This is a genomic window from Mesobaculum littorinae (assembly GCF_004011175.1).
Lineage (GTDB): Bacteria > Pseudomonadota > Alphaproteobacteria > Rhodobacterales > Rhodobacteraceae > Tranquillimonas > Tranquillimonas littorinae.
This window is the reverse complement of the sequence record NZ_RQXX01000004.1, coordinates 336,501-394,171: the sequence shown is the minus strand read 5'-3', so window position 1 is coordinate 394,171 and position 57,671 is coordinate 336,501. Positions and strand designations below refer to the sequence as shown.

General features: G+C 65.7%; 45 protein-coding genes and 2 pseudogenes (1 of these 47 only partly in view). 23 read left to right on the top strand and 24 right to left on the bottom strand.

From position 1 onward, the window contains the following. Positions 1-85: 85 nt before the first annotated feature. From EKE94_RS14060 to EKE94_RS14040, 5 genes are all read right to left on the bottom strand, one after another. Positions 86-340 (bottom strand): hypothetical protein, encoded by a 255-nt coding sequence (locus EKE94_RS14060; protein WP_127907243.1) that lies wholly within the window; start codon positions 338-340, stop codon positions 86-88. Between the two features lie 682 nt (positions 341-1,022). Then, positions 1,023-2,069, bottom strand: a complete 1,047-nt coding sequence (locus tag EKE94_RS14055) for an HlyD family secretion protein (RefSeq protein ID WP_127907242.1) — start codon at positions 2,067-2,069, stop codon at positions 1,023-1,025. A 13-nt stretch (positions 2,070-2,082) separates the two neighbouring features. Continuing rightward, on the bottom strand, positions 2,083-2,298 hold the full coding sequence (locus EKE94_RS14050) for a hypothetical protein (RefSeq protein WP_127907241.1): 216 nt from the start codon (positions 2,296-2,298) through the stop codon (positions 2,083-2,085). Further along, the gene (locus EKE94_RS14045; protein WP_127907240.1) at positions 2,289-3,710 is read right to left on the bottom strand and encodes an MFS transporter; all 1,422 of its coding nucleotides are present in this window, start codon (positions 3,708-3,710) and stop codon (positions 2,289-2,291) included. Before EKE94_RS14045 ends, EKE94_RS14050 begins: the two co-directional genes overlap by 10 nt. Beyond that, positions 3,710-4,144 (bottom strand): MarR family winged helix-turn-helix transcriptional regulator, encoded by a 435-nt coding sequence (locus tag EKE94_RS14040; RefSeq protein ID WP_127907239.1) that lies wholly within the window; start codon positions 4,142-4,144, stop codon positions 3,710-3,712. The genes EKE94_RS14045 and EKE94_RS14040 overlap by 1 nt, the downstream gene beginning before the upstream one ends. 149 nt (positions 4,145-4,293) lie before the next feature. Here EKE94_RS14040 and EKE94_RS14035 point away from each other — a divergent pair. After that, positions 4,294-4,959, top strand: a pseudogene (locus EKE94_RS14035) (IS5 family transposase); the annotation flags it as partial. A gap of 539 nt (positions 4,960-5,498) precedes the next feature. After that, positions 5,499-6,488, top strand: a complete 990-nt coding sequence (locus EKE94_RS14030; RefSeq protein WP_127907238.1) for a TRAP transporter substrate-binding protein — start codon at positions 5,499-5,501, stop codon at positions 6,486-6,488. A 37-nt stretch (positions 6,489-6,525) separates the two neighbouring features. Here the strand turns inward: EKE94_RS14030 and EKE94_RS14025 are convergent, their stop codons facing one another. Next, positions 6,526-6,969, bottom strand: a complete 444-nt coding sequence (locus tag EKE94_RS14025) for a MarR family winged helix-turn-helix transcriptional regulator (RefSeq protein WP_127907237.1) — start codon at positions 6,967-6,969, stop codon at positions 6,526-6,528. Between the two features lie 142 nt (positions 6,970-7,111). Here EKE94_RS14025 and EKE94_RS14020 point away from each other — a divergent pair, with 142 nt between their 5' ends. From EKE94_RS14020 to EKE94_RS14010, 3 genes are read left to right on the top strand one after another with little or no spacing between them, the layout of a single operon-like run. Next, on the top strand, positions 7,112-9,076 hold the full coding sequence (locus EKE94_RS14020) for an FAD-binding monooxygenase (protein ID WP_127907236.1): 1,965 nt from the start codon (positions 7,112-7,114) through the stop codon (positions 9,074-9,076). 55 nt (positions 9,077-9,131) lie between these two features. Continuing rightward, positions 9,132-9,671: a TRAP transporter small permease gene (locus EKE94_RS14015; RefSeq protein ID WP_328590498.1), complete on the top strand. Its 540-nt coding sequence runs from the start codon at positions 9,132-9,134 to the stop codon at positions 9,669-9,671. Next, positions 9,668-10,975, top strand: a complete 1,308-nt coding sequence (locus EKE94_RS14010) for a TRAP transporter large permease (protein WP_127907234.1) — start codon at positions 9,668-9,670, stop codon at positions 10,973-10,975. Before EKE94_RS14015 ends, EKE94_RS14010 begins: the two co-directional genes overlap by 4 nt. Positions 10,976-11,186: 211 nt before the next feature. Here the strand turns inward: EKE94_RS14010 and EKE94_RS14005 are convergent, their stop codons facing one another. Beyond that, a complete protein-coding gene (locus tag EKE94_RS14005) occupies positions 11,187-12,509 on the bottom strand; it encodes an NtaA/DmoA family FMN-dependent monooxygenase (RefSeq protein WP_127907233.1) in 1,323 nt (440 codons plus the stop codon). A gap of 34 nt (positions 12,510-12,543) precedes the next feature. On the opposite strand from EKE94_RS14005, the gene EKE94_RS14000 reads away from it, so the two are divergent. From EKE94_RS14000 to EKE94_RS13990, 3 genes and pseudogenes are all read left to right on the top strand, one after another. Then, on the top strand, positions 12,544-13,329 hold the full coding sequence (locus EKE94_RS14000; RefSeq protein WP_235856031.1) for an ABC transporter ATP-binding protein: 786 nt from the start codon (positions 12,544-12,546) through the stop codon (positions 13,327-13,329). Further along, positions 13,326-14,341: pseudogene (locus tag EKE94_RS19170) on the top strand (FecCD family ABC transporter permease). Before EKE94_RS14000 ends, EKE94_RS19170 begins: the two are co-directional and overlap by 4 nt. Beyond that, positions 14,329-14,775: an iron chelate uptake ABC transporter family permease subunit gene (locus EKE94_RS13990; RefSeq protein ID WP_127907230.1), complete on the top strand. Its 447-nt coding sequence runs from the start codon at positions 14,329-14,331 to the stop codon at positions 14,773-14,775. Before EKE94_RS19170 ends, EKE94_RS13990 begins: the two are co-directional and overlap by 13 nt. A 78-nt stretch (positions 14,776-14,853) precedes the next feature. Here the strand turns inward: EKE94_RS13990 and EKE94_RS19075 are convergent, their stop codons facing one another. Further along, positions 14,854-15,483: a TonB-dependent receptor domain-containing protein gene (locus tag EKE94_RS19075; RefSeq protein ID WP_328590499.1), complete on the bottom strand. Its 630-nt coding sequence runs from the start codon at positions 15,481-15,483 to the stop codon at positions 14,854-14,856. Between the two features lie 110 nt (positions 15,484-15,593). After that, positions 15,594-16,895, bottom strand: a complete 1,302-nt coding sequence (locus tag EKE94_RS19070; RefSeq protein ID WP_164870945.1) for a TonB-dependent receptor — start codon at positions 16,893-16,895, stop codon at positions 15,594-15,596. A gap of 262 nt (positions 16,896-17,157) precedes the next feature. Here EKE94_RS19070 and EKE94_RS13975 point away from each other — a divergent pair, with 262 nt between their 5' ends. Continuing rightward, a complete protein-coding gene (locus tag EKE94_RS13975; RefSeq protein WP_127907227.1) occupies positions 17,158-17,961 on the top strand; it encodes an IclR family transcriptional regulator in 804 nt (267 codons plus the stop codon). Positions 17,962-18,594: 633 nt separating this feature from the next. On the opposite strand, the gene EKE94_RS13965 is transcribed toward EKE94_RS13975, so the two are convergent. Beyond that, the gene (locus EKE94_RS13965) at positions 18,595-19,806 is read right to left on the bottom strand and encodes an MFS transporter (RefSeq protein WP_127907226.1); all 1,212 of its coding nucleotides are present in this window, start codon (positions 19,804-19,806) and stop codon (positions 18,595-18,597) included. Between the two features lie 56 nt (positions 19,807-19,862). Between EKE94_RS13965 and EKE94_RS13960 the strand changes: the two genes are divergently transcribed. After that, complete coding sequence (locus tag EKE94_RS13960) at positions 19,863-20,357, top strand: Lrp/AsnC family transcriptional regulator (protein ID WP_127907225.1); 495 nt, start codon at positions 19,863-19,865, stop codon at positions 20,355-20,357. A gap of 1,763 nt (positions 20,358-22,120) precedes the next feature. Here the strand turns inward: EKE94_RS13960 and EKE94_RS13950 are convergent. Continuing rightward, positions 22,121-23,500 carry a glycosyltransferase family 2 protein gene (locus EKE94_RS13950; RefSeq protein ID WP_127907223.1) on the bottom strand — a complete coding sequence of 460 codons (1,380 nt, stop codon included), beginning with the start codon at positions 23,498-23,500 and terminating at the stop codon, positions 22,121-22,123. Positions 23,501-23,502: 2 nt separating this feature from the next. Further along, positions 23,503-24,792: a nucleotide sugar dehydrogenase gene (locus EKE94_RS13945; RefSeq protein WP_127907222.1), complete on the bottom strand. Its 1,290-nt coding sequence runs from the start codon at positions 24,790-24,792 to the stop codon at positions 23,503-23,505. A gap of 335 nt (positions 24,793-25,127) precedes the next feature. Here EKE94_RS13945 and EKE94_RS13940 point away from each other — a divergent pair, with 335 nt between their 5' ends. Both EKE94_RS13940 and EKE94_RS13935 read left to right on the top strand, forming a co-directional pair. Continuing rightward, positions 25,128-25,529: a hypothetical protein gene (locus tag EKE94_RS13940; protein ID WP_164870943.1), complete on the top strand. Its 402-nt coding sequence runs from the start codon at positions 25,128-25,130 to the stop codon at positions 25,527-25,529. Positions 25,530-25,563: 34 nt separating this feature from the next. Next, positions 25,564-27,996 carry a M10 family metallopeptidase gene (locus EKE94_RS13935; RefSeq protein ID WP_127907220.1) on the top strand — a complete coding sequence of 811 codons (2,433 nt, stop codon included), beginning with the start codon at positions 25,564-25,566 and terminating at the stop codon, positions 27,994-27,996. Between the two features lie 178 nt (positions 27,997-28,174). Here EKE94_RS13935 and EKE94_RS13930 read toward each other — a convergent pair whose 3' ends face one another. Genes EKE94_RS13930 through EKE94_RS13920 form a run of 3 tightly spaced genes read right to left on the bottom strand, consistent with a single transcriptional unit; the run spans position 28,175 to position 30,859 of the window. Then, positions 28,175-29,323 carry a glycosyltransferase family 2 protein gene (locus EKE94_RS13930; protein WP_127907219.1) on the bottom strand — a complete coding sequence of 383 codons (1,149 nt, stop codon included), beginning with the start codon at positions 29,321-29,323 and terminating at the stop codon, positions 28,175-28,177. Positions 29,324-29,327: 4 nt separating this feature from the next. Continuing rightward, positions 29,328-30,320: a glycosyltransferase family 2 protein gene (locus EKE94_RS13925; RefSeq protein ID WP_127907218.1), complete on the bottom strand. Its 993-nt coding sequence runs from the start codon at positions 30,318-30,320 to the stop codon at positions 29,328-29,330. Beyond that, positions 30,317-30,859, bottom strand: a complete 543-nt coding sequence (locus tag EKE94_RS13920; RefSeq protein WP_127907217.1) for a hypothetical protein — start codon at positions 30,857-30,859, stop codon at positions 30,317-30,319. Before EKE94_RS13920 ends, EKE94_RS13925 begins: the two co-directional genes overlap by 4 nt. Before the next feature lie 220 nt (positions 30,860-31,079). On the opposite strand from EKE94_RS13920, the gene EKE94_RS13915 reads away from it, so the two are divergent. From EKE94_RS13915 to EKE94_RS13905, 3 genes are all read left to right on the top strand, one after another. Continuing rightward, positions 31,080-32,093: a hypothetical protein gene (locus EKE94_RS13915; RefSeq protein ID WP_127907216.1), complete on the top strand. Its 1,014-nt coding sequence runs from the start codon at positions 31,080-31,082 to the stop codon at positions 32,091-32,093. A gap of 3 nt (positions 32,094-32,096) precedes the next feature. Further along, positions 32,097-33,899 carry a glycosyltransferase family 2 protein gene (locus EKE94_RS13910; protein ID WP_127907215.1) on the top strand — a complete coding sequence of 601 codons (1,803 nt, stop codon included), beginning with the start codon at positions 32,097-32,099 and terminating at the stop codon, positions 33,897-33,899. 189 nt (positions 33,900-34,088) lie between these two features. After that, complete coding sequence (locus EKE94_RS13905; RefSeq protein WP_127907214.1) at positions 34,089-35,762, top strand: coiled-coil domain-containing protein; 1,674 nt, start codon at positions 34,089-34,091, stop codon at positions 35,760-35,762. Positions 35,763-36,068: 306 nt separating this feature from the next. Here the strand turns inward: EKE94_RS13905 and glf are convergent, their stop codons facing one another. Then, on the bottom strand, positions 36,069-37,205 hold the full coding sequence (glf, locus tag EKE94_RS13900) for a UDP-galactopyranose mutase (protein WP_127907213.1): 1,137 nt from the start codon (positions 37,203-37,205) through the stop codon (positions 36,069-36,071). A 385-nt stretch (positions 37,206-37,590) separates the two neighbouring features. Between glf and EKE94_RS13895 the strand changes: the two genes are divergently transcribed. From EKE94_RS13895 to EKE94_RS13880, 4 genes are all read left to right on the top strand, one after another. Beyond that, the gene (locus tag EKE94_RS13895) at positions 37,591-38,682 is read left to right on the top strand and encodes a DUF2793 domain-containing protein (RefSeq protein WP_164870941.1); all 1,092 of its coding nucleotides are present in this window, start codon (positions 37,591-37,593) and stop codon (positions 38,680-38,682) included. Positions 38,683-38,985: 303 nt separating this feature from the next. Beyond that, positions 38,986-40,806, top strand: a complete 1,821-nt coding sequence (gene glmS, locus EKE94_RS13890; protein WP_127907211.1) for a glutamine--fructose-6-phosphate transaminase (isomerizing) — start codon at positions 38,986-38,988, stop codon at positions 40,804-40,806. A gap of 291 nt (positions 40,807-41,097) precedes the next feature. Beyond that, the gene (locus EKE94_RS13885) at positions 41,098-42,591 is read left to right on the top strand and encodes a hypothetical protein (RefSeq protein WP_127907210.1); all 1,494 of its coding nucleotides are present in this window, start codon (positions 41,098-41,100) and stop codon (positions 42,589-42,591) included. A 143-nt stretch (positions 42,592-42,734) separates the two neighbouring features. Next, entirely contained in the window at positions 42,735-43,856 is a 1,122-nt protein-coding gene (locus tag EKE94_RS13880) for a hypothetical protein (protein WP_127907209.1), read from the top strand. Positions 43,857-43,898: 42 nt separating this feature from the next. Here EKE94_RS13880 and rfbA read toward each other — a convergent pair whose 3' ends face one another. The 6 genes from rfbA to glmU form a co-directional block, all read right to left on the bottom strand. Further along, the gene (rfbA, locus tag EKE94_RS13875) at positions 43,899-44,774 is read right to left on the bottom strand and encodes a glucose-1-phosphate thymidylyltransferase RfbA (RefSeq protein WP_127907208.1); all 876 of its coding nucleotides are present in this window, start codon (positions 44,772-44,774) and stop codon (positions 43,899-43,901) included. Beyond that, a complete protein-coding gene (gene rfbD / locus EKE94_RS13870) occupies positions 44,771-45,613 on the bottom strand; it encodes a dTDP-4-dehydrorhamnose reductase (RefSeq protein WP_127907207.1) in 843 nt (280 codons plus the stop codon). The genes rfbA and rfbD overlap by 4 nt, the downstream gene beginning before the upstream one ends. An 18-nt stretch (positions 45,614-45,631) precedes the next feature. Beyond that, the gene (locus EKE94_RS13865) at positions 45,632-47,059 is read right to left on the bottom strand and encodes a phosphohexomutase domain-containing protein (protein ID WP_127907206.1); all 1,428 of its coding nucleotides are present in this window, start codon (positions 47,057-47,059) and stop codon (positions 45,632-45,634) included. Further along, positions 47,056-48,114 (bottom strand): dTDP-glucose 4,6-dehydratase, encoded by a 1,059-nt coding sequence (gene rfbB, locus EKE94_RS13860; protein ID WP_127907205.1) that lies wholly within the window; start codon positions 48,112-48,114, stop codon positions 47,056-47,058. Before rfbB ends, EKE94_RS13865 begins: the two co-directional genes overlap by 4 nt. 3 nt (positions 48,115-48,117) lie before the next feature. Then, entirely contained in the window at positions 48,118-48,672 is a 555-nt protein-coding gene (rfbC, locus tag EKE94_RS13855; protein WP_127907204.1) for a dTDP-4-dehydrorhamnose 3,5-epimerase, read from the bottom strand. 120 nt (positions 48,673-48,792) lie between these two features. Further along, a complete protein-coding gene (gene glmU, locus EKE94_RS13850; RefSeq protein WP_127907203.1) occupies positions 48,793-50,148 on the bottom strand; it encodes a bifunctional UDP-N-acetylglucosamine diphosphorylase/glucosamine-1-phosphate N-acetyltransferase GlmU in 1,356 nt (451 codons plus the stop codon). A 321-nt stretch (positions 50,149-50,469) separates the two neighbouring features. Here glmU and EKE94_RS13845 point away from each other — a divergent pair, with 321 nt between their 5' ends. After that, on the top strand, positions 50,470-51,453 hold the full coding sequence (locus EKE94_RS13845) for a glycosyltransferase (RefSeq protein ID WP_127907202.1): 984 nt from the start codon (positions 50,470-50,472) through the stop codon (positions 51,451-51,453). A gap of 15 nt (positions 51,454-51,468) precedes the next feature. Here the strand turns inward: EKE94_RS13845 and EKE94_RS13840 are convergent, their stop codons facing one another. Beyond that, a complete protein-coding gene (locus EKE94_RS13840; protein ID WP_127907201.1) occupies positions 51,469-52,239 on the bottom strand; it encodes an ABC transporter permease in 771 nt (256 codons plus the stop codon). 312 nt (positions 52,240-52,551) lie between these two features. Here EKE94_RS13840 and EKE94_RS13835 point away from each other — a divergent pair, with 312 nt between their 5' ends. The 3 genes from EKE94_RS13835 to EKE94_RS13825 all read left to right on the top strand — a co-directional run bounded on the left by EKE94_RS13835 (position 52,552) and on the right by EKE94_RS13825 (position 57,444). Then, positions 52,552-53,676, top strand: coding sequence for a sugar transporter (locus EKE94_RS13835; RefSeq protein ID WP_235856030.1), 1,125 nt, complete (start codon positions 52,552-52,554; stop codon positions 53,674-53,676). A 9-nt stretch (positions 53,677-53,685) separates the two neighbouring features. Next, positions 53,686-54,339, top strand: a complete 654-nt coding sequence (locus tag EKE94_RS13830; RefSeq protein ID WP_127907199.1) for an ABC transporter ATP-binding protein — start codon at positions 53,686-53,688, stop codon at positions 54,337-54,339. Positions 54,340-54,600: 261 nt separating this feature from the next. Then, positions 54,601-57,444 carry a calcium-binding protein gene (locus EKE94_RS13825; protein WP_127907198.1) on the top strand — a complete coding sequence of 948 codons (2,844 nt, stop codon included), beginning with the start codon at positions 54,601-54,603 and terminating at the stop codon, positions 57,442-57,444. 169 nt (positions 57,445-57,613) lie between these two features. Here the strand turns inward: EKE94_RS13825 and EKE94_RS13820 are convergent, their stop codons facing one another. Beyond that, positions 57,614-57,671, bottom strand: the 3' portion of a protein-coding gene (locus tag EKE94_RS13820; protein WP_127907197.1) for an oligopeptide/dipeptide ABC transporter ATP-binding protein. The gene runs 941 nt beyond the window's last position; 58 of the gene's 999 nt are visible here — the last part of the coding sequence; its start codon lies off the right edge, out of view; its stop codon occupies positions 57,614-57,616.

The following is a 57,671-nucleotide window of genomic DNA, read 5'->3' as shown; positions in this document are numbered from 1 at the left end:
CGGTTGCCTGCTCCCGCAACCAACTTTGGCACAGACGCCGTATCTGGGGAGGATGCGGGGTTTTTCGCGTCCGTAAGCCCAACAATCATGGGGGCTTGCCTCGGATCTCGGCCGAATGCCCGGCCGTCGCTTCGTGCCGGATGACAATGCGGTCGATCAGCCCGCCGAGGATCTCGGAGGCGCGATGGACCATCTTCGGGTCCGAGAGCGTGTCTGCCAGAGCAACCACCTGGGCGCGATAGAGCGTCGCAAGATCCTCCGGGAATTCGAGGGCAGGAGCCTCGACGGCAGCAAACTCCGCTTCCGGCGCTTCCTTCTTCTCACCGGCCGCCCCCAGCATCGCATAGACGCTCTTGGTTGCAATGTCGTCTCGTATGGCACGCAGGGCACCGCCGATCGTCTTCTGCTCCTGTGCTATCGCCCTGCGGAGAGCTGCCTGCTCGGGTCGCGCTCCTCGCGTGCTTCGGCGAGGCGTGGCGGGTCCAGTACAAGACGGCGCGGCCTCAGCCGTCCCTGGGCTATCGACCACCAGCGCTGGAGGCCGTTCACTGGGCACCGTTTCGAGTTCCGCGATCAGCCCCGCCGCAGGCATCTACCTTGGCGCCGAAACATGTCACGCACTAAGACTGAAACCGGACCACCCGATGGCGGCCGGCCAAGACGACGGCCGCTCGTTCTCCTTCAACCGCTTTACATGGTCGGTCTTAAGACCGCACTCGCCATTGTCCTCGGACCGTCGCCATGATCGGTCCGGTAGAGTTGCGCCGGTAACAACTCGTTCGAGCCACCCGCACGTCGGAAGGCCGCCGGAACGTCGAACTTGCACCGCTCGAGCCCATGCTCAGCCATGAGTGTCACGATCGGATCGCCGAACAGAAGGTCCAAGCGATGATCGGCCCAACCACGCCCATTGGCGCCGTATCAATATCGGGGCGAACCGCTGTCCATTGCCGCCGGAGGCTGTCGATATGATCCGCTGGGGGGAACCGGGTTCGCGACGCCCGGCCAGTCAAGAGAGCCGGCTACTCGTCCGATCCCGTCCGGGAGGCATGCAGAACCACCGACATACCCGGGGTGAGCCGCTCGGCGCCCGGTTGCCCTGCGTCGATCTCGATCCGGACGGGCAGGCGCTGCGCGATCTTGGTGAAGCTGCCGGTGGCCGCGGAATTGCCCAATACGCTGAATTCCGAGGCCGTCGCGGGGGAGAGGACCGAGACGCGGCCCGTGAAGGACCGGTCGCGCATGGCATCTACGGTGAACCGCGCTTCCTGGCCCTCGACGAGATCGGCAAGCTCGGTTTCCTTGACGTTGGCGATGACCCAGACCTCGGGCGGAACCAGCGACACCAGCGAGGACCCGGCGGTGACGAACTGCCCCCGGCGCACGTCGATCTGACCCAGCCTGCCGTCGGCCGGGGCACGGACCGTCCGGTGCTCTAGGTCGATCCGGGCCAGGTTCACGGCGGCTTCGGCGCCGGCGATCTCCGCTCTCAGCGACCGCTCGGCGACACGGGCCGTGGCGACGGACTCCTCGGCGACATCGACATTGCTGGTCGCCTCGGTCAGCGCCGCTTCGGCGCGGCGGAGTGCGAGATCGGCGTCATCGGTTTCCCTGTCCGACACGATACCCCGTTCCTGCAACTGGTGCTGTCGATCCGTGTTCGAACGTGCGGTTTCGAGAGCCGCCTCGGCAGCCTGCGCCGCGGCCTTGCGGGAACCGAGCGTCGCCTGGGCCGAACGGATGGCCTGCGCATTGGTTTCCAGCGCCGCCTTGGCGGCATCCAGCCGCGCACCGGCCTGCGCAAGCGCCTGCCGGGCGCTTCGGTCGTCGATCCGCACGAGCACGTCGCCTTCGGAAACGGTGGCGAAGTCCGAGACCAGAACCTCGACGACCTCGCCGGTGGCCTGCGCCGAGATGGTGGTGACCTTGCCGCGGACGTAGGCGTTCGAGGTGCGGATCTCGGCCAGGCCGAATGGCGGCAGCTGCCATGACCAGAGCATCAGCAGGGTGCCGAGGATGCCGGCCAGAAGGACAAGGAGTGTCGGGATATTGTGCTTCAGAACGCGCATGGTCGGGTCGCTCTCATTCAGAGGCCGGCGCGCCCGTCGGGGCGGACATCCGGGCCTGCAGGTGGGTCAGGAGGAGGTGGGCGCTCAGCACCGCGAGGGCGGCGAGCGCAAGAAGGGAAATGGCCGTGAAGGCGTCGTTGTAGGCGGCGACGGTGGCCTGCCGGGACACCTCGGCGCCCAGCCGGACGACGGCCTGGGCCTTTGCCTGTCCAGCGTCGGTCATCGACACCGAGAGGCCCCGGGCCGTTTGCGCAATCCGTTCGGACACAAGCGGATCGCCCGCCGCCAGATGGTCGCGGATGGCCTGCCCATGGGCGAGACGCGAACGGAAACGAGCGTGCGGAACAGGCCCGCCCCGATTGTCCCGCCCAGAATCTGGCTCGACAGGAAGATCGTGATGAAGCTTAAGAGGTATTGCGGCCCCTTCATGAGCGCCGAAAGCAGCCCCGAGGCCATGGCCGAGGCGAGAAACAGGGAAGAGGCAAAGCCGATCAGGCTCTGGCTGATGATCATGTCGCGCGGCGCCACGGTGACGTTCGCATGCGAGTCCAGCGCGGCCGCGACGGCAATAAGCGCCAGCGCCCCCCAGTGGATGTAGGGCACACGCTGCGGCCGGAGGATCATCGCGCAGACTACCCCGCCGGCGAGCGTGCCGAACGCGATTGCCCAGAACACCGGCGTCGATTGAGCGGGCGCGAACCCGAGGCTGCGGAACAGTCCCGGCGCGCCCGCCGTCTGCTCGGAAAGCACGATGCGGAAGATGACGAGCACCGCCGTCAGGTGCAGCATCGACGGCGATAGCAGCCAGCGCACATCCAGAAGCGGTGCTTTCCGATGCAACTCGATGACCAGCACCAAAGCCAGAAGGGCAATGCTGCCCGCCAGGATCTGCCCAAGCCACGGCGCCTCGAACCACCAATAGATGGGCCCGGTGGTGAAGCAGGCGATGAGCCCACCGAACGCCGCGGCGAGAAGCGCGAAATCGACCATGTCGAGCGTCTTGATGACCTTCATCTTCGGGGTGTTCGCAAGAGGCAGAAGGTACACGAACGGCAGGCAAAGGAGCGCCATGCCGAGTTTCAGTGCAAGAATGTTGATCCAGCTTGCATTTGTCAGGATCAGCGGCGTCAGCGCCTTCCCCAGCGGTGCGCCGAGAGAGATGAATGTCAGCGCGAGGGGCAAGCCGATGGTCAGTTTCTTCTCAGGCGGGAAGGGCTCCAGCATGTAGAGGAACGCCAGCGTCGAAAGCGACGCGGCCGAGATCCCCGACAGCGTCTCGGCCATCAGCGCCGAGCGCATATCCGTCGCGAACAGGTTCAGGACGGCGACCGCGACATAGATGAGGGTCGAGACCTCGGCGAAGCGGCGCAGGCCGAACTGCGTCCGGATCTTGATAAGCATGATGGGAAGCCAGGCGCGCGGCGACATGAAGGCGACCATCAGCCATGCCGTCTCGCTTTGCGAGGCGCCGAACTCGCCGCCAAGCGTCGTGAGGTTCGCCTGCAGGAAACCCTGTCCGAGCGACTGCGTGAGCGCGATGAACGCCGAGGCGACCATGTAGGCGACCGCCAGATATGGAGGCTTCGGCACGAAGGCCGCCGGGGCGGCCGGGCCGGGCTGCTGGGGAGTGTCGTCGGCCATCACCCCTCCATCGCGTCGAGATTGGCCTGAATGCGGCGGAGCGTGGCCAGCGCCTGCTCGACCTCTTCGGGCGGGATGCCGCGATAGGCTTCTTCGCGCAGTTCATGGGTGAAGCTGACAATCCGATCGGCCTGACGGTGCGCCTGTGGCGTCAGGAACAACTGGCGCACGCGCTTGTCTTCCCGCGTTGTCCGCCGCTCGATCAGCTTGGCGGCCTCCAGATGGTCCAGCGTGCGGTTCATGGTGGGGGTGCGTATGTCGAGGATCGCGGCCAGTTCGACCTGCGTCAGGCCCTCGTTCGCGGCGATATGCGTTAGCGCCTGGGCACGGGCATATGTCATGTCCATAGCCGAGGCGCGCGCATCGAATTGCTTGCGGATGCCGCGGACCAGCCCGAAGACCGATGCGAGAAGTTCCTTGTTCGACTGTGTCATGGCGCCCAAACCGTAAGCTAGCTAATAAGTTTCCAGCTAACGGTTTTGCCGCGCGATGCAAGATGTCCGTGACGCATGGCACCCTTGCAGGGCGTTGTTGCAGAAATCCGACTGGGTGAGAGTCACAGCGCGAATCCAGTCGGTTAGACGTGCCGCATGAGCAAGCCCCCTACCGCGCGACGAACTGGTCCAGCTACAACGCGGCGCTGCGCCGGCGTGGCTCGATGTTGATATGGGTCGACCAAGAAATGGCCTGGCTGGCGCCGCAGGAAGGGCGACCCGGCCGTCCCCCGTCTTCTCGGAGGTCGCCATCCAAGTTTGTCCGTCGGTCACGGTTCTGTTCAAGCTGGGTGCCATGTCGCGCCATCGGTCCGGGCGACAATGGCGACGCGACAGACCGCCGGGATGGAGACCAGCCTGATCCGGCTGGCGGGGCTGGACTGGGCAGTGCCCGACTTCGGTACCCTGTGCCGCAGGCAAAAGACCTTGGCGGGTCAGATCCCCTGTGGTCGCTCCGATGGCCCGCTCAGCCTGCTCGTGGATAGCAACGGCATCCAGGGCCGCCGGCAATGGCGCAAGGTGCATCTCGCCATGGATACGGCGACATCGGACATCCGTGCGGTCGAGGTCACTTCAAGTGGCGATGGCGACAGCCCGATCCTGCCCGAGCTGCTTGGCCAGATCTCCGGGGACGAGCAGATCGGCTCAGGTGAGCCCCGGCGAACACAGACGGTGCCCACGATACGCGCCGGTGCCATGCGGCCGTCACCGAACGGCTGGCTGTTCCGATCATCCCGAACCAGAAGAACGGACGTGCCTGAAAGGAAGGGTCGTGCCAACGCGTGGCGCATCCCGTCCTAGATCGCGGTGGTCGGGTTCGACGACAGCACGACGGCCGCCCTGCCGCAGATCGACTTGGCCTCGTACAATCACGACGGAGCGGGACAGGGCGCCGAGGCTACCCGCCTGCTGCTTTCCCGCATCGAGGGCCGGAGCGAGGCGAAGCCGTTCTCGTCAGTGGTAACCTGATTGAGCGGTCAAGTCTGAGTGTGCGTGGCCCGAGTGTTTGACACTGCGGAGACATCTCCGGCGCACAAGACAGTTGGGCATGCTATCGCATGAAACGCATTTGTCGCCACCGCCCGCGGCTGCTCCCCCGTGTCAAACAAGAAAGTACCGGGAGGGAAAGGCACAAGGATCCGCATCAGCGGCGCTGAGGTCCGATCTCTATCATTTGACCAACGCTTTCTCTAGCCATACGATAAGCCGACTTACTTGTTGGCCTGTTGCCCGCATCTTCGGCGGGTAAGGCATGCATCTGGTTGGGGTGCGACTGCTGGGAGGAGACAACTGAATGAGAAAGAGCGTACTAGGCGCGGCCATCGTTGCGACGTTGGGATTTGCGGCGTCGTCGTCTGTAGCCAAAGAGCTGAAGCTCGCCGATTTCTCGCCGCCGACCTACTTCACCGTCGACCCGATGTACGGGCCCCTGCTTTCCACGGTGGAGGAGGAGACGGACGGCGCACTGACGATCCAGCTCTACATGGGGGGCGAACTCGGCCCGGGCCCGGCCGAGCAATATGCTCGTGCAGTCGACGGCGTGGCCGACATCGTCTTCGGGCTGCCGGGCTATACGGCGTCGAATTTTCCCAAGACGCTTCTGACGGAGCTTCCGGGCGTCATCGACCCCGAAATGGGAACGGATCGGATTCTCGCCAATCTCGACATGTTGTCGGACGAGTACCGACGGGTAAAACTCCTCGCGCTCTGGAACATCGGGCCGAACCTTCTTCTCATGGCGAACGAACCGGTGCGCTCGCTTGACGACCTCGACGGGCTCAAGATCCGTGTCCCGTCCCGAAACGCGGGGCGGGTGGTCGAGGCCTGGGGCGGTTCCCCCGTCTCGATGCCGGTGCCTGAGATCTACAACGCGATGCAGACCGGGGTCATTGACGGCGCGATGACCGACGCGACCTCGCTTACGGGGTTCAAGCTGTCGGAAGTGACGAACTACGTCACCCAAGGCATGGATTCGACGATCTCGAGCTTCTTCCTCGTGATGAACCGCGACAGCTACGATCGGCTCTCGGTCGCGGAACAGCAGGTGCTTGAGGATGCCGGGCGGGAGGCGGCCCGGAACGGGCACGACGTCTGGATGAGGGTCGGGCAGTCCGCTCTCGATGACTTCGCGAATACCGACGGCAAGGAGGTTATCACGCTTTCGCCGGAAGAGGCCGAACGCTTCAACGCAGCCGCTGCACCAGTGGTCGCGGCTGTGATCGAAGAAGCCGACGCCGCAGGACTGAACGCGACCGACTTCGTCGAGGCGCTGTCCGCCGACTGACACCCCGGGGTCCGGCAGGGAAGCGCCCTGCCGGACCTCAGGTGTCGTTTCGGGAGACGCTCGCAGCGATGACCTTGGAGGCGAGAGCGATGAAGGTCCGGTATTCGGTCGCGTCGAGACCGGACAGAACCTCTTTCTGAAGCGCCTCGACCACCGGCGTCATGGCGGCGATCACCGTTTCGCCTTCGGGCGTCAGCGACACTATCCGAGAGCGCCGGTCGTTCGGATCGGCGGACCGCCCGATAAGCCGCTTCTGGGCAAGTCGATCCACCACTGCCCCGGTCGTCGCCCGGTCCTTCGCGATTGCGTCGGCCAGCCTCGCCTGATCGAGGTCGCCTTCCCGGCGAAGCGCCTCAAGCGCGGCGAACTGCACCGGGGTGAGATCGTAGCCCGCCTCGCGAACGCGAGTTAGGAACACCTTCGTAGAGAACTGATGCATCCGCCGGATCAGATGCCCGGGAAGTTTCGAGTGATCGCTCATCTGGATCGATCCAATTTGCTTTGGCCTTTTCCGCAAGTTGCGGCGTGGTGATCCAGACTTACGATGTGCCGAAGGCGTTGACGACCGGCGATTGGTCGCATATGATAAGTCAACTTATCGGTTTGGGAGGGGAGACTGTCCGATGCAGTACCATCTGAACGGGTTTCGTCCGGGCGATCCCGAGGTCTGCGACGCCGCCCCGGGCCGCGACCGGCAGGGCCCTCTACCGGAGACGCTCGACGTCCTGATCGTCGGATGCGGGCCGGCCGGCCTGACACTCGCGGCACAGCTCTCGGCATTCCCCGAGATCACGACGCGCATCGTCGAACGGCTTGAGGGCCCATTGGAAAAGGGGCAGGCCGACGGCATCTCCTGCCGTTCGATGGAGATGTTCGAGGCCTTCGGCTTTGCGGAAAAGGTCCTGAAACAGAGCTATTGGGTGAACGAGACCACCTTCTGGACGCCGGACCCGAAAAATCCCGACCAGATCCTTCGCAACAGCCGGATCTGGGACGTCGAGGAAGGGCTCTCCGAGATGCCCCACGTCATTCTCAACCAAGCGCGCGTGCACGACATGTTCCTGGGCGTCATGCGCAATTCGCCCTCCCGCCTGACCCCCGACTACGGCCTGAAAGTGGTGGACCTCACGGTCGATACGGAGGCCGACGATCATCCCGTCACCGTGATCCTCGAGCATACGGACCCCGCCCGCGCGGGCGAACGGCGCGACGTCCGCGCGCGCTACGTCGTCGGCTGCGACGGGGCGCGCAGTTCGGTCCGTCGCGCGATCGGGCGCGAGCTGCGCGGCGATTCCGCGAACCAGGCGTGGGGGGTCATGGACGTCCTCGTAGAGACGGACTTTCCCGACATACGCCGCAAGTCGCTGATTCAATCCGCGAACGAGGGCAGCATCGTCATCATTCCGCGTGAGGGGGGCTATCTTGCCCGCTTCTACATCGAACTCGACCAGCTTGATCCCGGTGAGCGTGTGGCGGGGCGCAACATCACGCTCGACCGCCTGATCGCGGCGGCGCAGCGTATCCTTGCGCCCTATTCCTTCGAAGTGAAGGAGACCGCGTGGTGGTCCGTCTACGAGATCGGCCAGCGCCTGACCGACAAGTTCGACGACGTGCCCGAGGGTGACGGCAATCGCTTGCCACGGGTCTTCATCGCGGGCGACGCCTGCCACACCCACAGCCCGAAGGCCGGGCAGGGGATGAATGTTTCCATGGGCGACGCCTTCAATCTGGGTTGGAAGCTCGCGTCGGTGCTGAAAGGACTGTCGCCACCCGAAATCCTGCCGTCCTACTCGGCCGAGCGTCAGTCGATCGCCCAGGACCTCATCGCGTTTGACCGGGAATGGGCGCAGATCATGTCCGAACGCCCCAAGCCCGCATCGGGAACGCCGGGCGAGGCGCCGAAATTCCAGCGATACTTCATCGAGCATGGCCGCAACACGGCGGGCATGTCGGTGACCTATGCGCCCTCCGCATTGATCGGAGAGGCCTCGTCACAGGACGCGGCCGCCGGGTTCGAGCTTGGCGCGCGGTTTCACTCCGCGCCCGTTCTCAGGCTTGCCGACGCGAAGCGGGTCGAGCTTGGCCACGTGGTCAAGGCGGATCTGCGCTGGCGGCTCTTCGCATTCGCGCCGGAAGGCGACCCGACTGCAACGGGATCCGCGCTCTCGCACCTGTGCGACTTTCTCTCTCGCGATCCGTCCTCACCCATTCTGCGCCACACGCCGAAGGGGGCCGACATCGACGCGGTCATCGACCTTCGCGCCATTCTTCAGGTGCCGCACACTGCGATTGATCTGCCGTCGCTGCCCGAGCTGCTGAGACCCCGGAAGGGGCGGCTGGGGCTGGTCGATCATGAAAAGGTCTTCTGCTCCCTCCCCGGCGATGAGCCTGACATCTTCGACCGGCGCGGCATCGACCGGGTGCAGGGCGCGCTTGTTGTCGTCCGGTCGGATCAGCATGTGGCGCTGGTGTCGTCGTTCGGCGACCACGCCGCGCTCGCGCGGTTCTTCGACGGCTGCCTGTCGCGCCAAGACCGCCCGGTCGCGACTGCGCCGCGGCGGGACGCGGCCGTGGCGTCAGCCGGATGAGGCGGAACGGTCGCAATCTGCCACTGGCGAGGGGGCAGGACTCCTCGGGCGGCGCATGCGCCCTCCGTTGGGCCCGGGTCCGCCCGAAATGAATGGGGGTCACCTCCTGCGGAGAAGCGAGCGCGTCGTTTCAGGTGCCTCGACCGCTCTGGCGTGGATCGGTGGCGCCTGTCTCATAGCCATTGTGGGCGTCGTCGCCGCCGGCGTCATCATGCGCTACGGTTTCCAGTCGCCGATCCTGGGCGTCAACGAGATCGTGCAGTCCGCGGCGGTGATCCTGGTGACGATGGCGCTGCCCTATTGCACGGCGCGTGGCGACCACGTGAACGTCGATGTCTTCGACCGGCTGCTCGGTAGATGGGGCCGGCTTGCCGGGGACGCGCTGGCGCGGCTGGTGTCGATCGTCGTCCTCGTCGTCCTTTCGTACCGGGCGGCCCTGAAAGCGCTCGACGCTGCCGAATGGGGCGATGCGACGAACATGCTCGCGCTCCCGCTCTGGCCGTTCCACGCGGCGCTCGCACTTGGCGCCGGGGTCTCGGCGTTGATCTACGCGCTCGAACTTCTTGCGCTTCCGCGTCGAGGTAAGGTCGAATGACGCCCGAAGCGTCGGGCCTCGTCGGCATAGCGGCGCTTTTCGTGCTGCTCGCGCTCCGTACACCCGTGGCCTTCGCCATGCTCGTCGTCGGGTTCTTCGGCTACTGGGCGCTCGAGGGGCTGCGCAGCGCCGGGGGCGTCCTTCTGACGGAGAGCTATTCGACGATCTCGAACTACAGCTTGATCGTCGTGCCGATGTTCATCCTGCTCGGCAACATCGCTTCGGCGGCAGGCTTCAGCCGCGGGCTCTACAACGCGGCCTTTGCGTGGATCGTGCAGCTCCGGGGCGGGCTGGCATCGGCTTCTGTCCTGGGCTGCGCGCTCTTCGCCGCAGTCTCGGGCTCGTCCGTGGCGACGGCGGTGACGCTCGGCAAGGTGGCCCTGCCCGAGATGAGGCGGCTGGGATACGCCACGTCGCTGTCGACCGGGGCGATTGCCGCCGGCGGTACGCTCGGCTTCCTGATCCCGCCGTCGACCGGCTTCGTCCTCTACGCGATCCTGGCCGAGCAGTCGATCGGGCGACTGTTCATGGCCGGCGTCCTTCCCGGCATCCTCATGATGGGGCTTTTCATGGCGGCGATCTGGATCGTCGCGTGGCTGAAGCCCGAGGCCGCCCCCATGGGCGACCCGCCCGACTGGCCGACGCGACTTTCTGCCCTCTTCGAGGCACTGCCGCTCGTCGCGGTCATCCTGCTGTCGATCGGGGGCATCTATCTCGGCGTCTTCACCCCGGTCGAGGCGTCGGCCGTGGGCGCGGCCCTCGTCATCCTTCTCGCGGTCGCGCGCCGGCGGCTGACATGGTGCGGCTTTCGGGATGCGATCGCCGAGACCCTGTCTACTTCCGCCATGCTCTACTTCATCGTTATGGGCGCGAGCGTTCTGAACCCGTTCCTCGCCGTGACGCAGATCCCTTCGGCGCTGGGCGACGGGCTCGCGGCGGCGGGGCTCGGCCCCTACGGAACGCTTCTCCTGATCGTGCTGGGCTACGTCGTCCTCGGCATGTTCATGGACGGGCTGTCGATGCTCGTCGTCACGGTGCCGATCGTGCTTCCCACCATCCTCGCCCAGGGGTTCGACCCGATCTGGTTCGGCGTCGTGGCCGTCATCGTGATCGAGATGGGAATGATCACGCCACCGATCGGCCTGAACGTGTTCGTCGTCCGAAGCGTCGCCGGGCCGGATGTGCCTTTGACCGCGATCTTCCGCGGCGTGATGCCGTTCCTCGCCGCGATGATCGTGACGCTTCTGCTGATCGTTGCCGTGCCAGGGATCGCGACCTGGATACCCAACTCGATGTTCGACTGATCGCCGGATAGGTCGCTGAGCATCCGCTTGGTCAGAACTCGAAGCGGGACAAGCCGTGCGGCGAAAGTCCACCCTGTCACCCTGTCACCCTGTCAAATTTCCATTCGCGGCAGGCATCGAGCGCACGCAGCGAACGACCGGAAAGCCCGGCGCTGCGTCATTGATCGGTTGGACAATGCTGCGCGATGCAGGAATGGCCGGTTCACGTCCGTCAAGATGGATCGGGCTCCCGCACGCCGAGATGGTCCGCGAAACAGTCTGCTTGGTAACCCCGCCGAAACCGGCCGTCCTCGGCCAGTGCGGCGGGTATGGTGGAGAGGGCGAGGTCGAGGCATGGGACCGAACCGCCGGGAAAGAGGATGAAGCCGTCCATCGCCCCGGCGTCGGCCCAGTCGCGGATGGCATCCATGGCATGTCCCGGGGTGCCGATGACCTGCCAGTGTGCCGATCCCATTACCTCGGGCGCGTCCAGAAGCTCGTTCAGGGTCGGTTCCGACTGCGCGAGCTTGCGGTACAGCAGTTCGGCATGCGTGCGCGACCTGAGGTCGGGGCCAAGCGGCGGCAGATCGGCGGCCGTGATGCGCGAGGCGCCCTGGCGGTCCGAGAAGTCCGCGCCGATCATCGCCTTGAGCTTGGCGAGCTTCTGCGCCCGCGTCGTGCCGGCGTGGGTGTCGCGGTAGAGGTCCCGGGCCTCTGCCTCGGTTTCGGCGAGGAACAGGCTCAGGCCCGGCAGCACCCGGACCGCATCCGCGGGGCGTCCCTGTTGCACGGCGCGGCGGCGCAGGTCGGCGCGCAGGTCGATGGCCGTGCGCTTGTCGGGGCAGGCGGCGAAGGTGCCGTCGGCGATGCCGGCCGCGAAGTCCCTGCCGATGTCCGATGCACCAGCCTGGAAGAGGGGCAGGCGGGCGGGATGGCCCATGGCCCCGAGAGGCCCCTCGACACTGTAGTGGTGCCCTTGGTGGTCGATGGGCGCCGGGATGATGGCGCTTTCGTAAAGCCCGGCCGAGCGGTCGACCTCGGCAGAGGCCTTCGGACAGGTCTCCCACAGCGCGCGGATCACCTGGACGGCCTCGGCGGCTTGTTCGTAGCGTTCGGCGGCGCCGGGCATCCGCTCAAGGCCGAAGTTGCGCTGGCCATCGAGGCTGGTCACGATGTTCCAGCCGGCGCGGCCGTTCGACAGCCAGTGCAGCGTCATCAGCATCCGCGCGAGGATGTAGGGCGGGAAGAAGGTTGTCGACGCGGTGGTGAGCAGCCCGATGCGAGAGGTATGCCCGGCAAGCAGAGTCATGAGCAGGGTGGGATCGGAGCCGCTGCCACCGGGGCGCCGCGCCATGCCCGGCGGCGGCGCGCCGAGGCTGTCGGGGCGGAAGACGAAATCGAGATGCGCGGCCTCGGCCCGCTGGGCGAGTTCGATGAAGAACGCCGGATCCGAGAGCCGTTCGACCTGGCTGTCCGGACGGCGCCATGCGTCGCCGGATAGCCAGGTCGGGGCAAGCGTCATGCCGATGTGAAGGGGGCTGTGGGCGGGGGCCATGTCGCAACCTCTGCAGTGCGCGCCGGTGCGGCCCTTGCTCAGAACCGACTCTCTCTCCTGCAGGCTCGGGCGTGCCCTGATCCTGAGCGACGTCTCCGCCCGGTTCGCGGCGGGCCGTTTCACTGCGCTCGTGGGGGCCAACGGCAGCGGAAAGTCGACACTGCTGCGCTGCCTCATGGGTATCGTCGCGCCGGAAACGGGTGGGGTGCTGCTCGACGACAGGCCGGTGGCGGGGATGCGGCGGCGCGACCTTGCACGACGCATGTCCTACCTGCCGCAGGCGAATGTCTGCCCCGATCACATGACCGTCGGGGAACTGGTGGAGCTTGCCGGCTTTGGCCGGACGGGTCTCTTCGGCGCCGTCTCCGGGGCCGATCGCGAAACCTTCCGTCATGCCCTGCAAACCGTCGGCCTGGAGGGGGCCGAAAGACAGCGCGTGAGCCAGCTCTCGGGCGGTCAGCGGCAAAGGGCCTTCATCGCGATGGTGCTGGCGCAGGATACGCCGCTCCTGCTGATGGACGAGCCGGTGAACCATCTCGACCTGCGCTACCAATACGCGGTGCTCGACCTTGTCCGAAGCCTCGTGACCGACCATGGCAAGACGCTGGTCATGGTGCTGCACGATCTCAACCTGGCACTTGCCTATGCCGATGACGTGGTCCTGCTGAAGGAAGGACGCGTGCTGGCCCAGGGTCCGGCGCGCGAGGTGCTTGATGCCCCGCGCGTCGCGGAAGGGTTCGGGATCGAGACGCGGATGCGGAAGATCGCGGGCCGCATTGTCTGCCTGCCGCGTGGCGCACGCATGGTGGACCTGCCGTGAGATACGCGAGGGTGAGCGGCGCGGCCCTGCTCCTGCTGCTTGTCGCTGCGGTGGGCAATCTGGGGATCGGCGCCAGCGCCATTCCGCTGTCCGAGGTGCTGCGCGCGCTGATGGCGTTCGATCCCGACAGCCTCGACCACTACGTGGTGCTCAGCCAGAGGCTGCCACGCGCCCTGATCGCGATCTACGTGGGGGCGGTGCTGGCCGCAGGGGGCGCCGTGATGCAGGGCGTCACCGGCAATCCGCTTGCCTCGCCCTCGACGCTTGGTGTCAGCGCGGGCGCCATGCTGGGGATGTTGCTTTCGGTCGTCGTCTTCGAGGCCTCGCTGCCGATGCAAGGCTTCGGTGCGCTAGCCGGGGGCTTCGCGGGCTTCGCGCTCACGCTTGCCGTCGCACGCCTGACCGGGCTTGGGCCCGATCCGCGCGGTCTGCCACTGATCCTGTCGGGCGCGCTGACCGGGATACTTCTGGCGTGGCTCGCGGGGCGCTGCTGCTTGCCGATCCTGAACGCCGGGCCGAGTACCTGAGATGGCTCGCGGGCAACATCAATAACTACCATGCGGACCGGTTGGCCCTGTTCTGGCCGTTCGGTCTTGCCTCCATGGTGGTTCTGATGGCGCTGGCACGTCCACTGACGTTGATCGGCCTGGGGCGGGAAAGGACCGAGACGATGGGTGTTGCCACCCGTCCGGTGATGCGTCTCGCGCTCTCGGCCGTGGTTCTGGGCGCGAGTTCCGCCACGGCGATCTGCGGGCCGGTGGGCTTCGTCGGGCTGGTGGTGCCGCATCTCGTGCGCCCCTACACCGGCGCGCATCTCGGACGGCTGCTGCCGGTCTCGGCCATGGTGGGCGCGGCCCTCCTGCTGCTCTCGGATGTTCTGGTGCGGCGGGCCTTCATGCCGTTCACCCTGCACACCAGCGTGCTGCTGGAGCTTGTCGGCGGGGTCTGCTTCGGCGTTCTGGTCTATCGGGTTTACCTGCGCGTCGAGGTGCGGGGCCGATGCGCAGACTAGACGGATATGTCCTGCTGCATCTCGCGGGTCTCGAGATGCGCCGCGTGGATCTTGTCGCCGGGCTGACCCTGCTTGGCGTGGCGGTGCTCGCCGTCACCGGGTCACTCATGGTCGGAACCACGCCCGTGCATCTGTCCGATCTCTTCGGTGGTCCTCTGGACGACACCCAGCGCTATGCCGTTCTGGGCTTGCGTCTTCCACGGGCGTTGATGGGGCTATTGGCCGGGGCGGCCATCGCGGTGTCCGGAGCGATCCTGCAATCGCTCACCCGCAACCCGATCGCCGACCCGGGGCTTCTGGGGCTGTCGCAGGGGGCCTTGCTGGCGATCCTCTTCTCGTTTGTTCTGGCGCCCGGTACTCCGCGCGCCTGGGTGCCGTCGATCGCCAGCGCCGAACATGCGCTTGATGCCATCCGGGACTGGGCCGCGGACTAGTCCACGCTCGGCAGGACAGGACAAACGAAAACGGCCCCTCGCGAGGGGCCGTTTCCTGTTCTCGAGGCAGGGTGAGGCTTAGAACTGCACCCGCAGCCCGGCGCCGATCATCCGGGGATCGGTCACGCGGGCGCTGGAGTTGCCCGTCACGCCACGCACCCAGGTCACCTCGTTCTCGTCGAAGAGATTGTCGGCGTAGCCGTAAAGCTCGTAGCGGTCCCCGATATCGTAGCTCGCCGAGATGTTGGTCACCGTGTAGGGGGCGACCTTCCAGTCGCCGGTGTTGGCGACGTCCGAGTAGTAGCCCGTCACGTGCCGCACGTTCCCCGCGAGGGTCAGGGCGTCGGTCACGTCCCAGCTTGCACCCAGGGTGAAAGTCCCGTGCGGCGCCCGGTCGAGCTCGTTGCCCTCCAGTCCGGGCTGCGCGTCGAAGTCCACGATCTCGGTGTGCAGCAGGCCAACACCCGCATTCAGCCGCAGGCTATCGGTGGCCTGGTAGTCCGCGCCGAACTCCAGCCCGTAGGTTTCGGCCCGGTCCGCATTGTAGGTGGTGCGGCTGTAGGACACCTGCTGGTCGCGGTAGTCGCTGTAGAACAGGTTCGCCGTGACGAACAGGCGGTCGTCCATCAGCGAGGAGCGCAGGTAGGTCTCGTAGGTCCAGACCGTTTCCTCGTCGTACTCGTAGTTTTCGCTGGTGACGAAGTTCAGCCCGCTGCCGCCGGGGTTGTCCCCTTGGCGATGGACGCCCCGAGCGTCGTGCCCTCCGACAGATCGTAGGCCAGCCCGACGTTGGGCAGGAGTTCCTCGAATTCCTCGTCTTAGGCGACCCGGTTGTCGGTCCCGAAAAGGTAGCTGCGATAAAGCCCGTCGCGGCTGATCTCGTCGCGTTGCAACCGCAGACCGCCGGTCAGTGACAGGCGATCGGTGGGACGCCAGGTGGCCTCGCCATAGATGCCGAGGCTTTTCTTCTCGTTGTCGAAGGTGCTGTCACCGCCATTGCCGTTGAAGACGAGATAGATATCGTCGTCCTGGTCGGTGTGGGAATAGAACAGCCCCGCGACCCCGCTCACGGTGTCCAGCTCGTCCCCGAAGTTGACGCGAAGCTCGTTGCTCCAGTTTTCTGTTTCCACGTGCGCGGTGCCGTCCTCGTAGTCCTCGAGCACCCGGTCGGAGTCGGATGTCCCGTAGCTGAGCTGGTTCGACAGGACGATCCCGTTTGCGAAATCATGGCTGACATCTGCGATGAAGCTGTCCGAGATCACGTGCCACGTGGGCCCGTAGCTGTCCGTCTCGAGGTCGCCGTCATAGGGGAACGGGACATTCTCGCCAGTGGGCTGGTTCGAATCCACGTGGGCGTAGGTCAGTTTCGCCTCGAAGCCGGGCAGGGCGGCGGGCATCCAGAGCAGCTTGGTCCGGTAGGTCTGGGTTTCGTAATTTCGGTCGGACGCGCCGCCATCGGTTGGGGCGCCGTCGGCATCAACGTAGTTGTCGCGGGCGAAATAGTCCGCCGAGAACCGCAGCGCGATGTCTTCGGACACCGGGCCGCTCAGCGCGACCGAGGCGCGGCGCATGTTGTAGCTGCCCCCCAGGAGCTGGCCCGAGAACGTGGGTTCGAAGCTCGGGTCCTTCGTGTTGACGATCATCGCACCGGCGATCGAGTTGGCGCCCTGCTTGGTGGTCTGGGGACCGAGGTAGACCTCGACCGTGTCGACATCCCAGAGCCCGGTTCCGCCGTTCACGTACTCGTAGAAGCTCTGGTAGTGCCCGTCGACGTTCACCGTGGCGCGCGGTGTTGTGCCCGCGAAGAATGCCACGGCGCCCTCCTGCGCGCCCTGGGATTCGATCCCGCGGATTGTCGGAGCGACACCGCTTCCGACCTCCAGAACGTTCGGCACCGTCTCGAGCGTCTCGCTGATGTCGCCCTGCTGGGCGGGAACGTCATCGCCGGTTTTCACCACCACCGAACTCGCGGTGTTACTGATCGTGCGCGCATCCCTCTCGCCGGTCAGGACGATCGTTCCCAGGGTGTAGGCAAGCTCCTGGGCCAGGGCGGGCTGCGCGGCCGGGATCAGCAGCACAGCCTGCGCGATGCCGCCAAGCAACATGGTCCTCGTCTTCATCTCTGTCCCCATATTTGAGTTTTCGGCGGACTGGCTTGGGGCAGAGCGGACGGTCGCGAGGATCGATCGGTCGCGTTGGCTGGCGGTGCCTTTCATTTCACATTGCATGATACATACTGCACTGCAATATAAATCGCACTAAATTACTCGGGTTATCCTCCCCGGTGCCGTGCGTTGATCGTGCGGGGTGCCGAGACTACTGTCCGGCGAACGTCGGCGCGAATTGCCTTTTCCGACACCGACGGGGCCGAAAGGACAACCGATGCAGGATAGCCTGACCTCAGACAGCGGAACCGATGCCGGCGGCCATCGGAAGTCCGGTACGATCCAGTCGGTTTCCACCGCCGCGACCTTCCTGCGTGTCCTTGCCAATGCGTCCGGCCCCTTGCCGCTGGGCGTCATCGCCAAGCGGGCAGGGACCTCGGGCTCTATGGCGCACCGCTATCTCCAGAGCCTCGTGCGCGAGGAACTGGCGGTCCAGGACCCCGCCAGCGGGCACTACGACCTCGGCCCGCTGGCGCTTGGGGTCGGTGTGGCGGCGCTGGGACGGCTCGACCCGGTGGAGCTTGCTGCCGATGCGATGAAGGATTTCGCCGCGCGCACGGCCGCAAGCGCCGGGGTCGCCATCTGGACAGAGCGCGGGCCGACGCTGGTCCGCTGGTATCGCAGTGCGGTCTTCTCGATCAGTTCCCTTGGGCTGGGGGACGTGCTGCCCCTCGACAACACCGCCTGCGGCGTGATCTTCCAGGCCTACCTGCCGCAGGATCGCGTCGCCTCGGCGCGCGCGACGCAGCCCGAAACCTTCCGGGGCGCGCCGCCGACGCCGGACCGGCTGGCCGAGGTGCGGGCCTCGGGGTGGCTTGAACTCAAGGCGCACCTTCTGCCGCATGTCGCGGGGCAGGCGGTGCCGGTTTTCGATGCGCAGGGCGAGATCGCCTGCGTGATGACCACGGTCGCGAACCTGGGCGACGAGAATTCGTCCGAAATAGGACGAGAGCTGAACGAGGTGGCGATCACCCTGGGCAAGAGGACCGCCGGGCGAGTAGCGATCGACGATCATCGATGAGCCAGGCGATGACAGCTCTGTCTTGAGCCTGCATCGGTGGGTCGTGTCGTGGGCGAGGGGAACAGCGGCGGCCTCCCGGCCCTGCATCAGGATGCCGCGTGCCGAAGTGAATGTCGCGGTCGACCCCCGAAGCGCCAGCTCCATAGATGTCCAATTCGTCCCGCATACTGCGAGTTAAGGGAAGTCGCGTTCATACAATCGCGGCGAATGGCTGGTGCAGCGGGCCGAGATGCGGCATCGCATGAAGCCGGTCCCGGACCAGATCCAGAGCGTCGCTGCCGAGCAGAAGCTGCGGCGGGGGAGTGTCCGACAGGACGGGGCCGAGAACCGCTTAGGCCAGCATGCCCGGGCCGCCGAGCTGGCCGCCACGCATTTCCTGCCGCGCCCGGCGGATCGAGCAGACTGTCGTAGTCGCCGAAGGAGTGTTCGGTCCGCACCATGGATCGCCCTTCCCGGTCGGTGCGGAAGAAGCCGGGGCAGAGTGCTGTCACGTGACCCCCAAACGGTGCCATCCCGCTGCGCATGACCTGGGGGATACCCGCACCTGTAGACGTTTCAGAGGCCGGCCCACCCATGTGAAACGGAGGACCCGTTTCACCCGACTGTTTTGGAAAGCTGCGATCAATCAAGCCGCTACGACTTTTCTGATTTTTGACCCTGAGCTTTTGACCGGCTGTTCTCTACATATTCTGCGAGGACCGTGGCAGCCGCCGCCGCTGCGACAATGATCGCCGCAAACGTCACGACGGCCGGAAAGCCGGATTTCGTGTAGACATATCCCATGAGAACGGGGCCAATGAAGACTGCGGAATAGGTGACGCCGCTGTTGAGGCCCATGACCGCGCCCCGCGCGGATTGAGCCTGGCGGTTGAGTGAAACCACGAGAGCATTGAGCCCAAGCTGGTTTAAAAAGCCCCACGCCACCGCTGTCACGAACGCGATCGGTGGCATGGACAAGGCAAAGCGCCAGAGGGCATATACGCCCGCGATCGCAACGAGCACCGAGAGCAGATACCGGCGCGATATGCGTGGTGAGACGGCTCCAAGGCCGATCCCGGCGGACCCGAACCCGAGTCCGTAGGCTAGAACGAACAGACCGCTGCCCTGAGCCGACAAATCGAAGGCTTGGCGTACCCCCTCCCCGAAGAAAGCGAAGGTGCCGTAGAACGCCGTCATGTAGGCGAAGATGATCAAGAGCAGAAACGCGACTCCAGGCAAGCCGAGCGCCCGCCCGGGCGAGGATCTCTCTCCAGCTTCGATCTCCTCGCCACGCATGGCGAAGAAAAGGCCGCAGGACACGCAGGCGGACATCGTGGCCAAGAGGATATAGACCGTCCGCCATCCGGCATGCGCGGCGATGAAGGCTGCCGCTGGCACCGCCAGAACCAGGGACAGCGCCCAGCCGGTCAGGACGATGCCCAGCCGCGCCGCATCGCGCCCGGGTGGCGCCGTCGCTGCGGTGGTCGCGTAGGTTCCCGGAAGGAGAACTCCGACGGCAACTCCCGCACCGGCCTGCGAAAGGCAGAGCCAGACCCAGCTTTGGCTGACGCTGCTCAGCAACTGTGCGAGCGCGAGAAGCCCTGCCGCTCCGCCCAGCGTCCATCTTGGCGGCATGCGGTCGATGACCGGCGAGAGGAAGAACGACGAAAGGGCCGTCGCCCCGCCGAAAGCCGAAATGGCCCATGCGATGCGATACGGCTCGGTTTCCAGCCCCCGTCCGACCTCGGTCAGGATGGGGCTGAGAACGAAAGCATTCGAGCCGACGAGGACAACCGCGGCGAAGAGCATGCAGACCTGGTAAAACTGAACTTTCGACGCCTGTTCCGCAGATTTAAAGAATGTCATGAGGCGTATGTTCCCAAGGAGGGTATGCTTCTCAAGCACTATCAAGGCCATCTCTCATGAAAACGAAAGACGTTCGGAGAAATCCGTCGCACCCCTCCGGTCTCGATGAAAAAGACCGAACGATATTAAGACTGCTGGCCGAGCGGGCGGACCGTTCCTATGCCGAACTCTCCGAGATGGTCCATCTGTCTGCCCCGGTGGTTCACGAGCGGGTCAAGCGCCTGAAACGAGACGGAGTAATCCTGGGAACGGTCGCCAAGCTCGCCGGCGAGAAGATCGGCTGCCCTCTGCTCGCCTTCGTGCATGTGAAGACCGAAGGCTGGGGCATGACCGAACCGGTCCTTGCCCTGCGCGATCTGGCTGACGTCGAGGAGATCCACACCGCTGCCGGTGACACCTGCCTGATCCTGAAGGTCAGAACTTCCGGACCAGCCAGCCTAGAGGCGCTTCTGTCCTCTATTCTGGGGATCAAAGGCGTCCGGTCCACGCAGAGCTACGTTGTCCTTGGCAGCTACCTCGAACGCGGGCCGATGCCGGAAGGGGAAGGATGACCGTGAAGGGCTCGAAGCATGACTTCACGGTATTGCAGAGGCGTGTTTCGCACGGTGTACCCGACTACAGCAGATCTTATCGCGGGTCGCGGCGAACCCGTACTTCGCCCCGCACAGCCGACCTTGGGTCGTTGGAAATGCTGCGGCGGGGGGCGGAATGGCCGCTGCGGTGCCGTTCCGGCGGTCGCTTCGAACGGCCGGACTGGGCCGGAAGCGATGCCTTTCTACTCCAAGGCACCCTTTGCCGGGAAAATGCTGACCACAGACAAAGAGCGGTGGGGTTCACCCTACGAGGCCTTGCGGCCCCTCCGCGATCCGTTCTAGCTGCTCGGTGAGACAGTCCTGCTCGGGCGCCTTCCGTTACGGCATTAAGAGAAGGCGAGATCAACCAGGCCGAGCCGAGAGCCCGTGCGCTCGACCCGCAGGACTGAAACCAGTCTGGCCGGTGGGATCGTGATACATGAAGGATACAGGTCGGTCCATCGAAGGTCCTCGCCGTTACCTTTGGCCCTTGGGATCATGTCTGGCAGGGATCGCAGCGGTTTTTCTCGGGTTTTGGGGCGTGCGAGGCTATTGCAGGTCAACTTTTATCTCCGCTAACCCTTATTGTTCCGGGTCGGTGGAATACCTTTTCGTGGCGATGTGTCTCGCGGGCCTCGTCACCGCATCGATTTCACTACTTGTCCTCCTTTGGCGGATCTTGCGCTCACCGCGCTGACGCTTCCCGGTTCTTCAGTCCAAGCGAGGCCGCCGCCCCCTGCCTGGCGCGTGGGATTAGAACTGAGTGAGCCACCCGCCGTATTTCGGACACTGACATAAGCCACGAGTTGCAGTCTGCTGATCTTCGACGAGAAGGAGATCAGGGATGTCGAAACGGAAGCAGCACGCGCCTGGGTTCAAGTCCAAGGTCGCACTGGACGCTCTGAAAGGCGAGGGTTGGAGGGACCGTCGCGCCAGTGGCGCGGCGCAGGCCCGAACGACGCCGCGGAGCTGGCAAGCCGGTTCGGGGTGCCTCCGACGATCATCCATCAATGGAGTTGGGAGGATCAGGAAACGATCCAGTGAATCGTGTTCCCGACCAACGCCCTGCTTAAAGGCACATCCGGCGTGCTCGAGCGCGGGCGCCGCAAGCAGCCGGAGGTTGACGAGGGGCAGGTGAAGGAGTTCCGCGCCAAGACCGGATGAACTGGCGGGTGACCGTCACCGCTCCGAGAGACTCCGCCAATGCGGAGGCCAACTCTTTTCTGGCACGAAAGCTGAAGACCTGGTGCGGGAAGTGAGACGCGGCATGATCGAGCCTGACCATCCCGACCTATCCATCGGCCCGCAGTGCAAGCTGCTGTCGATCGCGCGCTCGTCCTTCTCCTACACCGCAAAGGGCGAGACCGCACAGGGGTGCGACATGGCGCATCGCCACCGCGTGTCGACTTCGGGTACTTCATGGCCACGGGCCCGGCATCTAATCGGGCAGCGGGGTCTTCGACCCGGGGGCTCTTCCCCAAGCAGCTTATGCCGCGTCACCTCCGACTCCGTCATGCGCCGAACTTGCCCTCGCGGCTAACGAACGCCCCTTCCGGAATGCCGTTTGCCATTGGCTTGAATTGGCACACCTCGTCGGGTCGCGCGCCCTCGACCGCATGGAGCGACCGTTTCCGACCGCGTGACGATGGTCTGCTGATCCGCGAAGGTTCGTTTGCGTCTGTGTCCGGCTCCAGTTCGGGCCGGGCTTCTATCGCGAGGGCGGGACGGGCCCCCGGGGCCTGTCACTGACCGCTACTTGCCGCCACGACATCTTCGTAAGGGACGTCGAAGGTGAAATCGCCTCGATAGCGGCGCGTCTCTTGGGGGAAGGGCAGGAAAAGGCGATCCGGGGGAAGGCGGTCATGGACCGCTGTCCAGCTGGCCTTGTAGGCGGCGCGGATATCGGACAGATGCCCCGAGGGGCGGACGCCCAGAATGGGATCGCGCGTCAGGCCCCTGTCGGTGGAGAGGCAGATCATGCCGATTTTCCGGAGTTTTCGCGTCTCTTTTCCCGTGACATGCTGGGCGCGCGAGATCATTTCGCTATCTGCGCCGACCCGCACCGTGTCCCAGTAGCCGAGCCTGTTTCGCAGAAACTCGGCCTGGAACAGGGCCGACACGGAGGAAATGCGGGTCACGCCGTCCGGGGAAAACGGATTGGCATTCACGATCGTGTCGAAGAAGCCATCGGGGCGCATGCGGATCATGTGGGTGACACTGGCCTGGTCGGCCTGCGCCCCGTCGGGCAGGACAACGCCGAGATGGTCCTCCAGCCGCTTGGGGTGCGCCCAGTCATCCGCATCATGGCAGGTGATCCAGTCCCCCCGCGCCATGCCAAGGGCGACGTTCCGTGCGACGTAGGGCCCCGCATTGACCGGAAGCCTGTGGACCCGCAGGCGAGGGTCCTTTTGCATTATCCGTCTCAGCAAATGAGGCGTGGAATCCGTGCTGCAGTCGTCGACGGCGATAATTTCCAGGTTTTTCCAGGTTTGATCGAGGATCGATTGGATCGCCTTCTCGACCGTCTCCTCGGCATTGTGGACGGGCATGATGATCGAAATCAGCGGCCCGTCCGTCACCGCCGGCAAAGGGGCTGTCGCCAGATCGTGGAAGAGATCCGTGTGCCCCGCATGCAGGGCGATGTCGCTTTGGCCGAACGCGTTCAGGAAGCCGTTGACGTGAGAGATCCAAGTTGCGCGGTCGTTTTCAACCTGCGCCTTGTTCGCCTCGAGGATGTGCAGGGTGTGGCGGTAGCGCTCTGCCAGAAAGCGGTCGGCCAGGGCCAGCGAAGTCTCACGCGCGCCGCGCAGGAAAACCTGATGCGCGGCGTTCAGGACATGCCCCGGGGCCGGGGCTGGAACGCTCCCGGTACGCGTCGTTTCGGCTTCGATCTGCGTCAGCGGATCGCGGTCGCCTGCGAGGCCGGGAAAGGCCAGCTGGTGGAACCGGGTCGAGAAGTCCGGCCCGGGATCGCGCCCGAGCCGGAAGCCATAGAGAAGATAGTGCTCTGCCGGGTCCATGCCGGCAAGGACGACGTCCGGATAGCGAGCCTGGTACCACTCGGGATCGAAGAAGGGGGAAGCCTTCAGGACCCTCAGGTCATCCTCGCAGACCCGCCACATGCCTAGAGCCGCAGGTCACTGTCCTGCACGTCGAACGCTGCCTTGAGGTCGAAGAGAACGCCGTTGTCCTTCAGGATCGACCGCAGCGCCGCCGGTCCGCCCGAAACGATGTCTTCGTGCGGCACGGCAAGGATGATGGCGTCGTAGTCGCCCTCGGTCGGCAGGGTCGTCGCGATCGACACGTTGTATTCTTCGTGCACTTCCTCGGGATTGGCCCAGGTGTCGACGAGATCGATGTTCATCCCGTAGCCCTTGGCGTGGGCCACCAGGTCGATGACCTTGGTGTTGCGGATATCCGGGCAGTTTTCCTTGAAGGTCACCCCGACGATCAGAACCTTGGCATTCTTGACCGGGATGTCCGACAGGATCATCTTCTTGGTCAGGCGCGTCACGGCGTTGCGCGCCATGCCGTCGTTGATCTCGCGTGCGGTCCTGATCACGTCGGGAATGTACCCCGCAGCGGTGGCTTTGTGCACCAGATAGTAAGGGTCCACACCGATGCAGTGACCACCGACGAGGCCGGGGCGCAGGCGGATGAAGTTCCACTTGGTCGCCGCGGCATCGATGACTTCGTTCGTGTCGATCCCGAGGTGGGAGAAGATGATCGAAAGCTCGTTGATCAGGGCGATGTTCACGTCACGCTGCGTGTTCTCGATGATCTTCGCGGCTTCGGCTACGCGGATCGACGTCGCCTTGTAGGTGCCCGCTTCGATGACGCTGTTATACAGATCGTCGACGAAATCGGCGACCTCGGGCTTGGAGCCCGACGTCACCTTCATGATCTTGGTAAGCGGCCGCTCCTTGTCGCCGGGGTTGATGCGTTCCGGGCTGTAGCCGGCGAAGAAGTCCTGGTTGAACGTCAGGCCGGACACGCTTTCAACGACGGGAAGGCAGTCTTCCTCGGTGGCACCGGGGTACACGGTCGATTCATACACGACCACGTCACCCTGCGAGATCGTGCGCCCGACCGTCGTCGAGGCCGAGATCAGAGGCGCCAGGTTGGGGCGGTGCGACACGTCGATGGGCGTCGGGACGGCAATGATGAACACGTTGCAGGATTTCAGGTCGTCCTCGTCGGAAGAGAACGTCAGCTTGTCGGCGGTGCGGAGCTCTTCGGCATCCACCTCTTCGGTGGAGTCCTCGCCGTTGCGCAGCTCGGCGATGCGCTCGGCTTTGAGGTCGAACCCGACGGTGGGGTACTTTCGCCCAAGCGCAACGGCCAGAGGCAGACCCACGTAACCGAGGCCGATGATGGCAATGCGCGCGTCTTTGAGGCTTAGGGAAAAGGTCATTATTGACATCCACAATCGAAATTTCGCCGAGGCCCGACTTCTCATGGCCGGTCTGTCTTGTCAATTTGAACCGGCGGAGCCTTGCGCGCCAGCAGGGGGCGAGGGGCCCCGCGCCGCCATCGGAAGTTCGCCTGACGGCAGTACCTGGATCGGGTGGGGCGGCCGCTAACGAAGACAGCTTAGAAAGCTTGGTTTGAAGGCGCAGGGTGGTGTACGCTCTTTCGAGTTTTCAGCGTGAAGGAATCGCTTGGGGTGAGGCGTCTGGTATGTGGACAAAGCTTGGGCACGGTGCGGGATTGTGGCGGTCGGCGGTTCTATCGGCTGGTTTGCTGCTGATGACCGCGCCTGCCGGTCAGGCCCGGTCGCCCGAGCGTCCGGTGATCCTGCTCAGCTGCCCTGAAGGCGAAGGCATGCAGGACCCCCTCTGCCAGGCGATGATCCAGGCCCTGGCTCGGACCGCGGTCGGGCCACATGTGATCCGCCGTGTGTCCCGTGGCGATGAAGTTCCCGGGCGCTCCACCGATATCGGCGTGGCGCTCTACGTTTCGCAAAGCGACGACAGCGGTCTGGCCGGCCACATCGAATGGCGGACCGAAGAGGGCGCCGTGCAGACCGGCTCCTCGGTCCAGGCTCCGTCGGGCGACGGCGCGGTGTCGGCCAAGACATTCGACGATTTCGCCTCCCTCCTGCTGAACGCAACGCCTGCTTTGATCAAGGCGCTTGCAGCTGCATCCTGATCCCCTTTTCCCATAAGGTTTCCAGAGTCTCGCCATGTGTACACTTTGCATCCAGACCGCCACGTTCGATCCGTCCAGGCACCTCGATGGGAACGGCGTCACCGATCCTGCCCTTGCGAACCTGTCGGAAGGCGCCGATGCCGCGGCCGACATCGGGACCGCCTATTCGATGCAGCCGGGCGATACGTTCAGCGGAGTGCTGGATGCCGCCGGGGATCGCGATTGGATCGGCGTCACCCTGGAGGCCGGCGAAAGCTATGGCATAGAGATCCTGGCCGATGGGTCCGGCGAGGGCACCTTGGATGATTCCTTCCTGCGGCTTTACGATGCCCGCGGCAACCTGCTGGTCGATGACGACGATGGCGGGCAGGGTCTCGATTCCGCCATTACCTTCACCCCGGTTTCGTCCGGCACCTATTATGTTGCCGTAGGCTCGTACAATGATGGCGGGAATGGCAGCTATTCGGTCAGCATCGAAACCAGCGAACGTGGTACGCCGGGCTCGTTGGACGATCTCGCCGATTTCCTGACCGAGGGCTATTGGGACGACGGCGTTGGCCGGAGGAGCTTCGACACCTCTGACAGCAACCAGATCACCGTCAATCTGTCAGCCCTCAGCTCGGACGCTCAGCAACTGGCGCGCTGGGCGCTTGAAGCCTGGGAACTGGTGGCGGATATCGATTTTGCGGAAACGGGGGGGCGGGCGCAGATCACCTTCGATGACAACCAGCAAGGCGCCTTTGCCGGAAGCTCGTTCAATACGAACGGCGTCATCCAGTCCTCCACCGTCAATATCGGCAGCGAATGGCTGACGGCCTACGGCACCACGATCGATACCTATTCCTTCGCGACCTATATCCACGAGATCGGTCATGCGCTGGGGCTGGGCCACCAGGGTGCCTATAACGGCAATGCCGTCTATGGTCGGGACGAGACTTTTGCCAATGACAGCTGGCAGGTGTCGGTCATGTCCTATTTCAGCCAGACCGACAACACCACGGTCAACGCCAGCTATGCCGCGGTGATCACCGCGATGATGGCCGACATCGTCGCGATCCAGGATCTTTACGGTGCCTCGACCGTCACCTCGGGCAACACCGTCTGGGGTGTGGGCAGCACGCTGCCCCAGGGCTACCTGACCGAGTACTTCGGCAGCCTGTCCGGCAGGCCCACCAACAGCTATGACGACGGCCCCGTCACCTTCACCATCTTCGACAATGGCGGCGTCGACACCGTGAACCTGAGCTTTTCGGACAGAGATGACCGGATCGACATGCGCGGCGCCACCTTCTCGGACGTGGCGGGGCTCGATGGCAACGTGGGCATCGCGCGGGGCACCGTGATCGAGCATCTGGTGGCCGGGTCCGGCAATGACGACATCACCGGCAATGATGCCGGAAACCGTATCGACACCGGCGCGGGTAACGATGTCGCCACCGGCGGTGCGGGCGAGGATACGCTTCTGGGCGGCACGGGCCAGGACATGCTGCGTGGCGGCTCGGCGTTCGACCTTCTGCGCGGCGGCGTCGGCAATGATACCCTGATCGGCGAGAACGGCCGTGACACGGTGCACGGCGAAGGGGGCGATGACGTCCTGCAGGACAACGGCCAGCGCGGGCCGCTGGGGCGCGACCTTTTCTTTGCCGGCTTCGGCGACGACACCGTTTTCGGCGGCGGCGCCAGCGACACGATCTTCGGCGGCAACGGCGATGACGTGCTTTACGGTGGGCTCGACAATGACGAGGTCTACGGCGGCAACAACTACGACTTCATCCTCGGCATGAACGGCGATGATACGCTGGTTGGCGAGAATGGCCGCGACACGGTCCGCGGCGGAAATGGCAACGACCTGTTGCAGGACAACGGCCAGGGCGGCTTTCACGGGGCCGACCTGTTCTTCGGCGACAATGGCAACGACACGATCTTCGGCGGCGGTGGCATGGATACCGTCATCGGCGCCAATGGCAGTGACTCGCTTTACGGCGGGCTCGACCGGGACGAGGTCTTCGGCGGCAGCCAGTATGATTTCCTGCATGGCGGTGCCGGGGACGACACCCTGCAGGGCGACAACGGGCGCGACACCGTGCGTGGCGGCAATGGCAACGACCTGATCCTCGACAATGTCCAGGGCGGCGTGAACGGGGCCGACATCTTCTTCGGTGAGGCGGGGAACGACACGTTCCGCATCGGCGGCGGCAACGACACCATCACCGGCGGGACGGGGTCGGATACCTTCGTCTTTGCGGCGGGCCACGGCAACGATGTCGTCACCGATTTCGATGCGCGCGACGGCAATGAAGTGATCGACCTGTCGGCGATCGGTGCGATCGGCAATATCGGCGACCTTCGCGGGGCCGCCAGCCAGATCGGCGATGACGTTCGGATCGATACCGGGGGCGGAAACTCCATCCTGCTGGAGAACGTCCTCTTCTCCGATCTCGACGCAGACGACTTCACCTTCGTCTGACCGGGCGAAAACCTAGTGGCAACGACCCGGCTCTGCAAAGAGCCGGGTCGTTTTCGTTTGGCGCGTGCGTCGCAGGCGGGACTCGAACCGCGCCATGAAGCGCTTGATGAGGCAATCCTGCGCGGGAGGGCAGCGAAGTCAGCGAGGTCAGCCTGTCGCCGACCCTGCCGGCACGGGCCTAGCCCGCGTCGGGGCCGCCACGCTGCTGCGTCCGGATCTCCCTGAAAAGCCGGGCGGCCTTGGTGCCGATCTGATGCTTGCGAAGCGCTTCGAGGCCCTCTGCCAGGATCTCCTGTTGGGTCTCCATCCTGTCCAGCCGGCGCCGCAGGTCTTCGCGATCCCATATGGCAAGCTGCTCGCCGACCTGTCCGGCGCGGAGCCTGTCGGCCTCGATCCACACCGGATCATGAGGGGGCCTGAAGCTGCGGACATCGGCCCAGACCTGATCCGGCACGCGTGCCAAAGCGTGGGTTGAGGCCTCTGCATAGGCCGGTCGCGCCGCGGGGGAGAGGCGCCCGCTGTGCCACGCCATGTTCTCCAGAAGCCACAGGCAGGCCTGGCGCTCGTACCGCATGTCATGCTTGGGCAAAGTGTGCAGGATCGTGTGAAAATGGTCGAAGAACGCGATGAGCTCGGTTCCGGTCGAGGCGAGGGTTTGCCCGGGGCGGTTGACCCTGTGAAAGCAGGTGAGCCTGTCGACGAACCCGATATGTTCGGCCGTGCAGCAGACGTCCCAGTGAAACGGATTGTCCTCGAAGAAGCGGTCGCCTTCCGGGAACCTCAGGTGATGTGCTTCGAGGAAGGAACGCCGGTAGAACTTGCGCCACGGCACCCCGATGAACCTGAGCGCCTGCAGTTTCGCATCATCCCCCGTCAGGTCACGGCGCAGTCCGGCCCAAAGCTGGTTGTCCGCAGGCGGGGCCGACACGCCATTGGCCGTGTCGAATGTCAGGTAGTTGGTGAGCAGGATGTCATGGTCATGCAGATCCCAGACGCTGCGCGCCGCCATGAATCCCGCGGGGTTTATCCAGTCGTCGCCGTCGACGAAGAACACCGCGTCGCCCTGCGCCGCCGAAAGCCCGATGTTGCCGGCGATGCCGACGCCGCCGACCGTGTTGACCCCGAGGAGAATGGGGTCGACCCGGACACCATCGCCAAAGCCCCCGGCGGCAGTGAAGGCGCCAAGAGCCTCGGCTGTGCCGTCGTCCGAGCCGTCGTCTACCAAGATGACCTCGTCGCCCGGCCGCGCGACGGCGGCGACGCTCTCCAGGCATTGGGACACGTAGTCGAGGACGTTGTAGGTGGTCACGATGAACGAGATTGCCATGGGCTCAGGCGACCTCCCGCATCAGGAAGTGGACGATTTCGTCGGCCGTGTCCGGTTGCCAGTCCGCGAAGCGAGAGAACTCTTCGGGGAGGAAGTCGAGATAGGCCCGGCAGGCCAGGTCCGCAAATCGGTGTTGCAGGTGATGATCCGCCTGACGGTAGTTCCACATGCAGACGTTGTGAACGAACGAGACGTAGCTTCGCATGAACAGCGCGCTGCGTGGGGTGGACCGGATATCCTGCGTGAGCCTGCCCAGCACATCGGCCAGGCACAGACGCTCTTCCCCCCGCAGGTTGGTCAGGTTGCGCTGGCCCGTGTCGACCTTGTGCACGGCGCCAACGTGCCTGAGCGCCAGAACCCGGGTCGCCCTGACGAAGCTTAGCCAGTGCAGGCGGATGTCATTGTGAACCCGGGTCTCCGAGCAGTCGATGTTCTCGCGGCGCAGATAGTCGGTCCGGTAGATCTTGTTCCAGGGATAGGCCACGATGGGGGAAAGCTGGGCCATCTGCTCATGCGTCAGAAGGCGCTCGTCCCGGTCCGCCAGAACATCGGACCACAGGCTCTCTTCGAACCGGAAAGATCCGTCGCGGCCCTCGGCTGCAAGGATCCGGGTGTCACTATGGCGGAAGATCGTGAAATCCGGCATCCCCTGGCCCAGGTGCCGGGCCCAGATCATCGGGAAGTCGTCCGTCAGGCAGTCGTCGGCATCGAAGAAAATGACGTTGTCGCACGTCACCGCCTCAAGCCCGCGATTGCGGGCATGGCCTGCGCCCCTCTGCGCGTCCGAGCGCAGGTAAAGCAGCCTGGCCCCAAGACGCATCTCGGAAACCCCGAGCCTTTCGGGGTCGCAGGCGGGGTCCGAGCCGTCATCGACGACGATGACCTCGGAAAAAACCCCCATCCGCTCGATCTGGCCAAGCAAGAGGCGCAGATCGTCCGGCAGGTTCCACACGGGGATCACGACGGAAAGGCCGTTCGCCCCTGGCTCAGTCGTCATACGACGAATGGTCGCAAGTCGAGAAGGTCGATGTCCACCGGGCCGGGGCGGAAGAACAGGATGAACTCGCGCCAGTCGGCCGTGCGCGGGATGTCGCCCGCGGTGTCGAGGTCGATGGCGTCGAGATGCGTGCTGGGCGTCGCGAAGGAGGCGATGGCCTTGGTGAAGAACGTATCCTGGAACTGCCCGTCGCGGCCCGACCTCAGGCAGGCGCGGGTGATCATCGCGGAGGGCGACTGGCTTCTTGCGACGAAACCGATGACCCCGGCATTGCCCAGATCACAGGCGCCCATGCGCAGATGCAGTGCCTGCCACCGGGGTGTTTCCGCGCCGGCCGGCTGCATCTTGAGCGAGATCAGATTTTCCCGACCCGACGTGTAATCGCCCGTCACGTTGGCCGCGGGGTCATTGGACAGGAAGATGTCGTCGTTGATCCCGGTGATCTCGCCCGAGATGGGGGCGCCACCCTCCTGCGCCCTCAGCTGTTGCAGCGCCTGGCGGATCTGGGCGTCCGCCCCTAGAAACAGACTGTTCGACATATCCCCGTCTCCCTGGTCCGGCCGGCCCGGACGCTCTGGCCTGGCTGGCCCGATACACTAACTTTCGCAGTTATGAAGCCCGCGCCCTGCGAGAACAACCCCGGACACCCTGTCGGACATGCGCCCAGTGGCCGACGTGCGCCTGCCGCGATTGTCTCGCTGTCGAAAATGTGCAACACGCCGGGACTCAGACGCTCGAATTGACGAAGATCCGGATCACATGACCAGAACGCTTTACCTGCACATCGGGACACACCGGACGGCCACCACCTCGATCCAGAGGTTCCTGCTGCGCAACTTCGATGCGCTGATCGCCGAAGGCTGTCTGCTGCCGTTCCGAAAGCCGCGCCATTTCGAGATGATCAATGCGATCTTTGCCGGCCAGCGGACCATCGCAGACGCCGCGGCTCGGATGAACGAACGCGCCGACAGCAAGGCCCCTGTCGACATCACCAAGCTTGTGGTCTCGGACGAAGACATCTGCATGCGCAAGGATCTCAGCCTTCTGGGCGAATTCCGCGAGCATTTCGACGTGAAAGTGATCTACTCGCTGCGCCGGCAGGACCTGTGGCTCGAAAGCTGGTATTTCCAGAACATCAAGTGGCAGTGGAACCCGGCTCTAAGCCACTGCACCTTCGACGAATTCCTCGCGCGTCGCGATCAGTTCCACTGGATTCACTACGACGGCTACGTGCGCCACCTCGAAGAGGTGTTCGGCGCGGAAAACGTCGCGATCAACGTCTTCGAGAAAGAGCAGATGCCCGATGGGCCCGTAGCCGCCTTCTGCGAGGCTGCCGGGCTTCAGGCGCTGCTCGGCAACGGGACCGAGCCGCACGTGAACTCTTCGATGTCCGCCGCAATGGCCGAGTTCGCCCGTCACCTGCCCATGGACGAGTTTCCGCCCGCGCAGCGAGAGTTGCTGCGCCGGGCCATGGAGGGGGTCGATCGCAACGTCTTCGGTCATACCGGCAAGCAGAGCGAACGGCTGATGCCCCCCGAGCTGCGCCAGGCCATTCTGTCCGATTACGAGGCTGGAAACCGCGCGCTCGCTCAACGCCGTTTCGGCCGCGAGGCGCTGTTCGAGCAGCCTCTGCCGGCCGCCGATGCGCCGCTGGCCCAGCTGGCGATACCCCAGGACAGCCAGGGCCTTATCGACCAGTTCGTCGCCCCCCTGCTGCGGCAGATGGTGGAAAAGGGCATGATCACTGCGCCCGCGGCCCCGAAGAAGGGCTAGACCATGTCCATTGCCGATGCGCCGCTGCAGTCGCTGATCTGGCCCGAGGCGGGCCTGAGCTCGGAACGCGATCTTTACGTCAAGCTCGAGGACGCGGCAGGGCTCTCGATGCCGGGGCAGGAGATCCGCTTCGGCCTCGGCGGGCTTGCCGATTTCGGGACGTCGATGAACCTGTTCAATATCGGCAAATGGCACAAGTACTGCGGGATCGAGGACCTGTCGCTCGAGCTTCTGGGCGAGGGCCAGTTCGAGCTGGTGGTGTTCCACGCCTTCCCCGAACATTCCTGGACCCGGCTCGTCAACGAGGTGATCACCCTCTCGGCCGATCGCGCCCAGAGGTTCGAGGTCGTGCGCCCGCGCGGGTCCGACGACCGCGGGGTCGTTTTCTTCCAGCTTCGCGCGCTCGGTCCCGGGGTGCTGCGGCAGGCCAACTGGCGCACGTCCCGGCCGCCGCGGCGCGATCCCCAGATCATGCTGTCGATCACCACCTTTCGGCGCGAGGCGGCCGTGCAGCAGACCGTGGCGCGGTTCGAAGCCTTCGTTGCCGCGTCGTCGGCGCGGGACAACCTTCACCTGACCGTGGTCGACAACGGACAGAGCGCCGGGATCGCGCCGTCGGCGCACGTAACCCCGATCCCGAACGAGAACCTCGGCGGGTCGGGTGGCTTCGCCCGTGGGCTTCTGGCAGCCGAGGAGCGCGGCGCCAGTCATTGCCTGTTCATGGATGACGACGCTGCGATCCACATGCAGGCGCTTGAACGCACCTGCATGTTCCTGGCTCATGCCATCGATGACTCCACGGCTGTCTGCGGCGGGCTGATCAACGCGCAACATCGTTGGCAGATCTGGGAAAATGGCGCGCGGTTCCACCGGGTCTGTCAGCCCGAATTCAAGGGGCTCGACCTGCGGGACCTTGATGCGGTCGCCGAGATGGAATTCGCCAGCACCGCCGACAAACCGGCCGATTACTACGGCGGCTGGTGGTATTTCGCCTTCCCGGTCGAGAAGGTCCGCCACATGCCGTTTCCGTTTTTCGTGCGCGGAGACGACCTCAGCTTTTCCTTCATGAACCGCTTCCGCACCGTTCCCCTGCCGGGCGTGGTCTGTTTTCAGGACGAAGACTTCTCGTCAAAGGAATCGCCGCAGACGCTGTATCTCGACCTGCGCGGCCACCTGGCGCATCACCTCGTCGCGCCGCAGCTCGAGATCGGTCGCAAGGGGGCGATGAAGATAGCCGCCTGGTTCTTTGTCAGGTCGTTCCTGTCCTGCCACTACGAGTCGCTCGAGGCGGTACATCTATCCTTGAAAGACGCCATCACCGGGCCGGAGTTCTTCCGCGAGAACGCCGACATGAGCCTGCGGCGGGGGCAGATCAAGGACCTGATGGATGCCGAGGTCTGGCGCCCGATCGAAGGCGGCCCGCCGCCCGAGAGGCACAGGTTCAACCCGCACCGGTTCCCTGACCGGGCGTTGATGAAACTGACGCTCAACGGTCATCTGCTGCCGTTCTTTGCGCGTTTCGGCAATCACATCGTGTTGCCCGCGGCGCAACGCGGCGGGCGGCGTGAGATCTGGGGTGCGGCGCAGATCACCTATGTCTCGGCCGACGGCAAATCTGCCTACACCGTGCGCCACGACAAGGCGCGGGCCTGGAGGCTGGTCTATGCCTATGCGAAGACCTCGCTGGCGCTTTGGCGTGACTACGACCAGATCAAGGATCGCTGGCGTCAGGGCTACGACGCGCTCACCACGCGCGGGTTCTGGCGCGGGAAACTCGGCTTGGCGACGCCTGACCGGGCCGCCTGACCTGTTGTGCAGCCACAGGCGCCCGGCCCAGCGGGCGACCGGCAAGGGGCGTCTGCGCCGGGTCCCTCCAACAGGAGCGGCACCTTGCGTGCCGTGACTAGACCCCATACTAAATTATCGGCGGCGCGGCCGCGGAGTTCTCGGGTAAGACAAATTTAACTTACTGAAATTGCAAAGAGAATATCATTCATGGCGGAGAGCGATATGAGTGTTGAGCGGCAAGGCAGATCCGATCTTTCGCGAACGGACGAGTTCTTCGTTCCATCCTCGATCGCGACGATGTTCTGGCGGCCCCGCTTCCTGGTCGACAGTCCCGCCATGCTGCATACGCCGTTCCTGTTCTGGCTGATCTCGGCAGAAGCGCCCCGTCGCCTGGCGGTCTGTGGCGCGCCTGATGGCGCTGTCTTTTTCGCACTGTGCCAAGCGCTTGATAAACAGAACATCATGGCCCAGTGCCAGTGGTTCGGGGGGTGGACAGACGGCGATGGTCGGAAACTTTTGCCCGAACCGCCAAAGCCTTTGCGCGATCATGCCGCGCTGATCTACGACGATATCGCCGAGCTGACCGCATCGGTTGCCCCAAAGGACGCCCTCGGAGCTCTGCGCCCGGGCAGCCTTGATCTGCTTTTCGTGGATCTTGCCGGGCAGCCGGAAATCGATGAGGAGGGCTGGCTGCAGTGTCTGAAGGACACGGGTCTTCTGCTCTTGCACGGCACGCGGGCATCGCAGGACGTGGCACGCGAGGATCTTGAAATCTTCCTGTCGGACAAGAACAAGATCGAATTCCAGATCGGTGACGGGTTGACGGTCGTCCTGAAGGAAAAGGGACGATCCGCGCGCCTGGAAACGCTGCTGCGCGTGTGCGCGGACGGGTATATTCCCGGGGATATCGCCCTATTCTTCACAAGGTTGGGGCAGGGCGTCCACTCCACCGCCAAAGAGGCGGCCGTTTCCGCCGAGCTTGCCAAGGCGCGCAGCGCCTTGAAAGCGGCGTCGGCCAAACATGACGAAGCGGTCAGTGAACTCGAGCCGTTGCGCAAGCTGGTCGATGAACGCGGCCGCAAGCTGTCCGAACTTCATACCGCCCTCTACGAGACCGAGCAGAGGCGCGTGCAGGCCGAAGACCGGGCGCAAGCGGAGGAAGCTGAGGCGCAGAGGTCCGAAGAGCTGGCTGCGCTGACGCGTCAGCTGTCCGACCTTGAGGCCGCACATGCCGAGGAGCTATTTCGTGCAAGCGCGGCTCAAGACCTGAGGTTCGAGGAGATTGCGGAACTGACGCGTCAGCTTTCGAGCGTTCGGGACGATAAAACTGCCCTCGAGGCCGCACATGCCGCTGAGCTGTCTCGTGCAAACGCGGCTCAAGACCTGAGGTTCGAGGAGATCGCGGAGCTGACGCGTCAGCTTTCTAGCGTTCAAGCTGAGAAAGAGGCGCTCGAGGCCACACAGGCCGAAGGTCTGGCGCGCGCGGAAGCGGCCGAGGCCCGCAGGCTTGATGAGGGTGAAGAGCTGAGGCGTCAGCTTTCGAGCGTTCAGGCCGAGAAAGAAGCGCTCGAGGCCGCATATGCCGAGTTCCGGTCCCGGGCGGAAGCGGCACGAACCCGGAGGTTCGAAGAGCTCGCCGAGCTGACGCGACAGGCGGAAGCGATGCGGGCAAAGGTCGGAGAGAAGGACGCAGAGATCGCATCCATCAAGGCGGAGCAGGGGGCTTTCTGGCAGAAAATCGAAAGCGCTCAATCCCTTCACGATGAGCTTGCGCAGCTCCGAGAGGAAAACAAGGCGTTGAAAGAGGGCAATGAAGCGTTGCTCAACAGCACGTCCTGGCGCGTCACCTCGCCGCTGCGCGCGCTTCGGCGGGGGTTCTAGGGCGATCGGCGGGCCGGTCCGGCCCCTGGGGGGTGTTGCCCAAGCCTTGCCGGCCAAGCCCCGGACGCCGGGGGAGCAGCGCGTCGTGACCTTTGGGGTGCAAGATCGGTATCCCGGCGGGGCCGCCCCCGGGCCCGCACAATAAGCCCCCGCGGCATCGGGCACGGACGCTTGATATGGCGCTGCTCAGGGCAGTGCCCACAACTCAAGCCGGAGACCCCGTGGCTTTCGCGTTGAGCCATGCGCTCGCCGCCGCCGCCCAGCGTCACGCTGCGGGGCGGGACCCGCGTCGCGGCTTATGTCCCCTCAGAGCGGGGCCTTCACGAAGGCCGGCGTCGCCTGACCCTGCGCCAGAAAGGCCGCGGCGGTGTCCAGCGCCTCGCGGATGGTGACATCCATGTCGAGGTACCGATAGGTGCCCAGGCGCCCAACGAAGGTCACGCCCTCTTCCTGTTCTGCCAGCGCCACGTAGTCGGCAAGCAGGGCCTTCTCCTTCACCTGGCGGATCGGGTAGTAGGGGATGTCCTGCGGCTCGCAGGCGCGCGAGAATTCGCGGTAAAGCACCGAGCCCTCGTGGCTTTCCCACGGGCTGAAATGCTTGTGTTCGGTGATGCGGGTATAGGGCACGTCCTCTTCGCCGTAGTTCATCACCGCGCAGCCCTGGTAATCGCCATCGTAGCTGAAGCGTTCGAAATCCAGGGTGCGATAGCCCAGGCGGCCCAGGTCGTAATCGAACCAGCCATCGAGAGGGCCCGAGTAGAAGACGTGATCCCACTGATCCTTCTGGGCGCGCTCGAAGCTGGTTTCCAGATGAACGGTGATCTTCGGATGATCGAGGATGCGCTCGACCATCGCGGTGTAGCCGTTCTCAGGCATGCCCTGGAAGGCGTGGAAGAAGTAATTGTCGTCGTAGTTGAACCTCACCGGCAGGCGTTTCAGGATCGCGGCCGGCAGGTCCGAGGGCTGCACGCCCCATTGCTTGATCGTGTAGCCTTTGAAGAAGGCCTCGTAGAGGTCCGGCCCAACGAAGCGAAGCGCCTGTTCCTCGAAGGACTGGGGGTCTTCGATCGAGGTATCCGCAACCTCGGCGATGAAGTCGCGCGCCTCGTCCGGACGGAGGGTCTTGCCGTAGAACTGGTTGATGGTGTGCAGGTTGATCGGAAGCGAGAAGACCTGCCCCTTCGAGGTGGTCTTCACCCGGTTCTTGTAGGGCTGGAAGGTCTCGAAGGCGTTGACGTAGTCCCAGACCTCGGCATCGTCGGTGTGGAAGATATGCGGGCCATAGACATGCACCATGACGCCGGTTTCGGCATCCCGCGTGGTGTGGCAGTTGCCGGCCACATGCGGGCGGGCATCGACGATGGTGATGTCGTGACCTGCCTCGGCCAGTTTCCGCCCGATCACCGCGCCGGACAATCCGGCCCCGACCATGAGAAGTTTCATCTCTGAAATCCCTGCCCCAAATTTATCGCGGCGATTTTGGCATGCGAGGGGTGGGATGGCAATGTCGGGGCCAGGGCTGCCTGCCGCGCGGTAGGCGCGGAAACGCGCAGGTACGACCCCCTTTGCGTCCGGCCACCGAGGCGCGCACACATCTCTCTGCCCGAAGCCGGCTTGGCTGGGGCGGGGCAGGGAGGCGGCTGGCGCCGTATGTCTAACCCGGTCCACGGCGGCGATGATCCGGCAGTCCGGCATGCGGTGGGACAGCGATCTGAGGGGCGGGCCCGCGCCGGCAGTGCCAGGATTAACAGGTGGTAAAGCACGGTGGGCTCACTCTTGGTCAGGTCTCGCGGCGTATCACCGGGCCGGGACAGACCCGGAGGATGTCATGACCGATCATACTGCCCGGCTTGGATTGCCGGTGATACTGCCGTCACAGGCGCAAAAGCACGTCACCCACAACGAAGCCCTGCAGATGCTGGATACGATCGCCCAGCTTGTTCTGACGAGGGTGAACAGCGAAACGCCGCCCGAGCAGCCCGCAAGCGGCGAGATCCACGCACTGGGCCCGGCGCCCACCGGCGCATGGGCCGGGCATTCGGGCAGCCTTGCGCAATGGGACGGCGCGGGCTGGATCTTCATCGTCCCGGCCGAGGGGTGGCGGGCATGGGACCTGACGGCAGGGGCGCCCGTGGTCTTCCGGGGGGGGGCATGGGGGGCGATGCCTCTGGACCTCGACAACCTTCCAGGTGTCGGGGTCGGGGCGGCGGCGGATGCGGCCAATCGGCTGGCGGTGTCGTCCGACGCGGTGCTGCTCAGCCATGCCGGGGGCGGACATCAGCTCAAGATCAACAAGGCCGGCGCCGGAGAAACCGGATCGCTGCTTTATCAGTCGAACTGGACCGGTCACGCCGAGATGGGTCTGACCGGCGACAACGACTTCCACCTCAAGGTCAGCCCCGACGGCATGACCTGGTCCGAGGCGCTGCGGGCGGATCGGGAGAGTGGCGCGCTGTCGGTCCTGTCAGGGCTGCGGATCGGGGAGGAGCTGGCCTATCACCGGGGGAATGTTACGGGCGCGGTGTCACAAGCCGGGGGCATGCCGACCGGAGCCGTCATTCAACGGTCTGAGACTGCGGACGGAAGCTTCGTGCGTTTCGCCGACGGGACGCAGATCTGCACTGTCATTCTTGACGGTGCGACCGGTGGAAGCGCCAGCACCGCCATCGACTCGCCTTCCGGCGCCCTCTACACCAGTCCGGGCTACCTGACATGGACGTATCCGGCTGCGTTCGTGGGGACGGCGAACCAGGATGTGAACGTGCATGGCGACATTCGCCGGGGTGAGGCCCTGGCTGCGGGCATCACGATCTACACCTGCGGGACGGCGGCGGTGAACTTTGTTCCCTGGTCGTCGGAAATCCTGTCCGAGGACGACAAGAAGCGGTTCGTCCTGACCGCCGTCGGGCGTTGGTTCTGACAGAGAAGGGGCCGGTCCGACACACGCGCGCACCGACGCCGAGATGAGCACATGCGCCCGGGCGAAGACGCGCGCCCGGGCCATATTTCAAAGTATGTCATTTTCGCTCAGCGACTGGCGGAAACGCGCCCAGAGGATCGGCGTCCCCCGGGGTAAAGCCGCACGAGAACAATTGCTTTTCCACATAGGGTTTGCGACTTGGATGCGCGCCGTGTCATCCGGTGGGCAGCATAATACGTGGTCGACGGTATCTTCGTGCCCCGATGACGCGGGCAATTCTATTGTAGAAGCAGGATTTGAAGCATGTGCGGAATTGTCGGTGTCCTTGGAAACCACCAGGTCTCTCCCATCCTGGTGGAAGGGCTGAGACGGCTGGAATACCGGGGCTACGACAGCGCCGGGATCGCCACGGTCAACGCCGGCAAGCTGGAACGCCGTCGCGCGCTCGGCAAGCTCGTCAATCTTTCCGACGCGCTTGTGCATGAGCCCCTGGCCGGCACCTCGGGCATCGGCCACACCCGCTGGGCCACCCATGGCGCCGCCAATACCGCCAACGCCCACCCGCACCAGCGTGGACGCGTGGCCGTCGTGCACAACGGCATCATCGAGAATTACCGCGAGCTGCGCAGCCGACTGGACGCGCATGGCATCACCCCGGAAACCGATACCGACACCGAGACCGTCGCCATGCTGTGCGACTGGTATCTGAACCAGGGGCTGCCACCGATCGATGCGGCCAAGGCCACGATCTCGGATCTCGAAGGGGCCTACGCGCTGTGTTTCCTGTTCGAAGGCGAGGATGATCTGATCGTCGCCGCCCGCAAGGGCAGCCCGCTGGCCGTCGGCTGGGGCGAGGGCGAGATGTTCGTGGGCTCCGACGCGCTGGCGCTGGCGCCGATGACCAGCGAAATCACCTATCTGGAAGAGGGCGACATCGCCATCGTCACCCGCGCGGGCGCCGCGTTCCTGGATGACACCCAGCAGCCCGTGACCCGGACCCGCAAGACGGTCAACCTCGGGGCGACGGCCACGGACAAGGCCGGGCACCGGCACTTCATGTCGAAGGAGATCGCCGAGCAGCCCGATGTTCTGGCGAATGCGCTGAAATACTACACCACCGACCGCGAAGGCCGGCATCTGCTGGAAACCGGCGTCGACTTCTCGCAGTTCGACCGCATCGTCATGGTGGCCTGCGGTACCGCGTCGCTGGCCTGCTTCGTGTCGAAATACTGGTTCGAGCAGATCGCCCGGATACCGGTGGAAATCGACATTGCCTCGGAGTTCCGCTACCGCGAACCGCCGCTGAACGACCGCACGCTGACCCTGTTCGTCAGCCAGTCGGGCGAAACGGCCGATACGCTGGCCGCGCTGCGCTATTGCACCGGCCAAGCGGGCAAGGTGGTGTCGATCGTGAACGCCATGGAAAGCTCGATCGCGCGGGAAAGCGACCTGGCGCTGCCGATCCTGGCCGGGCCGGAGATCGGTGTCGCCTCGACCAAGGCTTTCACCTGCCAACTGGCCGTGCTGGCGTCCCTGTCGCTTCAGGCGGCCCGCCAGCGCGGGCTTCTCGACGAGGCCGGCGACCGGGAGCTGACCGATCAGCTGCGCCGCGTGCCCGGTCAGGTGACCGAGGCGCTGGCCATTGCTCCGCAGGTCCAGGCGGTCAGCGCCCAGCTGGCGCGCTACGAAGATGTTCTGTTCCTCGGTCGCGGCGCGCTTTACCCGCTGGCTCTGGAAGGTGCGCTCAAGCTTAAGGAGATCTCGTACATCCACGCCGAAGGCTATGCGTCGGGCGAGCTCAAGCACGGGCCCATTGCACTGATCGACGAAGAGATGCCGGTGGTGGTTCTGACGCCGCATGACGCGATGTTCGACAAGACCGTGTCGAACATGCAGGAGGTCATGGCCCGCGGCGGCAAGATCGTGATGGTCTCCGACGCCCGCGGCCTGAAGGACGGCGGCGACGGTGTCTGGCAGATGATCGAGATGCCGAAGATCGATGGCCCCTTCGCCGCCATTGCCTACGCGGTGCCGATCCAGCAGCTGGCCTATTTCACCGCCGTGGAAAAAGGCACCGACGTGGACCAGCCGCGCAACCTGGCGAAATCGGTGACGGTCGAGTAAGGGCGCCACTGGTCCGCTGCGGTCATCCAGATAGGCGCGTCGGCATCGGCCGGGCCGGAACGGGACTGGTTCGGGTTCAGCTGCGTGCCTCGACCCGCATGATCGTTGGATAAAAATTGAGGCATCTGGACGCGGTCATGGCCGGACCGCGTCCGCTTTCGACGTCAAACGCTGGTACCGTCGAGAAGACCGCGTAAAACTGTTCACGCCACGGTTGACAGCGGTGCCGGGTTTCCGGATTGTCAAAAATCGTATGCGATACCCAAGCTGTTGCGAACCGAGGACGGCCGTTTGTACGATCGACGTAAAGTAATCTTTCATATCGGGCAAACCAAGGCCGGCAGCACATCGATACAGAATTACCTCGACTCGCAGAGAGAGGCGCTCCTTGAAAAAGGGGTGCTGTTTCCGTCCTCGGTTTTCCTGCGCCAGAACGCCTACGACAACACGCGAACGCCCGGCCATCTTAAACTCGTGCTCGATCTCCGTGCCAAAACAATGGCGGACTTGGAGCAAGAAATTGGAGAATACCCGGGCCACACGGTTCTTTTAAGCGTCGAGAATATATTCTCGGATCAGCCTGACAGCACTCTGCGCCTGATCGGGGAGTATTTCAAGGATTGGGATCTGACACTACTGGCTGTTCTGCGACCGCAATACGATTGGCTGCGGTCCAGATATGTGGAAAATGTCATGAGCGGCTTTTCCGGCCGCCCAATGCCGTTCTCGAAGTTTGTTGAGGATAATTTCGAGCGCGGTGTTCTGAATTATGAAACCCGCCTGCAACGATTGGCGTGCCTTCTGCGCGCTCGTGAAAGTCGGGCCGTGGTTTACGGCGCGACGGAGGGTGGTATCGTGCCTGCCTTCCTGAAGGCCGCCAACCTTCCGATGACAGCCGAAGAAGATGCATCGAGCATAAAGTCCAATCAGCGCGAGAAACAGGCGTTCTTGATCGAGGCCAAGCGGCGTCTCAACATGATCGTTTCGATCCTGCCCAAGGAGGACCGACTGGAGTTTGAGCATCTCTTGCGGGAAACCGCCAAGGCCCGGGTTTCCGCCGGTGACGCGCCGGGCAGCGTCGGGACATTTCCGATCCCGCTTAGCACGGCACAGCGCGCAGAGATCTGGAACGGCAACCGTCTTCTTGAGAAATCCGGCACGCTCGATGCCCCGCTGCCGCTTGGCGATGACTGTGAGGCGCAAGCGGTGTCTGCCGACGTGGCAAGCGCAACTCGTGACTTGTTCTGGACGGGTATGGAGCTGGCCTCGGAGATTGCCCGCAGGGCGGAGAAACCCGGGAATCTTTCAGACAGTCCCCTGAGCCTCACGCCCGCGGATTTGTCGGCCCTTGGCGACATCATGGCCAGATGCCCCGTCTCGGTACATATGGACGCACCGCAAACCGCGCTGCTGGCCGCGGCGGAGCCCGGGAGGCTTGTCAGGCTCGTTCTGCCTGTGGGCGCGAAATCATATGAGAAAACCGCAAAATTCGACGCCCTGCCACTGCCCAGCCCCCTGATCGCGCTGTCCGAAAAGCGGGCCGTGCGGAATAGCCTGCAAGACCTTCTGTGCAGGAACGCCATCCCCAGACCCGACCTGCTGGTCGTCCAGTCGCAGATCTGCGATGATTTTCTCTTGGATGCGCTGCGCGACATCGCCCCGTCGGTGATCGTCGTGATCGGTGCAACCGAGTGGTCGCGTGACATTGCCTTGCCCAAGGATGTCGAGGTCCGCGTCACCGACACCTGCACCATTCTTGAGCGTGGCGGCCCCTCGCAGGCCTAGTCAAAACCCGCGCCGATCGCCCCCCGACCGGCTTCGCGGATTCTGCTGTCGAGATGCGCGCTGAAATGGCGTAGCACGCCCCGAAGACAGGTCGCCCATGCGTGCCTGTCGTCGAGCAAAGTTGATGTCTTGGGGTCGCCCACATGAAAACGGTCTATTGCCTGGGGCTGCACAAGACAGGCTCGACCAGCCTGCAGCACTATCTTCTGGCCAACCAGCTGAAGCTTGCGCGAAACGGCATTCTCTTTCCGCCAGTGCATGCCCACGGGACCGCGCGGTTTCTGGCCGAGGCCCTGGGCCGCCGTCCTGTCAATCGCCGTCCGGCGCGGCTGAACGAATACATGGGGCACAATGCCCTGGCGCATCGCATGATCGCGGATGCCGTGCCCGACAGCCGGTTCCCGTCGGGGCACGCCCCCATGGAGCGGGGGGATCTCGTCCTGAACCATGTGGTCGATCTGACGCGCCAGATGCAGGCCCATACGCTTGTCTTCTGTTCCGAGGATCTGGCCACGCTCGGGGTCAGGGCCCCCGGCGCTGTCGACCTGTTTCGCGAAAGGTTTGCCGACGAGGGCGCCGGCCTCTTCGCCCTGGTCAGGCGCCCGGATGATGCCTTAAGTTCGTGGCAAAGCCAGATGCTGAAGTTCAGGACCCCGTTTCAGAGCCTCGCAGAGACCGGCGTCGGGCCATGGCTGAGGTCGGTCCATGTCGATTACCGCGCCGCGCTCATGCCATGGATCGAAAGGTATCCGCAGGCGCAAAGGCACATCCTGCCCTACAGCGACAGCCGCAAGAAGGGCGGGGCGGTGGGCGTGTTCAAAGATGCCTTTCCCGATATCGCGGTCTGCGCCCCGCGTGAAACGGCGGATGTGAACCCCAGCCTGCCCTATGCGATGATCGAAATCGCGCGTCTGGCGATGTGGCGGCTTCCCCCGCTGTCGGCAACGAAGCTCAGAAGCTTCCTTGGCAAGGTGGCGGGCCGCATCGACTGCCCCCGCAACCAGGATGTCGATCTGATCGGGGCGGCGTCGCGTGCCGAGCTCGCAGCTGAATTCCAGGACTGCGAGGCTTGGCTGCAACGCATCTCGGGCAGGACGCCGTTCTTCACCGACCTGGACGAGATCCACAGGCCGCGCATCTTCGACGGCCGCAGCGCCGCGGCCGAAATCCTGCCCGCCCTGGTGCGGGAGGCCGAGGCGCAGGACCTTCCCGCCGACATTCGGGACTTTCTCCGGGACGTCCACCGCCGCGGCCCCGCCGACTGAGAAGATGACTGCCCGGATCTGCGCTGTCCTGTCGGGGGACGCTCAGCCGTCGAGCAGCCTGTGCAGATAGGCGCCGTAGCCGTTCTTGCCAAAGGCGTCGGCACGAGCGCGCAGGGCGCTGTCGCTGATCCAGCCTTTCGCCCAGGCAATCTCTTCGGGGCAGCCCACCTGCTGGCCCTGCCGTTCGGACAGCGTGCGCACGAAGTTCCCCGCATCGAGAAGAGAGGCATGGGTCCCGGTGTCGAGCCATGCATAGCCGCGCCCCATCAGCTCGACGTTAAGGGTGCCGTCGGCAAGATACATCTCGAGAAGCGACGTGATCTCCAGCTCGCCGCGGTCCGAGGGGCCGACCTGCCGCGCCCGCTCCGGCGCGCTGCCGTCGAGAAAGTAGAGACCGGTCACCGCGTAGGGCGACGGGGCCCGGGCGGGCTTTTCGATGATGCGGCGCACGGTGCCATCGGTGGCAAACTCCACCACGCCGTACCGTTCGGGGTCGGCCACGCGGTAGCCGAAGACGGTGCCGCCTTCTGTGCGGGCATCGGCCCGGGCCAGATGCTCGGGCAGGCCATGGCCGAAGAAGATGTTGTCGCCCAGCACCATGGCCGAGGGCGCGCGGTCGAGAAACTCCTCGGCCAGGATATAGGCCTGCGCCAGCCCGTCCGGGCTGGGCTGTTCTATATAGGTAAAGCTCAGCCCCCATTGCCCGCCATCACCCAGCGTGCGGCGGAACTGCTCCTTGTCCTCGGGCGTGGTGATGATCGCGATCTCGCGGATGCCGGCCAGCATCAGCACCGAAAGCGGATAGTAGATCATCGGCTTGTCGTAGATCGGGACCAGCTGTTTCGACAGTCCGATGGTTATCGGAGCCAGACGGCTGCCAGAGCCGCCGGCCAGGATGATGCCTTTGCGCCGGGTCATGAAGTCAACTCGTTCACCATGTCGGAGAGGGCCGCGCGCCAATCGGGTGGCGCGATGCCGAAATCGCGTGAAATGCTGGAGCAGTCCAGCCGTGAATTGAGGGGGCGTCGCGCCGGGGTGGGATACGCCGCGGTGGGGATGCCCGTGACCGCCACCTCGCGTCCGGCAAGCTCGAACGTCGCGCGGGCGAGGCTGGCCCAGCTGACGACGGGCGCGCCCGCATGGTGGTAGGTGCCGCCCCCTGCGCCGTCTCTCAGAGCCTGCGCGAGGATCAGGCAGGCACCGGCAATGCTGGCGGCGGGCGTCGGACCCCCGATCTGGTCATCGACGATGGACAGGTCGGTGCGGGTTTCCGACAGGCGCATCATGGTTCTGACGAAGTTCGACCCGTGCGGCGAGAAGACCCAGGAGGTGCGCAGGATCGCGTGCACGCAACCGCTGGCGCGGATCGCCTCCTCTCCGGCCAGTTTCGTCCGGCCATAGGCATTGAGCGGGGCGGTCCTGTCGTCCGGCTGCCACGGCGCATCGCCCGAGCCGTCGAAGACGTAGTCGGTCGAGATATGCACCATCGGGACGCCCAGATCGGCACAGGCCCGGGCCATGGCGCCGGGCGCTGCGCCGTTGATGCGCAGCGCCAGCGATTCTTCGTCCTCGGCGCGGTCGACTGCGGTATAGGCGGCGGCGTTGATCACGGCCGTGGGCCGTGCGGCGACGATAGCCGCGGCGCAGGCGTCGGGGTCAGACAGGTCGGCGGCGGCGCGGGGCAGGGCGGTGACCTCTGCCTGCAGTTGCAGCTCGGTGGCGACCTGCCCGGCCTGGCCGAAAACGAGAAGGGTCATGGCGGTCCTTTCCGGGCGTCAAAGCCGTGCGCGCAGGGTATCGAGGCAGGCTGCCAGCAGGTCGTTCGCGCGTTCGGGGCTGGCGGCCTCGGTATAGCAGCGGAACTCGGGGGCATTGCCCGAGGGGCGCAGGTGGACAATCTCGCCCCCCTGCAGGTGCAGCCGAAGCCCGTCGGTCAGGTCCAGCCCCGCCTCAAGCCCGAGATCGGCAAGGAACGCGGCCCGCGCCCCATGGTCGCCTTGCAGGGTGGCGAGGAAGGGGGCGGAGACCTCGGGCGCGATGCCGGTCAGGCGGTCGGCCGCGGTAAAGACCGGCGGCAGCGTGGCCACCAGCCCGGCCAGGCCCTGCCCGGCGCGGCGGGCCAGCGCCAAAGGCGCGAGGATCGGCAGAAGGCAGTCGCGCGTCAAAAGCGGGGGCAGCGCGCCGGCGGGGCCCTGCGCGGCAAACCCCAGCAGGAAGCCGCCATTGGCTTCGTAGCCCACAACACGCGCGTCCGGCGCGCGCGCCAGCGCCGCGTCCATCGCGGCGATCACGAAGGGCGACCCGATGCGGGTCAGGTGGCATTCCCCGATGTCGGCCAGCTGCGTCACCAGCGTGTTCGACGAAACCGGGGTGCAGACCGTGTCGGCGCCCAGCAGGCGCGCGGTCAGCGGGCCCAAGACGTCTCCGGGGACGACCCGGCCGGTGGCATCCGTGACCAGCGGCCGGTCGGCATCCCCGTCGGCCGAGATCACGGCATCGAGGTTGAGGTCCCGGCACCAGCCGGCGAGCCTTGTGCGGGTGGCCGGGTCGACCGCCTCGGTATCGACCGCGACGAAGGTCTCGCTGCGGGCCAGCGGCACCGCGGTTGCGCCAAGCGCACGGCTCACCGTCACCAAGATGTCGCGGGCGGCCGAGCTGTGCTGGTAGACCCCGATGCGCAGCCCGGCCAGGGCCTCTGGCCCGAAGGCGCGCGTGTAGCGGGCGACATAGGCGTCGGTGGCGTCCTGCCCGGCCTCGCGCACCCGCCCCGCGGCGCACCCGGTGGCGCCCCCGGCGGCGCCACCGGTGGCAGGCGAGCCGAGATGCGCCAGGATGGCGGCTTCGTCCGCCTTGGTGATCTCGCCGTGGGGGGTGTAGAACTTCAGCCCGTTGCGGTCGGCCGGGATGTGGCTGCCGGTGATCATGATCGCCGCCTGCCCGGCCTGTCCCGCGGCAAGGGCAAGCGCCGGGGTCGGCAGCACGCCGTGGCGGACCACGTCCCGGCCGGCAGCGGTCAGCGCCGCGCCCACGGCATCGGCGATCGCGCCCGAGGAGGGGCGCAGGTCCCACCCAAGGTGCACGGCCCCGCCGGTGGGGCAGGCCGCCGCGAAGGCGCGGGCGTAGGCGCCGACACAGGCCGGCGTCAGCGCGGTGACCAGCCCGCGCAGCCCGCTGGTGCCGAATTTCGGAGCCTCCGCGGTCACGGGGTCATCCCCGCTCCCAGCCGGACGCCGACGCCCTGCCGGGACTGCAGCGGGCGCCACCAGTCCTCGTTCTCGAGATACCAGCGCACGGTGCGGCGCAGCCCGTCCTCGACCGTGACCGACGGCCGCCAGCCCAGTTCGCGCCGGATACGGCCGGGGTCTATGGCATAGCGCGCGTCATGGCCGGGCCGGTCGGGCACAAAGGTGATCTGCGCCGCATAGCTCTGGCCATTGGGGCGCGGGCGCATGTCGTCCAGGATGCCGCAGAGCGTTTCGACCAGCTGCAGGTTGCTGCGCTCGTTCTCGCCGCCGATGTTGTAGGAGCGCCCGGGCGCGCCGCGGGCCGCCACCAGCAGCAGCGCATCGGCGTGATCCTCGACATAGAGCCAATCCCGGATGTTCGATCCGTCGCCGTAGATCGGCAGCGGCTTGCCCGCCAGGGCATTCAGGATGATGACCGGGATCAGCTTTTCGGGGAAGTGATAGGGCCCGTAGTTGTTCGAGCAGTTGCTGACGACCACCGGCAATCCGTAGGTATGATGCCAAGCGCGCACCAGGTGATCGCTGGCCGCCTTGGAGGCCGAGTAGGGCGAGCGTGGATCATAGGCGGTGTCTTCGGTGAAGAGCGCTCCGGGGTCGTGCGGAAGGGTGCCGTAGACCTCGTCGGTCGAGACATGGTGGAAGCGGAAGCCTTCCGGGCGACCGGCCTGCGCCCAGTATCCCCGTGCGGCTTCGAGCATGTTGAACGTGCCGGCGATGTTGGTGTCGACGAAATCGCGCGGCCCGTCGATCGACCGGTCCACGTGGCTTTCGGCGGCCAGGTGCATCACCGCGTCGGGGCGGTGCGCCGCGAACGCGGCATCCAGCGCCGCACGGTCGCGGATATCGGCCTGCACGAAGCTGTAGCGCGGGTCCTCGGCCACGCTTGCAACATTCGCGAGGCAGGCGGCATAGGTCAGCGCGTCGAGGTTCATGACCTCGTGCCCCCGCGCGATGGCCAGCCGCACCACCGCCGACCCGATGAACCCGGCCCCGCCGGTGACAAGCAGGCGCATCTCTCACCCTTCCCAGACGAAAGGACTTTGGACATCGGCCAGGGCAGGGGCGGCGGCATCCTTGTCCGACAGGACGGGCGGGGCGTTCAGCCCCCAGTCGATCCCGCAGGAATCCCAGGCCACCGCGCCATCGCTCTCGGGCGCGTAGTGGTCGCTGCACTTGTAGATGACCTCTGTCATCGGGGCGCGGGTGACGAAGCCGTGCAGGAAACCCTCGGGGATCAACAGCTGGCGGCCGTTGTCGAAGCTGAGCTCGACCCCGACCCACTGGCCATAGGTGGGCGATCCGCGGCGGATATCGACCGCCACGTCGAACAGCACCCCGCGCCCGCAGCGCACCAGCTTGGCCTGCGCGTGGGGCGGTGCCTGGTAGTGCAGGCCGCGCAGAGTGCCGGCGGCCTGCGACAGCGAATGGTTGTCCTGCACGAAGTCATGGGCCAGCCCGGCCTCGGCCATGCGCCGGGCGTTCCAGCTTTCGCTGAAGAACCCGCGGGCGTCGCCGAACCTGGCGGGGGTCAGGATGACGACACCGGGCAGGGCTGTTTCCTGGATCTGCATCGCTTGGGCCTGCCTTTCGCTGTCGGGGTCCGGCGCCTGTTCGCGCCCATGCTCGTGCTATCGCTCGCCGTCCGGGGACCTGGGCGGGCATCCCGATGGCCGCGATGCCCGCCCCAAGGGTCAGCCCTTCTTCTGGGTCAGGCGCGCCTTCTCCTCGCGCCGCTTCTCGAACAGCTTCGTGGCGACGCCCTCCTTGATCACCTGCTCGGGGCGGGCCACGGACAGCGCGCCCGCGGGCACGTCCCGCGTGATGGTCGAGCCGGACCCGGTCATCGCGCCGTTGCCCAGGGTGACCGGCGCCACCAGCATGGTGTCGGATCCCACGAAGACGTCTTCGCCGATCACCGTACGATGCTTGAACACGCCATCATAGTTGCAGGTCACCGTGCCCGCGCCGATGTTCGAGCGCGCGCCGACATCGGCGTCCCCGATATAGGTGAGATGGTTGACCTTCACCCCTTCGGCCAGCTGGGCGTTCTTGATTTCGACGAAGTTGCCGATCCTGGTGTTCTCGGCCAGTTCGGCGCCCGGGCGCAGGCGGGCATAGGGGCCAACCACCGACCCCTGGCTGACATGGCAGCCCTCGAGATGCGAAAACGCCCGGAGCTGGACACCGCTTTCCACGGTGACACCGGGGCCGAAGACCACGTTGGGTTCGATCACCGTATCGCGCCCGATCACCGTGTCCCAGGCCAGGTGGACGGTCTCGGGGGCCTGCAGGGTGACGCCGTCCTCCATCAGTGTGGCGCGCATCCGGGCCTGGAACGCGGCCTCGGCCACGGCAAGGTCGGCGCGGGAATTGACGCCCATGGTTTCGGCTTCGTCGCAGCGCACCACCGAGGCCGACAGCCCCTGGGCCCGCGCGATCGAGACGATGTCGGTCAGGTAGTATTCGCCCGCGGCGTTGTCGTTGCCGACCGCGTCGATCAGGCGAAACAGGAACTGGGCATCGGCCGCGATGACGCCGGAATTGCACAGGGTGATAGCGCGCTCGGCTTCCGAGGCGTCGTTGAACTCGACGATCCGCGTCAGCGCGTCGCCCTCGGTGACCAGCCGGCCGTAGCGCGCGGGGTTCGCCGCCTCGAAGCCCAGCACCACGACGTCGTTGGTCTTTCGCGCCTCGGCCATGGCGCGCAGCGTATCTTCGGAGATGAAGGGCGTGTCGCCGTAAAGCACGATGGCGTCGCCGTCGAACCCCTCCAGCGCGGGGCGGGCCTGGGCCACGGCGTGCGCGGTGCCCAGTTGTTCGGTCTGCAGGACGACGTTTGCGGCCTCGTCGTAGTCATGCGCCGAGCCGGTCACCTGGTCCGCACCATGGCCCGCCACGACAACGGTCTTCTCGGGCTCGAGCGCGGCGCCGGCGCGCAGCGCGTGCCAGAGCATCGGAGCATGGGCGATCCGATGCAGCACCTTGGGCATGTCCGATTTCATGCGCGAGCCTTTGCCCGCGGCGAGAACGATCAAAGCAATGGCCATCAGTGAAATCCTGTCTGAAATCCGGGTTGCGCCGTTTCTCCCCCGGATGGGCCGAAGGGGCAAGAACCCCATGCCGCAGCGCCAGGATTTTGCCGATGGTGCGGTTCGGCAGGGCACCCCGCCCGCCCAGGGGCAGCGGCTGTCGCCGACCGTCCGATCCCGGACGCCAGGGATGCGACGGCGTGGCCGGTGTCGTGCAGACAACGCGCCCCGGGGCAGGGCGCCCGGCGGGTTTGACTTTGCAGGTCATTTGCCGCACTTCGCCAGTCACGCAAATCCCGGGCGGCGGCGCCGGGACCGTCAACGCACAGGGCAGGTGACATGATGCAGCAGGCAGGGGCCGGACGGCTGGTGGCGGTGGTCGTCACCTTCAACCGGCTGAACAAGCTGACGCATACCGTCGAACGCCTGCTTGAGACGCCGCCCGAGCAGCTCGAGGCGGTTCTGGTGATCGACAATGCCTCGACCGACGACACCGCGGCCTGGCTGGAGGCACAGGCGGACCCGCGTGTCGTGGTGCATCGCTGCGCCAGCAACCTCGGCGGGGCCGGCGGCTTCGAGACCGGCATGAAGCTGGCCACCGAGCGGTTCGACCCGGACTGGATGGTGGTGATGGACGACGATGCGCGCCCCGCGCCGGGCGCGCTGGCGGCGTTTCACGCCGAGGATCGCAGCCAGGCCGAGGCCTGGGGCGCCGCGGTGTTCCATCCCGGGCCCGAGCGCAGGATCTGCGACATGAACCGCCCGGCGATCAACCCGTTCTGGCACAAGGCCGTGATGTGGCGCACGCTGACCGGGCAGGGGCGCGACGGCTTTCACATGGGGCCGGAGGATTTCGCCCCTGACGCGCCGAAACGCGATGTCGACGTGCTGTCCTTCGTGGGGTTTTTCGTCAGCCGGGCGGCGATCGCCCGGGTCGGCTATCCCGATGGCCGGCTGTTCATCTATGGCGACGACACCGCCTACACGCTGGGGCTGGCCCGGGCCGGGGGGCGGATCGTCTTCGACCCGGCGCTTGTCTTCGAACACGATTTCTCGACCCACAGTGCCGACGACAAGCGGTTTCGGCCCCTGTGGAAGAGCTATTACCATTACCGCAACCTGCTGATGGTCTACCGGCTGTGCTCGGGCTGGCTGTTCGTTCTCGTCGCTCCGGCGGCGGCGCTGAAATGGCTGGGCAAGGTGCGCCACCATTCGGGAGAGCGCCGGGCGTTCCTGGGCTACGTGCTGCGCGCGCTGCGGGACGGGTTGTTGCGGCGCACGGATGTAAGCCACGAAGACGTCAAGGCCTGGGGACGGCGCTGACCGGCTGACCCGGGATCAGCGGGTCAGGATGGCGCGGTGATAGCGCCGCAGCAGGACCGTTCCCATGAACAGCGTCACGAGGCTGAACCCCACCACGTAGATTTCCGAGACATAGGATGCGTCGTAGGTGGGGTAGAACCCCGCGCGCAACAGCCCGAGGATGTGGAACAGCGGGTTGTACCACAGGATGTTCTGCGCCCCGGACGGGAGATCCTCGAACAGGAAGAGCACCCCGGAGGCGAGGAACAGCGGCCGTGTGACGATCGACCAGATCTGCCCCCAGGCGTCGATCAGCCCCAGCAGGACGCAGTTCAGCATGCCGATGGAGAGGCCCAGAAGCAGGGCGAGGCCGAAGGCCGTCAGGATGTCGTCCATGTCGAGCACGGCGCGGGTCTCGGCCAGCATCAGCACGCCGAAAAGCACGATATACCCCACCAGGATGCCGGTCAGGGCGTTCAGGACGAAGCGGGCGATCACGGCATCCGCCCAGGTAACCACCGGGTACTGGAGAAGCGGTCTCGAGAAATTGAGCGCACGCGCCACGGCGTCGGATATGTTCTGGTAGAGCGTGAAGGGCACGAAGCCCGTGGCGTAGAACAGGACGAAGTTGTTGCCCAAGGGCGGGCTGCGCAACAGCAGCGAAAACCCCACGGCAAGGATGAGGATGCCACCGATCGGTTCCAGCACCGCCCAGAGATACCCGCCCGGCGAGCGGCCATAGCGCGTCGACATCTCGCGCAGCATCAGCGCCAGGATGGTCCGCCCGGTGCGGAAGCGGCGGATCATGCCTCCCCCGGGGAGTTGCGGCGGCGGGATATCGGTGGCAGACAACTCTGATGGCTCCCCATGGCCAAGCAAGTACCAAGTATGTAGGATGTCGGGGCATGTTTCAACAGCTTTCACCCGGGTATCATCTTGATAAACAATGATAAAAAAGATGGTGCCGCTGGCGCGGCGCAGGCGCCCTCGGCTGCCCGCAACTCTGGCCCCAAGCCCGGACTGACCCCGGTGGACGTCGGTGCCGGTCAGCCCGGCCCCAATCGGCCCGGCCCCGGTGGCCCCGGCGCCAACCCGACGCCGAAGGTCGAAGTGCGCCCCATGGCCCAGCCGGCGCAGATGAAGAAACGGCACTGGGGGCTGATCGCCACCTTCGTCGCGGTCGTGGCGCTGCCGCTCGTGGCGGTGTGGCTCTATCTGTGGCTGGTGGCCGATGATCAGTATGCCTCGACCACCGGGTTCACCGTCCGGAAGGAAGAGGGGACCAGCGGCACCGATCTTCTGGGCGGCCTGGCCAACCTGACCGGCACCAGCGTGGCGGGCGACAGCGACGTGCTCTACGAATACATCCGGTCCCAGGCCGTGGTGACCCGGATCGACGAAAAGCTGGGGCTGCGCGAATATTACTCCCAGTATTGGACAAGCGATCCGGCTTTCGCGCTCTGGCCCGACGCCACGATCGAGGATCTGCACTGGTACTGGGACAGGATCGTGCGGGTGTCCTACGACCAGTCCACCGGGTTGACCGAATTGCTGGTCCTGGCCTTCGACGCCGAGATGGCCCAGTCCATCGCCACCGAGATCGTCGCCGAGAGCCAGGACATGGTCAACGCGCTGAACGAGGCGGCGCGCGAAGATGCCATCCGCTATGCCGCGATCGAGCTGGAGCAGGCCAAGGAGCGCCTGAAGGAGGCGCGCGAGGCGCTGGTGAAGTTCCGCACCCGCACCCAGATCGTCGATCTGCAGGCCGACATCCAGGCCCGCATGGGCGTGGTGAACACGCTGCAACAGCAGCTGGGCAACGAGCTTGTGGCCTTTGACGAACTCAGCAGGACCACCCAGGGCGAAGATCCCCGGCAGACCCAGGCCCTGCGCCGGATCGAGGTCATCCGCGAGCGCATTGCCGACGAACGGCGCACCTTCGCCACCAACGAGGTGCTGTCGACGGGTGAGGACTACCCCACCCTGATCTCCGAGTTCGAGGGGCTGACGGTCGAGCGTGAATTCGCGGAAACGGCCTATCGCGCCGCGCTGACCGCCTGGGACAGTGCCAAGGCGCAGGCCGGCCGCCAGAACCGGTACCTGGCGACCTATATCAGGCCGACGCTGGCCGAAGAGGCCGAGTATCCGCAGCGCCTGATGATCTTCGGCCTCGCCGCGTTGATCCTGACGCTGGGCTGGGGAGTGCTCGCGCTGATCTACTATTCGCTGCGCGACAGGGCGTGAGGCGGCGGCGTGATCCGGTTCGAGAACCTGTCGAAAAGCTTCTGGGTGGGTGGTGAGCGCCGGGTCGTGATCGACGACCTGAACCTTACCCTGCCCTCGGGCGCCTCGCTTGCGCTGCTGGGGCGCAATGGGTCGGGCAAGTCTACCCTGATGCAGATCATCGCCGGTATCATGCGGCCTGATACCGGCCGGGTGGTGAGCGACGGCGCGATGTCGTGGCCGGTGGCCTTCGGGGGGTCCTTTCACGGCGAACTGACAGGCGCCCAGAACGTGCGCTTTGTCGCGCGGATCTACGGCGTCGACACTGACAGCCTGATCGCGTTCGTCGAGGATTTCGCCGAGCTGGGCAAGCATTTCCACATGCCGGTGCGAACCTATTCGGCGGGGATGAAGTCGCGGCTGACCTTCGGCACGTCGATGGGCATCCGCTTCGATACCTACCTCGTGGACGAGGTGACGGCGGTGGGTGACGTCGCCTTCAAACGCAAGAGCCAGGCGGTGTTCCGCGACCGCATGGAACGGAGCGGCGCCATCATGGTCAGCCACTCGATGCCGGAACTGCGCCGATTCTGCGACTCGGGGATCGTCCTCGACCGGGGCAAGCTGCACTACTTCGAAGATCTCGAAGAGGCCATCAAGCTGCACGAAGGCCTGATGGGCTGACGCGGCCGGGGGCCGCCCGGAAGGCCGCCCCCCCCCCCTTCTCGCCGCCCCCCACGCCGCGCCGCGCGCCCGGCTGGCGCCTGCGCCGCACCTGCGGTGCCGACCTTAACGGTCTCCCAACATTACGCCGACCATTGATCTGAAACTCCGCAAACTCGCCCGGCTTTGCGCCCGCATGTCGCGCGGGTGGTCCGGCATTCCTGTCCCCGGGTTGTCCTGCCCCTTGGCGGCGCAGGGCATATGGGTGAGAGGGACAGGACGATGCCGCAGATCGCACATCGCGCGATCCTGGGCGCCGGGGCTGCACATCTGCAGAACGATATCCGCGCGCTCGAGGTGGTCGAGGGCCCGCAGGGGACGGTGGTCCTGGCTGCGGGTGGGGTCAACGGGGCGCTGGTCAGCCTGACGCTGGGGGACGGGGGGCAGGCGCGGATCGCGGATGCCGCGACCTATTCCCGCGGTGTCGCGGCGGCGCTGGGCGGCACGGTCGAGCTGCTGGATATCGGCGGACGGCAGGTGGCCGTGGTGGGTCATGCCCCCGGCCAGGGTCTGGTCGGCTACACGCTGGAGCAGGATGGCGACTTGGGCGCCAGAGCGACACTTGCCGTGCCGGGAATGCAGGCCGGGGCGACCGGCGCGGTCGTGGCCTGCCCCGAAGGTTATGTCTATGTGGCGACCGGCGGCGGGGCCGTCGGCTGTTCCCGCCCCGATGCGCAGGGCGTCCTGCAGCAGGTCGGGCCGGTTCAGACCATGGCGCCGGGGGGCGGTACGACGCCGACCGACCTGGTGACCGTCGGCGTCGGCGGGCAGTCCTACCTTCTGGCCCACGGCGACGGCGGGGTCAGCGCCCATGCGATCGACGCGGACACTGGCGACCTGACCGCCCGCGGCACCATGGGTCTGGCCGAGGGGCTTGGCCTGCTTTCTGTGCCGGTCGCGATGGAGGTGGCCGAGGTCGCGGGCCGTCGGTACGTCGTCGTCGCCACCGCTGCCGGCGAGCAGGGGGCAGGCGGCGCGCTGAGCGTGATGGAGCTGACCGCCGCGGGCGATCTCAGACCCGTGGACCACGTGCTCGACACCCTCGATACCCGCTTTGGGCAGGTGCAGGACATGGAGCTGATCCAGCATCGGGGCCGGGCCTACGTGGTGGTCGCGGGCGGCGACGACGGGATCAGCCTTTTCACGATCCTGCCCGACGGGCGCCTGGTGCATCTCGACACCATCGAAGATGCCTCGGGGCTGGGGCTGTCGTCGATCTCGGCCATGACGGCGGTGATGGGCGACGACGCGATCGAGATCCTGCTTGCCAGTCATGACCGAAGCGGACTGACTCAGTTCTCGGTGGACCTGGACGACCAGGGCGTGACGCGGTGGGCCTCCGGCGGCACGCTGTCGGGCGGGACCGGCGACGATCTTCTGGCGGGCGGTAGGGGTGACACCACGATCCGCGGCGGTGCCGGTCAGGACTTGCTGCTTGATGGTGGTGGGAGGGACCGGCTGATCGGGGGCAGCGACGCGGATGTCTTCCTGCTGGAGGCTGACGGCGCCACCGACGTGATCGCCGATTTCGAACCGGGCCGCGACCGTATCGACCTCACCCTCTACCCGATGCTCTACAGCGCGGCCCAGATCGCCATAACCCCCACCGCACGGGGGGCGCGGCTGGTCATCCGTGGCGAGGTGACCGACATCCGCAGCGTCGACGGCCGGACGCTTGCGGTGGAGCAGGTGCTGGACGCGCTGGACTGGGGCACGGGCCGGGTGCCGCTGGTGCTGGCCGACCCGTCGCAGGACACCTCGGGCGATGACGTGATGCGGGGGGATGGCGGCGACGACGCGCTCTTTGGCGACGGCGGAAACGACCTGCTCGACGGGATGGCCGGGGATGACGAGCTGGACGGCGGCGACGGCCGGGACACCCTGCGCGGTGGCGATGGTGACGACACGCTGCGCGGCGGCGAGGGCAATGACCGGCTGCAAGGGCAGGATGGACATGACCTGGTCTACGGCGGTGCGGGGGACGACACCCTTCTGGGCGGGGGGCACCGCGATACCCTGCGCGGTGGGCTCGGCGATGATCATATCGAAGGGCGCAACGGGTTCGACAGCCTGCTGGGCGAGGCCGGCGACGACACGCTGCTGGGCGGGGCCAATGCCGACACGCTCGACGGTGGCGCCGGGGCGGACCGGCTGCTGGGAGAGGTGGGGCACGACCTGCTGCTGGGGCTCGACGGAAACGACTATCTGAATGGTGGGGCGGATCACGACACGCTGCGTGGCGGCACCGGCGCCGACACCCTTGAGGGCGGTGCCAATCGTGACGTGCTGTCGGGCGATGAGGGCAACGACGTGCTGAACGGGCAGAATGGATTCGACCGGCTGGACGGCGGCGCCGGCAACGACACCCTGATCGGAGAGGCCAATGCAGACACACTTCTGGGCGACGCGGGCAACGACCGGCTGGATGGTGGCGACGGATTCGACCGGCTCGACGGCGGCACGGGGGATGATCTGCTGCTGGGTGGCACCAATGCCGACACGCTGGAAGGGGGGGACGGGAACGACAGGCTGGATGGCCAGGCGGGGCACGACGTCCTGAATGGCGGTGCCGGCGTCGACCGCCTGATGGGCGGCGTCGACAACGACACCCTGCGTGGCGGAAGCGAGGCGGATACCCTGCTGGGCGGAGCCAACCGCGACGTGTTGTTCGGAGAGGCGGGGCACGACCGCCTGTTCGGTCAGAACGGGTTCGACCGGCTGGACGGCGGCATCGGCAACGACACGCTGGTCGGCGAGGCCAATGCCGACACCCTTCTGGGCGGCGGGGGCAACGACGTGCTGGACGGCGGTGCAGGCTTCGATGTGCTGACCGGAGGGGCGGGGGCGGACGTCTTCGTGTTCCGCCCCGGCGGTCATGTCGACCGGATCACCGATTTCCGGGCCGGACGGGACCAGCTGCATCTGGACCTGCGGGAAAGGTCCATCGCCGATCTGGCGGTGACCGAGCTTGATGACGGGCTGCGGCTGGACTGGAGCGGCGGGGCGGTCATCCTAGAAGGGCTCACGCCCGCTGGCTTCGACCACTCGGACGTGATCTTTCTCTAGCCACCCCGGGCGTGGGACCGAAGGCAGCCGGATCTTGCCGCGCCCGCGCCTGCGTCCCGCATGCCGCCGTCTCTGGCGCGCACCAGCGATCGCACGACCTGACGCTGTCGCCCGGGCGCCGGCCCGGGCGCGCGTCACCGGAGAAGGTGGCCGGAGACGGAAGCTGCCGTCAGGCCATTTCGGCGGCGGACAGGGGGCCGGGGTGCAGGCAGGCCACGCGATGCGCG

Excerpts from the sequence above, each read along its gene's own strand:
- EKE94_RS14060 (WP_127907243.1), bottom strand. The coding sequence starts at position 340 with ATGCTGGGGGCGGCCGGTGAGAAGAAGGAAGCGCCGGAAGCGGAGTTT.
- EKE94_RS14055 (WP_127907242.1), bottom strand. The coding sequence starts at position 2,069 with ATGCGCGTTCTGAAGCACAATATCCCGACACTCCTTGTCCTTCTGGCC.
- EKE94_RS14045 (WP_127907240.1), bottom strand. The coding sequence starts at position 3,710 with ATGGCCGACGACACTCCCCAGCAGCCCGGCCCGGCCGCCCCGGCGGCC.
- EKE94_RS14040 (WP_127907239.1), bottom strand. The coding sequence starts at position 4,144 with ATGACACAGTCGAACAAGGAACTTCTCGCATCGGTCTTCGGGCTGGTC.
- EKE94_RS14030 (WP_127907238.1), top strand. The coding sequence starts at position 5,499 with ATGAGAAAGAGCGTACTAGGCGCGGCCATCGTTGCGACGTTGGGATTT.
- EKE94_RS14025 (WP_127907237.1), bottom strand. The coding sequence starts at position 6,969 with ATGAGCGATCACTCGAAACTTCCCGGGCATCTGATCCGGCGGATGCAT.
- EKE94_RS14020 (WP_127907236.1), top strand. The coding sequence starts at position 7,112 with ATGCAGTACCATCTGAACGGGTTTCGTCCGGGCGATCCCGAGGTCTGC.
- EKE94_RS14015 (WP_328590498.1), top strand. The coding sequence starts at position 9,132 with ATGCGCCCTCCGTTGGGCCCGGGTCCGCCCGAAATGAATGGGGGTCAC.
- EKE94_RS14010 (WP_127907234.1), top strand. The coding sequence starts at position 9,668 with ATGACGCCCGAAGCGTCGGGCCTCGTCGGCATAGCGGCGCTTTTCGTG.
- EKE94_RS14005 (WP_127907233.1), bottom strand. The coding sequence starts at position 12,509 with ATGGCCCCCGCCCACAGCCCCCTTCACATCGGCATGACGCTTGCCCCG.
- EKE94_RS13990 (WP_127907230.1), top strand. The coding sequence starts at position 14,329 with ATGCGCAGACTAGACGGATATGTCCTGCTGCATCTCGCGGGTCTCGAG.
- EKE94_RS19070 (WP_164870945.1), bottom strand. The coding sequence starts at position 16,895 with ATGAAGACGAGGACCATGTTGCTTGGCGGCATCGCGCAGGCTGTGCTG.
- EKE94_RS13975 (WP_127907227.1), top strand. The coding sequence starts at position 17,158 with ATGCAGGATAGCCTGACCTCAGACAGCGGAACCGATGCCGGCGGCCAT.
- EKE94_RS13965 (WP_127907226.1), bottom strand. The coding sequence starts at position 19,806 with ATGACATTCTTTAAATCTGCGGAACAGGCGTCGAAAGTTCAGTTTTAC.
- EKE94_RS13960 (WP_127907225.1), top strand. The coding sequence starts at position 19,863 with ATGAAAACGAAAGACGTTCGGAGAAATCCGTCGCACCCCTCCGGTCTC.
- EKE94_RS13950 (WP_127907223.1), bottom strand. The coding sequence starts at position 23,500 with ATGTGGCGGGTCTGCGAGGATGACCTGAGGGTCCTGAAGGCTTCCCCC.
- EKE94_RS13945 (WP_127907222.1), bottom strand. The coding sequence starts at position 24,792 with ATGACCTTTTCCCTAAGCCTCAAAGACGCGCGCATTGCCATCATCGGC.
- EKE94_RS13940 (WP_164870943.1), top strand. The coding sequence starts at position 25,128 with ATGACCGCGCCTGCCGGTCAGGCCCGGTCGCCCGAGCGTCCGGTGATC.
- EKE94_RS13935 (WP_127907220.1), top strand. The coding sequence starts at position 25,564 with ATGTGTACACTTTGCATCCAGACCGCCACGTTCGATCCGTCCAGGCAC.
- EKE94_RS13930 (WP_127907219.1), bottom strand. The coding sequence starts at position 29,323 with ATGGCAATCTCGTTCATCGTGACCACCTACAACGTCCTCGACTACGTG.
- EKE94_RS13925 (WP_127907218.1), bottom strand. The coding sequence starts at position 30,320 with ATGACGACTGAGCCAGGGGCGAACGGCCTTTCCGTCGTGATCCCCGTG.
- EKE94_RS13920 (WP_127907217.1), bottom strand. The coding sequence starts at position 30,859 with ATGTCGAACAGTCTGTTTCTAGGGGCGGACGCCCAGATCCGCCAGGCG.
- EKE94_RS13915 (WP_127907216.1), top strand. The coding sequence starts at position 31,080 with ATGACCAGAACGCTTTACCTGCACATCGGGACACACCGGACGGCCACC.
- EKE94_RS13910 (WP_127907215.1), top strand. The coding sequence starts at position 32,097 with ATGTCCATTGCCGATGCGCCGCTGCAGTCGCTGATCTGGCCCGAGGCG.
- EKE94_RS13905 (WP_127907214.1), top strand. The coding sequence starts at position 34,089 with ATGGCGGAGAGCGATATGAGTGTTGAGCGGCAAGGCAGATCCGATCTT.
- glf (WP_127907213.1), bottom strand. The coding sequence starts at position 37,205 with ATGAAACTTCTCATGGTCGGGGCCGGATTGTCCGGCGCGGTGATCGGG.
- EKE94_RS13895 (WP_164870941.1), top strand. The coding sequence starts at position 37,591 with ATGACCGATCATACTGCCCGGCTTGGATTGCCGGTGATACTGCCGTCA.
- glmS (WP_127907211.1), top strand. The coding sequence starts at position 38,986 with ATGTGCGGAATTGTCGGTGTCCTTGGAAACCACCAGGTCTCTCCCATC.
- EKE94_RS13880 (WP_127907209.1), top strand. The coding sequence starts at position 42,735 with ATGAAAACGGTCTATTGCCTGGGGCTGCACAAGACAGGCTCGACCAGC.
- rfbA (WP_127907208.1), bottom strand. The coding sequence starts at position 44,774 with ATGACCCGGCGCAAAGGCATCATCCTGGCCGGCGGCTCTGGCAGCCGT.
- rfbD (WP_127907207.1), bottom strand. The coding sequence starts at position 45,613 with ATGACCCTTCTCGTTTTCGGCCAGGCCGGGCAGGTCGCCACCGAGCTG.
- rfbB (WP_127907205.1), bottom strand. The coding sequence starts at position 48,114 with ATGCGCCTGCTTGTCACCGGCGGGGCCGGGTTCATCGGGTCGGCGGTG.
- rfbC (WP_127907204.1), bottom strand. The coding sequence starts at position 48,672 with ATGCAGATCCAGGAAACAGCCCTGCCCGGTGTCGTCATCCTGACCCCC.
- glmU (WP_127907203.1), bottom strand. The coding sequence starts at position 50,148 with ATGGCCATTGCTTTGATCGTTCTCGCCGCGGGCAAAGGCTCGCGCATG.
- EKE94_RS13845 (WP_127907202.1), top strand. The coding sequence starts at position 50,470 with ATGATGCAGCAGGCAGGGGCCGGACGGCTGGTGGCGGTGGTCGTCACC.
- EKE94_RS13840 (WP_127907201.1), bottom strand. The coding sequence starts at position 52,239 with ATGATCCGCCGCTTCCGCACCGGGCGGACCATCCTGGCGCTGATGCTG.
- EKE94_RS13835 (WP_235856030.1), top strand. The coding sequence starts at position 52,552 with ATGGCCCAGCCGGCGCAGATGAAGAAACGGCACTGGGGGCTGATCGCC.
- EKE94_RS13825 (WP_127907198.1), top strand. The coding sequence starts at position 54,601 with ATGCCGCAGATCGCACATCGCGCGATCCTGGGCGCCGGGGCTGCACAT.